Annotated in this window: 52 protein-coding genes, 1 tRNA gene, 1 other RNA gene and 2 pseudogenes (1 of these 56 cut by a window edge); 25 read left to right on the top strand and 31 right to left on the bottom strand. The window is 55.0% G+C overall.

What is annotated here, in order from left to right:
* Positions 1-80 precede the first annotated feature (80 nt).
* The 9 genes from ACT3RW_RS01660 to ACT3RW_RS01700 all read right to left on the bottom strand — a co-directional run bounded on the left by ACT3RW_RS01660 (position 81) and on the right by ACT3RW_RS01700 (position 11,764).
* Complete coding sequence (locus tag ACT3RW_RS01660) at positions 81-1,367, bottom strand: aspartate kinase (RefSeq protein ID WP_131090535.1); 1,287 nt, start codon at positions 1,365-1,367, stop codon at positions 81-83.
* Positions 1,368-1,572: 205 nt separating this feature from the next.
* Positions 1,573-2,124 carry a hypothetical protein gene (locus ACT3RW_RS01665; RefSeq protein WP_444612606.1) on the bottom strand — a complete coding sequence of 184 codons (552 nt, stop codon included), beginning with the start codon at positions 2,122-2,124 and terminating at the stop codon, positions 1,573-1,575.
* Between the two features lie 116 nt (positions 2,125-2,240).
* Complete coding sequence (locus tag ACT3RW_RS01670; RefSeq protein WP_444612607.1) at positions 2,241-2,717, bottom strand: MarR family winged helix-turn-helix transcriptional regulator; 477 nt, start codon at positions 2,715-2,717, stop codon at positions 2,241-2,243.
* A 10-nt stretch (positions 2,718-2,727) separates the two neighbouring features.
* Positions 2,728-4,434 (bottom strand): MFS transporter, encoded by a 1,707-nt coding sequence (locus tag ACT3RW_RS01675; protein ID WP_444612608.1) that lies wholly within the window; start codon positions 4,432-4,434, stop codon positions 2,728-2,730.
* Between the two features lie 197 nt (positions 4,435-4,631).
* Positions 4,632-5,432: a recombination mediator RecR gene (recR, locus tag ACT3RW_RS01680; protein ID WP_131090531.1), complete on the bottom strand. Its 801-nt coding sequence runs from the start codon at positions 5,430-5,432 to the stop codon at positions 4,632-4,634.
* A 91-nt stretch (positions 5,433-5,523) separates the two neighbouring features.
* Positions 5,524-9,066 carry a DNA polymerase III subunit gamma and tau gene (locus ACT3RW_RS01685; protein ID WP_444612609.1) on the bottom strand — a complete coding sequence of 1,181 codons (3,543 nt, stop codon included), beginning with the start codon at positions 9,064-9,066 and terminating at the stop codon, positions 5,524-5,526.
* 9 nt (positions 9,067-9,075) lie between these two features.
* Positions 9,076-9,996: a tRNA glutamyl-Q(34) synthetase GluQRS gene (gluQRS, locus tag ACT3RW_RS01690; protein WP_444612610.1), complete on the bottom strand. Its 921-nt coding sequence runs from the start codon at positions 9,994-9,996 to the stop codon at positions 9,076-9,078.
* A 27-nt stretch (positions 9,997-10,023) separates the two neighbouring features.
* Positions 10,024-10,120, bottom strand: an RNA gene (gene ffs / locus ACT3RW_RS01695) — signal recognition particle sRNA small type.
* Positions 10,121-10,231: 111 nt separating this feature from the next.
* The gene (locus tag ACT3RW_RS01700) at positions 10,232-11,764 is read right to left on the bottom strand and encodes a DUF222 domain-containing protein (protein WP_444612611.1); all 1,533 of its coding nucleotides are present in this window, start codon (positions 11,762-11,764) and stop codon (positions 10,232-10,234) included.
* 188 nt (positions 11,765-11,952) lie between these two features.
* Between ACT3RW_RS01700 and ACT3RW_RS01705 the strand changes: the two genes are divergently transcribed.
* Positions 11,953-12,040: transfer RNA gene (locus tag ACT3RW_RS01705), tRNA-Ser, on the top strand.
* Positions 12,041-12,174: 134 nt separating this feature from the next.
* Complete coding sequence (locus tag ACT3RW_RS01710) at positions 12,175-12,564, top strand: VOC family protein (protein ID WP_444612612.1); 390 nt, start codon at positions 12,175-12,177, stop codon at positions 12,562-12,564.
* 81 nt (positions 12,565-12,645) lie between these two features.
* Here ACT3RW_RS01710 and ACT3RW_RS01715 read toward each other — a convergent pair whose 3' ends face one another.
* Entirely contained in the window at positions 12,646-13,686 is a 1,041-nt protein-coding gene (locus ACT3RW_RS01715; protein ID WP_444612613.1) for an isopenicillin N synthase family dioxygenase, read from the bottom strand.
* 391 nt (positions 13,687-14,077) lie between these two features.
* Between ACT3RW_RS01715 and ACT3RW_RS01720 the strand changes: the two genes are divergently transcribed.
* Together ACT3RW_RS01720 and ACT3RW_RS01725 are read left to right on the top strand one after the other, a co-directional pair.
* Positions 14,078-14,380, top strand: coding sequence for a type II toxin-antitoxin system VapB family antitoxin (locus ACT3RW_RS01720; RefSeq protein WP_131090525.1), 303 nt, complete (start codon positions 14,078-14,080; stop codon positions 14,378-14,380).
* Between the two features lie 81 nt (positions 14,381-14,461).
* Positions 14,462-15,079 (top strand): LytR C-terminal domain-containing protein, encoded by a 618-nt coding sequence (locus tag ACT3RW_RS01725; RefSeq protein WP_131090524.1) that lies wholly within the window; start codon positions 14,462-14,464, stop codon positions 15,077-15,079.
* A gap of 31 nt (positions 15,080-15,110) precedes the next feature.
* On the opposite strand, the gene ACT3RW_RS01730 is transcribed toward ACT3RW_RS01725, so the two are convergent.
* Complete coding sequence (locus tag ACT3RW_RS01730) at positions 15,111-15,797, bottom strand: DsbA family oxidoreductase (RefSeq protein ID WP_131090523.1); 687 nt, start codon at positions 15,795-15,797, stop codon at positions 15,111-15,113.
* A gap of 135 nt (positions 15,798-15,932) precedes the next feature.
* On the opposite strand from ACT3RW_RS01730, the gene ACT3RW_RS01735 reads away from it, so the two are divergent.
* Complete coding sequence (locus ACT3RW_RS01735) at positions 15,933-16,652, top strand: YoaK family protein (protein ID WP_131090522.1); 720 nt, start codon at positions 15,933-15,935, stop codon at positions 16,650-16,652.
* 69 nt (positions 16,653-16,721) lie between these two features.
* On the opposite strand, the gene ACT3RW_RS01740 is transcribed toward ACT3RW_RS01735, so the two are convergent.
* Positions 16,722-18,071 carry an amino acid permease gene (locus tag ACT3RW_RS01740; RefSeq protein WP_131090685.1) on the bottom strand — a complete coding sequence of 450 codons (1,350 nt, stop codon included), beginning with the start codon at positions 18,069-18,071 and terminating at the stop codon, positions 16,722-16,724.
* A gap of 243 nt (positions 18,072-18,314) precedes the next feature.
* On the opposite strand from ACT3RW_RS01740, the gene ACT3RW_RS01745 reads away from it, so the two are divergent.
* A complete protein-coding gene (locus ACT3RW_RS01745) occupies positions 18,315-18,884 on the top strand; it encodes a histidine phosphatase family protein (protein WP_131090521.1) in 570 nt (189 codons plus the stop codon).
* Here the strand turns inward: ACT3RW_RS01745 and ACT3RW_RS01750 are convergent.
* From ACT3RW_RS01750 to ACT3RW_RS01770, 5 genes are all read right to left on the bottom strand, one after another.
* Complete coding sequence (locus tag ACT3RW_RS01750) at positions 18,881-19,966, bottom strand: alpha/beta hydrolase (protein ID WP_444612614.1); 1,086 nt, start codon at positions 19,964-19,966, stop codon at positions 18,881-18,883. The genes ACT3RW_RS01745 and ACT3RW_RS01750 overlap by 4 nt on opposite strands.
* A gap of 130 nt (positions 19,967-20,096) precedes the next feature.
* Positions 20,097-21,734, bottom strand: coding sequence for a malate synthase A (gene aceB / locus ACT3RW_RS01755; RefSeq protein ID WP_444612615.1), 1,638 nt, complete (start codon positions 21,732-21,734; stop codon positions 20,097-20,099).
* A gap of 79 nt (positions 21,735-21,813) precedes the next feature.
* A complete protein-coding gene (aceA, locus tag ACT3RW_RS01760; protein ID WP_444612616.1) occupies positions 21,814-23,127 on the bottom strand; it encodes an isocitrate lyase in 1,314 nt (437 codons plus the stop codon).
* Positions 23,128-23,456: 329 nt separating this feature from the next.
* Positions 23,457-24,059, bottom strand: coding sequence for a HutD family protein (locus tag ACT3RW_RS01765; protein WP_444612617.1), 603 nt, complete (start codon positions 24,057-24,059; stop codon positions 23,457-23,459).
* Between the two features lie 9 nt (positions 24,060-24,068).
* Entirely contained in the window at positions 24,069-24,689 is a 621-nt protein-coding gene (locus ACT3RW_RS01770) for an AAA family ATPase (protein ID WP_131090516.1), read from the bottom strand.
* Positions 24,690-24,971: 282 nt separating this feature from the next.
* Here ACT3RW_RS01770 and ACT3RW_RS01775 point away from each other — a divergent pair, with 282 nt between their 5' ends.
* Positions 24,972-26,393, top strand: coding sequence for a helix-turn-helix domain-containing protein (locus ACT3RW_RS01775; RefSeq protein WP_444614598.1), 1,422 nt, complete (start codon positions 24,972-24,974; stop codon positions 26,391-26,393).
* A 4-nt stretch (positions 26,394-26,397) separates the two neighbouring features.
* Positions 26,398-27,111: an AAA family ATPase gene (locus ACT3RW_RS01780; protein ID WP_444612618.1), complete on the top strand. Its 714-nt coding sequence runs from the start codon at positions 26,398-26,400 to the stop codon at positions 27,109-27,111.
* An 8-nt stretch (positions 27,112-27,119) separates the two neighbouring features.
* Here the strand turns inward: ACT3RW_RS01780 and ACT3RW_RS01785 are convergent, their stop codons facing one another.
* From ACT3RW_RS01785 to ACT3RW_RS01805, 5 genes are all read right to left on the bottom strand, one after another.
* The gene (locus ACT3RW_RS01785) at positions 27,120-27,782 is read right to left on the bottom strand and encodes an alpha/beta hydrolase family protein (protein ID WP_444612619.1); all 663 of its coding nucleotides are present in this window, start codon (positions 27,780-27,782) and stop codon (positions 27,120-27,122) included.
* Between the two features lie 62 nt (positions 27,783-27,844).
* Positions 27,845-28,399 (bottom strand): hypothetical protein, encoded by a 555-nt coding sequence (locus tag ACT3RW_RS01790; protein ID WP_207306532.1) that lies wholly within the window; start codon positions 28,397-28,399, stop codon positions 27,845-27,847.
* A 423-nt stretch (positions 28,400-28,822) separates the two neighbouring features.
* Positions 28,823-29,236 (bottom strand): GNAT family N-acetyltransferase, encoded by a 414-nt coding sequence (locus tag ACT3RW_RS01795; protein WP_444612620.1) that lies wholly within the window; start codon positions 29,234-29,236, stop codon positions 28,823-28,825.
* A 153-nt stretch (positions 29,237-29,389) separates the two neighbouring features.
* Complete coding sequence (locus tag ACT3RW_RS01800) at positions 29,390-31,948, bottom strand: ATP-dependent Clp protease ATP-binding subunit (RefSeq protein WP_444612621.1); 2,559 nt, start codon at positions 31,946-31,948, stop codon at positions 29,390-29,392.
* Between the two features lie 137 nt (positions 31,949-32,085).
* Positions 32,086-32,760 carry a response regulator gene (locus ACT3RW_RS01805; protein WP_444612622.1) on the bottom strand — a complete coding sequence of 225 codons (675 nt, stop codon included), beginning with the start codon at positions 32,758-32,760 and terminating at the stop codon, positions 32,086-32,088.
* Between the two features lie 82 nt (positions 32,761-32,842).
* Here ACT3RW_RS01805 and ACT3RW_RS01810 point away from each other — a divergent pair, with 82 nt between their 5' ends.
* A complete protein-coding gene (locus ACT3RW_RS01810; RefSeq protein WP_444612623.1) occupies positions 32,843-33,025 on the top strand; it encodes a hypothetical protein in 183 nt (60 codons plus the stop codon).
* Between the two features lie 41 nt (positions 33,026-33,066).
* Entirely contained in the window at positions 33,067-34,251 is a 1,185-nt protein-coding gene (locus tag ACT3RW_RS01815; RefSeq protein ID WP_444612624.1) for a sensor histidine kinase, read from the top strand.
* Positions 34,252-34,600: 349 nt separating this feature from the next.
* Here the strand turns inward: ACT3RW_RS01815 and ACT3RW_RS01820 are convergent, their stop codons facing one another.
* Positions 34,601-35,806 (bottom strand): hypothetical protein, encoded by a 1,206-nt coding sequence (locus ACT3RW_RS01820; RefSeq protein WP_444612625.1) that lies wholly within the window; start codon positions 35,804-35,806, stop codon positions 34,601-34,603.
* A gap of 323 nt (positions 35,807-36,129) precedes the next feature.
* Here ACT3RW_RS01820 and ACT3RW_RS01825 point away from each other — a divergent pair, with 323 nt between their 5' ends.
* Positions 36,130-37,407 carry an NAD(P)/FAD-dependent oxidoreductase gene (locus ACT3RW_RS01825; RefSeq protein WP_444612626.1) on the top strand — a complete coding sequence of 426 codons (1,278 nt, stop codon included), beginning with the start codon at positions 36,130-36,132 and terminating at the stop codon, positions 37,405-37,407.
* A gap of 106 nt (positions 37,408-37,513) precedes the next feature.
* Here the strand turns inward: ACT3RW_RS01825 and ACT3RW_RS01830 are convergent, their stop codons facing one another.
* A complete protein-coding gene (locus ACT3RW_RS01830) occupies positions 37,514-38,368 on the bottom strand; it encodes an NAD-dependent epimerase/dehydratase family protein (RefSeq protein WP_444612627.1) in 855 nt (284 codons plus the stop codon).
* A 91-nt stretch (positions 38,369-38,459) separates the two neighbouring features.
* Here ACT3RW_RS01830 and ACT3RW_RS01835 point away from each other — a divergent pair, with 91 nt between their 5' ends.
* The 4 genes from ACT3RW_RS01835 to ACT3RW_RS01850 all read left to right on the top strand — a co-directional run bounded on the left by ACT3RW_RS01835 (position 38,460) and on the right by ACT3RW_RS01850 (position 41,553).
* The gene (locus ACT3RW_RS01835; protein WP_444612628.1) at positions 38,460-39,218 is read left to right on the top strand and encodes a hypothetical protein; all 759 of its coding nucleotides are present in this window, start codon (positions 38,460-38,462) and stop codon (positions 39,216-39,218) included.
* A 58-nt stretch (positions 39,219-39,276) separates the two neighbouring features.
* Entirely contained in the window at positions 39,277-39,690 is a 414-nt protein-coding gene (locus tag ACT3RW_RS01840; RefSeq protein WP_444612629.1) for a hypothetical protein, read from the top strand.
* 232 nt (positions 39,691-39,922) lie between these two features.
* Positions 39,923-41,059, top strand: coding sequence for a glycosyltransferase 87 family protein (locus tag ACT3RW_RS01845; protein ID WP_444612630.1), 1,137 nt, complete (start codon positions 39,923-39,925; stop codon positions 41,057-41,059).
* Positions 41,060-41,136: 77 nt separating this feature from the next.
* On the top strand, positions 41,137-41,553 hold the full coding sequence (locus tag ACT3RW_RS01850) for a LexA family protein (RefSeq protein WP_131090506.1): 417 nt from the start codon (positions 41,137-41,139) through the stop codon (positions 41,551-41,553).
* Positions 41,554-41,808: 255 nt separating this feature from the next.
* Here the strand turns inward: ACT3RW_RS01850 and ACT3RW_RS01855 are convergent, their stop codons facing one another.
* From ACT3RW_RS01855 to ACT3RW_RS01885, 7 genes are all read right to left on the bottom strand, one after another.
* Complete coding sequence (locus ACT3RW_RS01855) at positions 41,809-42,033, bottom strand: hypothetical protein (RefSeq protein ID WP_444612631.1); 225 nt, start codon at positions 42,031-42,033, stop codon at positions 41,809-41,811.
* A 111-nt stretch (positions 42,034-42,144) separates the two neighbouring features.
* Positions 42,145-42,660, bottom strand: coding sequence for a LysR family transcriptional regulator (locus tag ACT3RW_RS01860; RefSeq protein ID WP_444614599.1), 516 nt, complete (start codon positions 42,658-42,660; stop codon positions 42,145-42,147).
* 124 nt (positions 42,661-42,784) lie between these two features.
* A complete protein-coding gene (locus ACT3RW_RS01865; protein ID WP_444612632.1) occupies positions 42,785-43,348 on the bottom strand; it encodes a pyridoxine/pyridoxamine 5'-phosphate oxidase in 564 nt (187 codons plus the stop codon).
* Between the two features lie 31 nt (positions 43,349-43,379).
* Positions 43,380-43,865 carry a hypothetical protein gene (locus ACT3RW_RS01870; protein WP_444612633.1) on the bottom strand — a complete coding sequence of 162 codons (486 nt, stop codon included), beginning with the start codon at positions 43,863-43,865 and terminating at the stop codon, positions 43,380-43,382.
* Between the two features lie 95 nt (positions 43,866-43,960).
* Positions 43,961-44,371: an alcohol dehydrogenase catalytic domain-containing protein gene (locus ACT3RW_RS01875; RefSeq protein WP_444612634.1), complete on the bottom strand. Its 411-nt coding sequence runs from the start codon at positions 44,369-44,371 to the stop codon at positions 43,961-43,963.
* Entirely contained in the window at positions 44,368-44,799 is a 432-nt protein-coding gene (locus ACT3RW_RS01880; protein ID WP_131090502.1) for a tautomerase family protein, read from the bottom strand. Before ACT3RW_RS01880 ends, ACT3RW_RS01875 begins: the two co-directional genes overlap by 4 nt.
* A 59-nt stretch (positions 44,800-44,858) precedes the next feature.
* Positions 44,859-46,076, bottom strand: a complete 1,218-nt coding sequence (locus ACT3RW_RS01885) for a YbfB/YjiJ family MFS transporter (RefSeq protein WP_444612635.1) — start codon at positions 46,074-46,076, stop codon at positions 44,859-44,861.
* A 465-nt stretch (positions 46,077-46,541) separates the two neighbouring features.
* Between ACT3RW_RS01885 and ACT3RW_RS01890 the strand changes: the two genes are divergently transcribed.
* From ACT3RW_RS01890 to ACT3RW_RS01935, 10 genes and pseudogenes are all read left to right on the top strand, one after another.
* Entirely contained in the window at positions 46,542-47,642 is a 1,101-nt protein-coding gene (locus ACT3RW_RS01890) for an NAD(P)H-dependent flavin oxidoreductase (RefSeq protein ID WP_444612636.1), read from the top strand.
* Positions 47,643-48,035: 393 nt separating this feature from the next.
* A pseudogene (locus tag ACT3RW_RS01895) lies at positions 48,036-48,335 on the top strand (Y-family DNA polymerase); the annotation flags it as partial.
* A gap of 145 nt (positions 48,336-48,480) precedes the next feature.
* Positions 48,481-49,611 (top strand): tyrosine-type recombinase/integrase, encoded by a 1,131-nt coding sequence (locus ACT3RW_RS01900; protein WP_444612637.1) that lies wholly within the window; start codon positions 48,481-48,483, stop codon positions 49,609-49,611.
* Complete coding sequence (locus ACT3RW_RS01905; RefSeq protein ID WP_431491978.1) at positions 49,601-49,969, top strand: helix-turn-helix domain-containing protein; 369 nt, start codon at positions 49,601-49,603, stop codon at positions 49,967-49,969. Before ACT3RW_RS01900 ends, ACT3RW_RS01905 begins: the two co-directional genes overlap by 11 nt.
* Before the next feature lie 1,046 nt (positions 49,970-51,015).
* Complete coding sequence (locus ACT3RW_RS01910; RefSeq protein ID WP_444612638.1) at positions 51,016-51,948, top strand: hypothetical protein; 933 nt, start codon at positions 51,016-51,018, stop codon at positions 51,946-51,948.
* A 714-nt stretch (positions 51,949-52,662) separates the two neighbouring features.
* Entirely contained in the window at positions 52,663-53,529 is an 867-nt protein-coding gene (locus ACT3RW_RS01915) for a hypothetical protein (protein ID WP_444612639.1), read from the top strand.
* Between the two features lie 311 nt (positions 53,530-53,840).
* A complete protein-coding gene (locus ACT3RW_RS01920; RefSeq protein WP_444612640.1) occupies positions 53,841-54,059 on the top strand; it encodes a hypothetical protein in 219 nt (72 codons plus the stop codon).
* Between the two features lie 533 nt (positions 54,060-54,592).
* Positions 54,593-54,859 (top strand): annotated as a pseudogene (locus ACT3RW_RS01925) (IS21 family transposase); the annotation flags it as partial.
* A 494-nt stretch (positions 54,860-55,353) separates the two neighbouring features.
* Positions 55,354-56,373: a DinB/UmuC family translesion DNA polymerase gene (locus ACT3RW_RS01930; RefSeq protein WP_444614600.1), complete on the top strand. Its 1,020-nt coding sequence runs from the start codon at positions 55,354-55,356 to the stop codon at positions 56,371-56,373.
* Positions 56,374-56,442: 69 nt separating this feature from the next.
* Positions 56,443-57,671, top strand: partial view of a glycoside hydrolase family 3 N-terminal domain-containing protein gene (locus ACT3RW_RS01935; RefSeq protein WP_444612641.1) — the 5' portion only. The gene runs 25 nt beyond the window's last position; only the first 1,229 of its 1,254 coding nucleotides appear in the window; it begins with the start codon at positions 56,443-56,445; the stop codon falls past the right edge of the window.

A 57,671-nucleotide genomic window follows, 5' to 3' on the forward strand; every position in this document is an offset into this window, starting at 1 on the left:
TCGAAATATCCGCTCAAAAGATCAGGCCGGTGTTCGCTGAAAATTCAGCAGAAACCGGCCTGATCTTGGGTAGAGCGGACTTAGCGTCCAGTGCCGCCGTAAACGGTAGCTTCTACGTCGGTATCCAAATCAAAAGCGGTATGGATGGCACGCACAGCGTCATTAAGCTTGTCAGCGTCGGTGACCACAGAGATGCGGATTTCTGAAGTGGAGATCATATCCACGTTCACGCCTGCGGTGTGCAGGGCTTCGAAGAAGGTGAAGGAGACACCTGGGTTCGAGCGCATGCCGGCACCGATCAGCGACAGCTTGCCGACCTCGTCGTTGTGCTCAATGTCTTCAAAACCGATCTCGCCCTGAGCGGTGGTGAGCGCGCCCAATACGTTCTTGGTTTCAGTCATTGGCAGGGTGAAGGAGATATCGGTCTTGCCCGAGCCGCGAGTCGAAATGTTCTGCACGATCATGTCGATATTGGCCTGAGCTGCGGCGATGACACCGAAAATCTGGGCTGCTTTGCCAGGGATATCTGGCACGCCGATAACGGTGACCTTGGCTTCGGAGTGGTCGTGGGCGACACCTGAGATGATTGGCTGTTCCAAGGGTTCTCCCTCTTGAATTTTGATTTTGTCGTCGGGGTTCGGGAGCACCCAAGTGCCCTCGTGAGTGCTGAATGAAGAACGCACATGCAGCGGCACACCAAAGCGTCGCGCGTACTCCACACAACGTAGGTGCAGAATCTTTGAGCCGCTAGCGGCCATTTCCAGCATTTCTTCGCTGGTGATTTTTTCAATCTTTTTAGCTGAGGCGACCACGCGTGGGTCAGCAGTGTAAATGCCGTCAACGTCGGTGTAGATTTCGCAGACGTCGGCGCCGAGGGCTGCAGCCAATGCCACTGCGGTGGTATCAGAACCACCGCGACCCATGGTGGTGATGTTGTTGGATTCCTTGCTCATGCCTTGGAAGCCAGCAACAATCGCGATGAAGCCGCGGTCAATGGCCTTACGCACACGCTGTGGAGAGACCTCCATGATGCGTGCTTTACCGTGGGATGAGTCAGTAATCAGACCGGCCTGGGATCCGGTGAAGGAAGCAGCTTGCTCACCAAACTGGTTGATGGCCATAGCGAGCAAAGACATCGAGATGCGTTCTCCGGCGGAGAGCAGCATGTCCATTTCACGTGCTGGTGCATCATCGGTGAGCTGACCCGCCAGATCCAGCAGGTCGTCGGTGGTGTCACCCATCGCGGAGACGACAACTACGACATCGTGACCCTGGGACTTGGTTTCAATAATTCGACGCGCCACACGCTTGATGCCGTCGGCATCCGATACGGACGAACCGCCAAATTTTTGAACAATTAGGCCCATGGGCACTCACTCCACCTGTTTGAAAGCTATGTCTCGGCGTTGGTGCTGCACGGGTAGAAACGTTCAGGTTTCTAGTCCATGGCACAGCGCAAGACATCTACCAAATAAATATTGTGTCAGTTGCAGGCCAAGTTCACCTACTTGTGACGGTAAACATTGGTCATATTGCCTAGAAACTTTCACAGCTGTTGTTGAAAATCGCTGACTACTTCTTGAATTCGCCCAATATTTGTCGCCAAAAGCTCTTCCAATCCGACAACTGATCTGGTGTCTTAGCCTTAGTAACGTTAATGGCAATCGAGGATTTGTCCCCTTTGAGCCCAATGTCTACTTGGGTCTTGGTGCCGTCGGAAAAACTCGCACGCCAGTAACGCCAGCGTTCGGAGCTACTGGTGCGGGCGGGGTCGCTGAGAGCTTGGGAATTGAATTTGTCTAAGTGTGCAATGGTAGATTCCCACTTGGCCAGTGCAGCGTCCAAATCGGCATCGGTGGTGGTGCTGACCGAACCTTGGAAGGTTCCATCTTGGGCCTGTCCAGGTAGACGCCGTCCAATTTGCTGCTCGTAGGCTACTGCTACGGACTGCGCCCACCAGCCTGAGTTCTGCACTGTTTCGGACATGTGAGCGTAAGCGAGCTCGGCAATTTCCTTATGTGTCAGTGCGCTTGCGTTCTTCGACTCCAGCGTTGCGCTCCACTGTTCCCACGAGGTGCCGGTGGCATTGGCGATGGCGCCGGTATTGCTGCTCTTGATTCCCATAGCTGAAGTTTAGGCATGGCCAGTTGCTTCGGACCAGAAAAGACTCGGGCACCACGGGATTTATCCCGTGGTGCCCGAGTCTTCGCACCGATCTTGTTGACGAAGCAGGCTTGCAGCTAGATTGTCTGAATCTCCGAGTTCAACCTACCCAGAAGATCAACCAACGTATCCAAGTCCGCATCTTCCCAGTTGGTCATACGTGAGCGAAGTTCTCCTCGCCATTGCTCAAAGCCGCTACGCCAACGACTTTTTGCGTGCTCCGTTGGTAGCAAGTCGAAGGCCCTGCGGTCCTCGGCATTGACTTCACGAACAATCAGATCAAGTTGCTCCAGCTTGGAAACCATCCGAGACAGCGTGGCCTTATCGATCAACAGCTTTTCGCAGATCTCGGATTGGGCGATGCGCTCAGTGCGCAAAATAAGTCCGAGTACCGGCAAATATCCCGGGGTCAGCTGACCATGGAGGCGGACCGCTAGTTCACGTTTAAAACGCGAGGTGAGGGCAATCAAGGAAAACAATTCCTGTTCGGCCTTCGAATAGCGGTCGGTGCGCTCCTGGCTACAGACTGCGTCATCCGTTCTAGTGGTATCCATGGGAATACTCCTAGCTATCGGCTGACTTCTGCGCTGACTGCGAGGTTGCGCTGTGTGCCGCAACAGCTTCCTTTGTCTCAGCCTCGCGCTCAGCGTTATTGCTGGTGCCGGTGGAACTAGCTCCAAGAACGGCGGCCTCGGCTTCAACTTCCTGCAGACGCTCGGAAGCGTTCTGAGTGGTTAGTGACTGATTAGGGATCAGGCATACGGCGACAACAACGAGCAAGGACAGCGGAGCTGCGAAGGTGAACAGTGAAGGCACTGCATCACCATAGATGGATTCGAAGATCACTCGTACCGGCTCTGGCAGGGTGGAGACCGTTGGCAGGTTGCCCGAGGAGAGAACCTCTGCCACGGCCTTGCCCTTTTCGCCGAGCGATCCGATGGCCTGCATCAAATCTGCCTGGCGATCAGCGATCATGTCCGGGATGGTGGCTGCCAAGATGGCACCCAAACCTGCGGTACCTGCGGTGCCGCCCAAGGTGCGGAAGAAGTTCACCGAGGAAGAAGCAACACCCAGTTCCTTGATGTCCACCGAGTTCTGCACTACCAGCACCATGTTCTGCATGACCAGACCCATACCGGCGCCAAGGATGAACATGAAGGAAGCAACTACCGCGTAGTTGGTGTCGTAGTGGATGGTTCCCAGCAGGAACAGTCCAATGACGATGAGTACCGAACCGGTGACTACCAGTGCTTTCCACTTACCGGTGCGCGAGATGATTGCGCCACCGATGGTTGAGATCACCAGCAGGCCGCCCATCAGTGGGAAGGTCATCAATCCGGCCATGGTGGCTGATGCGCCACGAGCCATGATCATGTACTGGCTGAGGAACACCGAGGTGCCGAACATTGAGACGCCAACAGCCAACGAGGCAATGACAGCGAAGGTGAAGGTGCGGTTCTTGAACAGGGACATGTTCAACAGTGGTTCTGAAGACTTGATTTCAACAATGATGAATGAAGCAATCAGAACGATCGCGCCAAGGACCATCAGGAAGCTGGTGGTAGAAGCCCACTCAAATTCGGAGCCGCCCAGCGACATCCAGATCAAGAGCAAGGAAACGCCGCCGGAGAGCAACACGATGCCCCAGTAGTCGATCTTGACCTTGCGCTTGGCAACAGCTGGCAGGTGCAGGGTGCGCTGAATCAGGATGATTGCAGCGATGGCAAATGGTAGGGCGATAAAGAAGTTCCAGCGCCAGTTGATGGTGTCAGTGACAAAGCCACCGATCAATGGTCCGCCGACGGTACCGATGGCCATCACTGCGCCGAACAGGCCCATGTACTTGCCACGTTCGCGTGGGGAGAGGAAGTCGGCCATGACAATCTGTGCCAGGGCGCCAACGCCACCACCGGCAAGACCCTGGATGACACGCATGGAAATCAGGAAGGCAGTGTCCTGCGAGAAGCCGGCAGCCGCTGATGCGAGAACGAAGATTGCCAGCGAGATCTGCAGCAACAGCTTACGGTTGCCGAGGTCAGCGTGCTTTCCCCAGATAGGGGTAGAGATAGTAGTTGCCAGCAAGGTGGCGGTTACTACCCAGGTGTAGGAAGTTTGGCTGCCGTGCAAATCGGAAACGATTACCGGCAGTGAACTGGAAACGACGGTATTAGCCAAGATCGAGACGAACATGCCCATGAGAATGCCGGTGAGGGCGGTGAGAATTTCTCGGTGCGTCATCTTTACCTTGACGACCGGTGCGGTTTCGGTCATTAAAGCTCCAAAGAAAAAAGGGTCGGCCATAAGAGCCGATTGGTTGATTTATATCAACCATACGCCGATAGTTGATAATTCTCAACTAAGCGTGTTCCATCGCACACCTATGTATTGACCGTCGGCTGAAACTAATAAACCCCGCCGTTCCCGCGAGCTGCGGGTGGGCGAGGTTCACTAGGCGAAGCCTTGATTAGTTACCGGCTACGGTGGTCATCCATCGGTGGAACTACCGGGTGTGACGGGCGCGAAGCTTCATCGGCGGGAGCCTGATCCGGGTTAACCGCGCGGAACAACCGGGGTTCTGCGCTCGAAGAAGCGGGTGCTTTGTCCTCTTCTGCTTCGTCGTTTCGCGCTGGAGCAGATGTAGGTGCATCGTTGCGTCGTGCTGCCGCAGAGTTTGACCCTGCGGTGCGTCGACCTTCAAAGGCACGAGCCAAGGTGACCTCATCGGCGTACTCCAAGTCGCCACCCACCGGAAGTCCGGAGGCCAGGCGAGTGATTCGAATGCCCAAAGGAGCCAGCGCGCGCACCAGATAAACTGCCGTGGCCTCGCCCTCAAGGTTCGGGTCGGTAGCCAGAATCAATTCGGTGATGGACTCATCGGCCAGGCGGGTGACCAATTCACGGATGTGTAGCTGTTCCGGGCCAATGCCAGCCAACGGATTAATCGAGCCACCAAGCACATGGTATTTGCCACCAAAGGCGCGGGTGCGCTCGATGGCCATGACGTCTTTGGATTCCTCGACGATGCAGATCTTGGTTCCGTCACGACGTTCATCACGACAAATTGCACATCGTTCTTGCTCGGAGATGTTAAAGCAGATCTCGCAGAACTTAACCTTTTCCTTGACCAGCTGGATGGAAGCGGCCAACCGGGTCATATCCTCAGAATCGGCATCAAGAATGTGGAAAGCAATGCGCTGAGCCGACTTTGGGCCGATGCCAGGTAAGCGACCGAGCTCGTCGATCAGTTCCTGTACAGCACCTTCGTACACGTGCGCCTTCTTTCTTGCCTTGCTTAGATCTAGTGGAAAACTTCCGTGTTACACCTTAGTGTCTCACCCCGACAGTTCGCCGTGGTGCGGGCTACAGGCTGCGCTTGATTTCCACAACATTGCCGTTAACGTCTCGCTGCTCAATGACCAAACCACCGAGCAACCGTTCCACGGCGGGAACACCGATGAGCGCTGAATCTTCGACCTGGATGTCGTCGTCGCTCGGGACGAACTCCTCAGGCTCTTGGATCACGGCGCGATTTGGTGCTGCGCTCGGACCGCCCCAACCGCTGGCGGCTTGAATTGGTGCCGACGCAGTGGGCGAATCCTTGGCCTGGTTCATCAGCTGCTGGTAGCGGCTCATGCGTTGTCCTGCGGCACTGGCTGGTGGCTCGCTCGGTGCAGCGGCTTGTTCCTGTGGCGTGCCCCAACTCGGGGCTGCTTCTGGAGCCGGTGCGGCGTGAACCGGCGCAGCTTGAACCGGCGCAGCTTGAACCGGGGTCGGTTGCTGTTCAACGGGTGCCGAGACAGGCGCAGGTGTAGCGACAGGAGCAGCGGTCGGCGCAGCAGCTGGTGCCGATGCCACAGGCGACTGACGCTCCGACTGCGACTGCGGAGCAGCGACAGGTTCTTGAACCTGCGGTGCTGGATCCGGCTCAGGGGTAGCCAAATTCTGGAACGACGCAGTTGTGCTCTGCGGATGCAGCGGCGTGGAAGAGACTGGGCGCGGAATATTGAGCGCTCCGCCCTCAGCTTCACGCGCGCTCATGCCTGCGGTCATGCGTGGTTTAGGCGCGACCGGGGGACCACCAAAACTGCGCGGAGCACTGGACTGTGGAGCAACAACCTCAGCACGCTGCGGCTGTTCGGTTACCACCTGGACAGGTGCTTCCGCTACCGGTTGAGAAGAATAATATGGATCATCCGGGTACGGAGGCTCATCCATAAAAGGCTCGTCGTAAGGCGGCGGAACGTCGTCATAGCTACTGGTGTAGCCATCGGCAGAGCCCGAACGCGGTGCAACTGGTTGCGGTGCCTGTATTGGGGCCGAAGGCGAAGCGCTCGGATCCGGCACAGGAGCGGCGGCCTGCGCACGTGCTGCGGCACGTGCGGCTACCCCAGCGGAAGTTACAGGCTTGTTGAACTTAGTTGGTGCTGGGATTTGCGCCGGGAGTGGCCGGCGCTCACCTTTTGGGGAACCACCACCGCCCGGGTTAGAGCCGCCCTCGGTAAGGACAATCTCTATTGGTGAACCAGCGACCTGGGACACCACACCGGTGAGGGTATTCATCAAATCTGGACGATTACGCAGATTCACAATCGGGCCTGTGTTGCTGAAGGCCAGCGTGAGCGTGCGACCATCAAAGCCAGCCACCGAACCATAGGTGGACACCATCGAATGGAGAACTCGCGAACTGCCCTGCAGCTGTTCCAGAATCATCGGCCAGGCCTGCTGGAACTTCTGCACGCCAGAACTTGTAGCCGGTTGCTGCGCCTGTGGAGCAGGTGCTTGCTGTTGCTGGGCTTGCTGTTGAGCTGCGCGTTCGGCAGCTTCACGCTCAGCTTGCTCACGTTGGGCCTGTTCGCGCGATGCAGTTTCTTGAGCTTCACGTTCAGCTTGTGCACGCTGAGCCTGTTCGCGTTGCGCCTGCTGCTCCTGCTGTTGCTGAGCCTGCTGGGCAGCCTGACGCTGCGCATCAATTTGAGCTTGAGAAGGCTGCTCAGTTTCAGCCGGTGCCGCTGGCTGTGTCGGTGCTTGAACCGGCTGCGCTACTGGCGCTTGCGGTGCCTGCGGTTGCTGTTGTGCCGGAGCTGCTGGTTGCTGAGTTCGGTTTGCCGCGGTGCGACGAGCAAATTCGGCCATGGCAGGGTTCTGCTTGACGTCATCAATAGAAATACCGGTGCCGAAGGACAAATCTTCGCCACTAGATGGGTCAGGAACCAAGCTGAATGGGGCAACACCCTCTGGACGTGCAGCCGGAACACTAGGACCAGGCTGAACTTCAGTGGTGACCGAACGACTATCGTCCTTTGGTCCCCAAGTTGCTCCCCAGTCCGCGGCTTCGCCGGTATTCAGCGAATCTGCGCCCGGATCCAGTGGTGCATTTGGATCTTCGTTTTCGACAGCTGGTGCCTCTGGCTCGCCCTGTGGTTCGGCAGGCTGTTCGTGCTGAACCGGCTGCTGAGCTGGTGCTGGAGCTGACGGCTGCTCTTGGACCTGCGCCACTGGCTGCTGGACCGGCTGAACTGGTTGCGTTGGCTGCTGGACCGGTTGCGCTGGTTGTTCCTCAGGTGCAGCGGGTGCTTCGCTGGCAGCAGGCATTGGGGCACCTTCACGGCGGGCCTTGGCTGCCGCTAGTGCTTCACGTACTGCGGCAGCACCCTGACGGGCGGCTACCGGATTAACTGGCGCGCCCAAGGAAGCAGCAGCTGTCGCTGCATCTCCTTCTTCAAGGGCCGGCAGTGGGCCGCCAGTCATTGCTTGGCGTTCGAGTCGATCCAAACGGGCTGCAAAAGCAGAATCAGAATTCTCTGAACCCGGCAGCATCAGACGAGCTGCCAGCAATTCCAGATGCAGCCGCGGCGAGGTCGCGCCGGTCATCTGGCTCAGAGCCTGATTGGTGACATCGGCCCAGCGCGAAAGCTCGCCGGCGCCAACCAACCCTGCCTGCAGATGTAATGCCTCAAGCTGATCTTCGGGGACTCCGCGCAAGATCTTTTCCAGACCTTCGGGCATTGCCTTGGCAATGATCAAGTCACGGAAGCGCTCAAGAATATCTTCAACAAATCGGCGTGGATCCAAACCAGTCTGGATAATGCGATCGATAGCGCCAAAGAGCCCGGCACCATCAGATTCGTGAAGCGACAGGGTGACTTCATCCAGCAAGGTGGAGTGCGTGTAGCCAAGCAACGCAATGGCAGTTTCGTAATCCAGTGTGCCTTCCCGAGCGCCAGCCATCAGCTGATCTAAAACGGAGAGGGTATCGCGGACTGAACCGCCACCGGCACGAATTACCAAGGGGAGTACACCCTCGGCTACTGCAACGTTTTCGCGTTCGCACAACACCTGCAGGTACGCCAACAGCGCCTCTGGTGGAACCAGACGGAATGGGTAGTGGTGGGTACGCGAACGGATGGTTCCGATAACTTTTTCAGGCTCGGTCGTCGCGAAGATGAACTTGATGTGAGCCGGTGGCTCTTCAACAATTTTCAGTAGCGCGTTGAAGCCTGCCGCGGTGACCATATGAGCCTCATCGATGATGAAGATTTTGTAGCGGTCACGGGTAGGAGCAAAAGTTGCACGTTCACGAAGGTCACGAGCATCATCCACACCACCATGGCTGGCAGCGTCGATTTCGATAACGTCTAGGGAACCTGGGCCGCCATTGGCTAGCTCCACACAGCTAGGGCACGTGCCACACGGAACGGGAGTCGGACCCTGTTCACAGTTCAGGCAACGAGCCAAGATGCGTGCCGAGGTGGTTTTGCCGCAACCGCGCGGGCCGGAGAAGAGGTACGCGTGATTCACACGGTTCTTTTCCAGAGCCGTCATCAGGGGAGCGGTAACGTGCTCTTGTCCGATGACGTCGCCAAACGTATCGGGACGATATCTGCGATATAGCGCTGTACTCACACCGGTTCCCTATCGGTTGCGTGATGCTCGGGGCATCAGCTGTTGGACGATATTTTCAGGTTCTACGATCCACGGTTCACGAGGCAAGTTCACCGGATCGAAAGCTTCTAGGGCCGCCTGCAAACTTGTGCTTGGCAAGCCCAACGACTCTAGCAAAATCGCCACAACATCGGCTGGATGTACCCCGTGTTCGGTGATCTCTTCGAGTGTTACTGCACCATCACGCTTGGCTAGGCGTTGGCCTTTGCTATTCAGTGCCAGCGGCACATGAACATAATCGGGAATTTCGTAGCCCAGCAGTGAGGCAAGATAGCCCTGACGCGGTGCCGAGGAGAGCAAATCATCACCGCGCACCACCTGGTCGATTCCACAGGCAGCGTCATCAATGACTACAGCCAAGTTGTAAGCCGGCGCCCCATCGTTACGGACCAAGACAAAGTCATCCACGGTGCCGCTGTAGTTACCTGCGAACTGATCATGAACAGAAAATTCGTTCACTTCAGCGCGCAGGCGCAGGGCTGCGGGACGGATTTTCGCCTTAGCTTCGCGTTCACTTTCGCTTAGGTTTCGGCAGGTGCCCGGATAAGCCCCGGGTGCGGCATGCGGTGCACTGCCGGCTTCGGCAATGTCCTTGCGTGAACAGAAGCATGGATAAACGAGATCTCGTTGTTTGAGCTGCTCAATGGCTGCAAAGTAAATCGGGAAGCGCTCGGATTGGCGCAGGAGGGGGCCATCAAAATTCAGTCCCAAAGCTTCAAGTTCAGAAATTTGGGTGGCTTCGGCACCGGAACGAACTCGGTCCAAGTCTTCAACGCGCAGTAGAAATTCGCGTTGTGTTGAGCGGGCAAAAAGCCAAGCGAGAATAGCAGTGCGTAAATTGCCAAGGTGGAGTGGCCCAGAAGGGCTAGGGGCGAAACGGCCAGCGCCCACGTGGACTCCATTCGACTTGCGTGAAAAAGTAAAGACCCCTCATGCACCTGCCAGAGCCCATCTACCCTTGCTACCTTCCGGTCCTGGGGGAGTTCAACAGGATGACACCACACGAGGGGTCACCCAAAATACTACCCGAGACTCGTGCCTGATAAAAATCGGTGAGCGTGCGCTTGCTCTCAGCTTTCAAGTGCAATGAAGAGCGCAGATTAAACGCATCTCAACTAGGTTGTTTTCACCCTGTTTCTTGATCTGGCGGATCAATCCAACCTAATACTCGGCGTACCCGATCGGTCAGTTGCATGGGAGGAAGCATCGGGGTCTGGTCCTTTTCAAAATCGAAATTCTGCACATTGGTGACACTGCCTGGCAGCTCAATGCAGATCACCCCGTGCGGAGAACGCCAATTCACCGAACCATCAGCCAAGTATGTGGCTTGCCAGCCCAAAGCGTGTTTAAACATCTGGTGCCGCTTGCACAGCAGATGGGTGTTGGTCCTAGAGGTATGTCCACCGGCAGCCCATGCCTCAATATGATCTATTTCTGAAGTCTCGGCTGGCCGATTACAGCCAGGGAACCGGCAACAGATGTCCCGGTTGCGCAAGAGGTCCCGCAAGGCCTTTGAAGGACGATACTTTTCTCGCCCAACATCAATCACAGCGCCGGACCACGGATCGGTGAGTACCTTCATGAATGACGGGGCGTCCTGAGCAATGCGCAGCGCGGTCCCAATAGGTATTGGTCCGTAGCCTTCTAAATCTGCCAGTGCACGCTTCGGGTTGGCCAACATCTCCAGTGCGGGGATCGTCACGGCGACTCGTGCCTTCAACGGCGTTCCCGGCGCGGCAGGCCAACCGTCGATCAGGGCATCACAAATAATGTCCAGTCTTCGTTGCTGTTCGGTTCGTTCATCATCCGGGTCATCATGCTGCGAGGCGTGCCAGTTGACGGTGTTGATGATGCTCAAGGCCTTTTCTGCAGGGAGGTGCAACTGTAGCGTCGACATTCCATTGGGCTCATGCCAGTAGATGACCTTGCGGTCCTGGACGCCCTTTTTGTGGCGCTCTTCAATGGGTTGAGGATGTAACCGTTCATGAATTTTTCGTGCCCTATGAGCCACTGCCGAATCAGCTGCGGTTCGCGCGATAGGCAAAAGCGTCTGTTGCATGTAGCGCACGTCTGCTGGTTCAAGATCTTGAGACTGCTTAACGATTTCCTGCGCGGTCCTGGTGGTGATCTCACCACAACTGAGTTCTTCAAGAGTCTCCGGGCATAAATGTCGCAGACCTTCAGCGATAAATAATCGATCTCTAATGTTGGCTTCGGATGCACGTATGGCTATGGACGCCTCGGCAACGAAGGAAGAACGCACTATCGCCTCATCGGAGGGATTCACGCTGTAGTACGCGGTGGCTTGCTCTTGAAATGGGTCTGGTGACGAATCAATGAGCGGCTCTTGGGTGCCTTGAGCAGATGCTGACTTCACGGCATGTTCAAACGAGTCAGCTAAGACGGCGGCTTCTGCAGCATCAAGCATGCTGCGTAATCGCGACATAGTCTTCAAGGCATCCAAACCTTGGGCCGCTGAAGAAACCGGCGGTTGTTCATAGAGCTGCCGGGCGGTGGCCGCAATTTGCGTGAAGAGATTATCTTGATCTAGATGCGCTGCCCACCGGCCGAAATCACCCGGAGTTGTCCGCGTTCCGGGAGGGCTAATGTGCAGGCGCCGAGGATCATCGGTGCTGTGAAATACCTCTCTTTTGCTCATAAATAGCAGTATCAATGCTTCTGTGGGTTGCAAAACGGGAAAGTTCCGAGCTGGGCATAACCCATAAAATCACCGGATTTCAGGGGAATGCGCCTTGGTTTCTTCGGGCGGATACGATGGGAGAGTGCCCGATTCGTTATTGGGCGAGAATTTAGATATGCTGGACTCTGCTCCACGGAGCAAACTGAGGAGGATTCGCCTAGCGGCCTATGGCGCACGCCTGGAACGCGTGTTGGGTTAACGCCCTCAGGGGTTCAAATCCCCTATCCTCCGCCAAATTTAATGTCTTGGTTCATCATGAAAATGATGAATCAGGACATTATTTTTTTGCCTATCAAGATCCCGTGAGCAGTTCCCGGTAGGATCCGAGACATCTATCAATCGATGAATGACTCGACGAGGCAGTAATCATGGCAAGCGTTTTGAGTGAGATTTCCATTGACTGCGCTAACCCGGTGCTCTTGGCTCGCTTCTGGAGTGAAGCGCTAGATTATCGAGTCTTTGAAGAAGAAGTCGGGCTGATCAGCATTGGTCCACAATCGCAAGAAGTGTTTCCCGTGATCTTGACCTTCGCTCAAGTCCCGGAAGCAAAAACCATCAAGAATCGATTGCACCTAGATGTGAGCCCGCGCGAGCTTGATCAGCAACAGGAAGTTGACCGGTTGCTGTCCCTAGGTGCTTCCTACGCCGATGTTGGTCAAGACGTAGACGTGAGCTGGGTAGTTCTTGCTGATCCTGAAGGTAATGAGTTTTGTGTGCTCGCCGGCAAGGATTATGTAGAAATAAAAAAGACCTGTTGATCTCAACTTCGAAAATCAATTTCGAGCTGAGACCAACAGGTCTTGTCTGTCTCTGCCCAGAATCAGGGTAGAGAGGAAGAATTAGGCGCTTTTCTTGGCCTTGGCAATCTCCGGGTAGTGGATGGCCGCGGTCTGTGGGTGAGCACGCAACCAACCCTTAAGGACGTTGGCCCCGTAGGAAGCCAACATTGGGTTCTGCGGATCATCAGAAACACCACGGGCGTCTGCAGCTAGTTCTGCTGGCAACTCGACCTTGTCGATGACTGCATCTAGACGTGGTGAGTAGAAGAAAGGAACCGAGTAACGGTCAACACCAGCTGGTGGTGCGATGACGCGGTGGATGGTTGCCATCAGGTAACCGTTGGTAGCAACTTCCAGCATCTCGCCGAGGTTCACCACCAAGGCTCCTGGAGTTGGTGGAACTTCGATCCACTCTTCTTGACCATATGGCTGGACCTGCAGTCCGCCGACCTGATCCTGAAGTAGCAGGGTGACAAAACCGTAGTCTGCGTGCAGGCCAACACCCTGGTTGCCCGATTCAGGAACTACATCGCCGGAAACGTAGTGAACCAACTTGCCCATCCATGATGGGGTGTTGGCGAACGGTTCGTCGAAGTGATCTTCGGACAGGCCTAGACCTACTGCGATGGCCGACAGTAGTTCATGTCCGGTTTTGTTCATCAGCTCTGCCCAGGCCATGGCGCGGTTTTCGAGCTGCGGGAAATCTTCTGGGAACTGGTTAGGGCCCTGCAGGTTCAAGTAAGGCTTGTCCTGGGGAACAACGGCCAAGGCATCACGCTCTGGTCCATAATCAATCTGCTCACGGGCGTCGGCACGACCACGGGTGATTTCGGTGCCCATGCGGGTGTAGCCGCGGAACTGTGCGCTGTTGCGGTTATCTAGCTTGATCTTCTGCTCTACAGGCTTGTTGAAGAATTCAGCGATGGTGTCCAACAGCTCCTGATCTTGACCATTTTGGGAGCTGTAGCCAACGATTTGGAAGAATCCAACACGATGGGCCGCATCGCGAAGTGCAGCGACGAAATCTTCGTTGAAGCTTCCGTCTGCGTTACGCGAGGTAGAGATGTCGAGGAGTGGGATCTCGGTGACTACGTTTTTCATAACTCCAGCGTGCACCTTATGACGCGACTGTTACCAGCTAAAGTTACGCCCGGTTCCCTCAAGTTTCTTGCGCTGTAACATTGCTTGCAAAGCGCCTGGGAGAGGAAGATAATTCGCCCTCACGCACTTAGTGCAAGTGGCGAAACCCTTGAATCTTCAGGGAAAATCGCGTGGAGTCGGCAAATCCGTCACCAGCTTTCAACAGCATAGGGTCCGCATGCGGATTGCCGCGCATGGGTTACGCGGTAATGTAACGGTCTCCCGAGCGCCGGTTTGGAAGCTGTGACGAACTTGAAACTCGGATGTTTACCAAGAAAACTTGCTTAAGCGCACATCACTAACGCGTAAGTTCTTTCCAGCGATTCAAACACTCAGATCGTATGCTTAATGGGTGATATTTCGAGCAGTAGGCGATGGCCGTCCGTACCCAGAACACGGGTTGGTTTCTTCGCGCGATTGGAGCGAAATCCCACCACAGCAGGTGAAGTTGGATCAGTTGGTCACGACTAAGTCGACTCTGGATCTTGAAACCTTGCTGTCTGAAGATTCCACCTTCTACGGGGATCTGTTTTCACACGTGGTCCGGTATGAGGGCGTCTTGTATCTTGAAGACGGGGTGCACCGTGCATTACGTTCTGCGTTACATCACCGTTCCGTAATACACGCCCGGATATTGGATTTGGACGTCAATTAGATAAGCTATCGCCACGAGGATAACGAAGCTGTTCTCCTCAGCTAGTTACAGCCGAAGGGTTGCCGGAAGCTAGGTGGGAAGATGCGTAAAAGTGAAGACCCGGATCAATGGCACGGGGCACACATCGTTAATGGGCAAGATTTGAGCTTCAGCTCAGATCACAAAGCGAAAAAGTCTGCGCGCAGACGACAGAATATTGTCTTTATGGCGATGGCGGTACTAGTTCTTGCAGTGACCGTTGGAGCGCTACTCATCGCCACTGGAAACTGGAAACCGGGCGCGAAACCCACCGTCGCGAACGAAGTAACGCCAAGTCCCACAAAAATTGAAAACACCAAGTGTCCTGAAGTGAACTTCTCCTATCAGGACCCCGCGAGTTTCCGTATCCGGGTTTTGAACACCACTGAAATTTCCGGCCTGGCCGGAGATACAGCCAAGTCCTTGGAAGACCGTGGCTTCAAGATTTCTTCGCTAACGTCTGGCTGGAATTCGCTGTCAAACACGGTTGGAGCAGTCATCGCCGGACCTGATGGATACGCTCAAGCCTTTACCGTACAACGACAGGTGCCAGGAACGGTCTTCATCTTTGACGAAGACAAATGGGGCAGCAACGTAGACCTGGCGCTCGGTGAAAAATTCGAAAGCCTGCAAAAGGACCGCAAATTGGATACTTCTGCAGGCAAACTCGTCTGCGAATAGTCGGAGGTACTGATCCGACCATCGGTGTCTACTAGGCGTTAACCTTCTCTGCGTAAACCTCGGTTAGTGCGTTAGCAAATACCTCGGCTGGTTGTGCACCGGAGATGCCGTATTTACCGTCAAGAACGAAAAACGGAACTCCCGTGACACCGATCTGCTGGGCTTGGGAGATGTCCGCCTTGACGTCCTCAGCGAAGGCGCCAGCTTCAAGCTGCGTCGCTAACTCCTTGGTATCGAGCCCCAATGATTCGGCAATTTCAAGCAACGTCGGGGTATCGCCGGTGTTCAGGCCCTTTTCGAAATGTGCAGAGAGCAATGCTTCCTTCATCTCGTTGCCTGCGCCATGCTGCTTTGCGTATTCCAGTACACGCAAAGCGGTGAACGAGTTTGCAACCTTTAGGTTGTCAAAGTCGTACTTCAACCCCTCGGAAGCTGCCTGAGCGGTCACATGTTCGAGCATCTGCTGAACCTGGGACTGGTCTATGCCCTTCATTGCTGAAAGATACTGAGCTTCGCTACCTTCATAGTTATCGGGCAGGGAAGGATCTAACTGATAAGCGTGCCAGAACACGTCAACATTCTCCGAGTATTCAAAAGCTTCAACGCCATGCTCAAAACGACGCTTACCAATGAAGCACCAAGGGCAGGCGATGTCGGAGAAGATATCTACCCGCAGGCGCTTAGATTCAAGAGGCTGATTGCCAGTATTTTCAGTCATGCTTGACTCAACAACTTTTATGCCGATTGCATTCCACTATCCCTTTGTACTGAGTACGACCTAGAGCTGGAATAATAGAGAAGGCCTAGCGCCTCAGCAACGAGGCGAACACCGAAAACAAAGAAAGCAGTGCACGTGGCAAAGAATCTTCGCTGGCGAGCTATCCTCTTCGCAGGAACCATCACCGCCATGGCAGGATTTGTCGACGGTGTCGGCTTTGTGCACTTTGGTGGCTACTTCCTATCGTTCATGTCCGGTAACTCCACCCGCTCTTCGGCCGCACTGATGACCGGGGATAACACCGGTTGGATTAACGCCATGTCGCTTGTGGCTAGCTTTGTTATCGGCGTAGTTATTGCAACGTTGATTACCGCTCCACTGGCAGCTCTACGCAGGCCCGTAGCCATGTATTTCAGTGCCGCGTTACTTCTGACTGCCGCAGCAACCGGTTCGGCTTTCCCACATGCCACGGCCTTGTTATTGGCTGGTGCGATGGGCGTGGTGAATGTTTCCTATACCCGTTCCGGGGAAGTGTCACTCGGTCTGACCTATATGACTGGCACCTTGGTGAAATTAGGCCAAGCGCTCGGCGGAGCGATCCTTGGGCTGTTGACCGGTTCCAATCAAGGAACTATTCGGCTGTTATGGCTGCGCTATGCGGTGCTGTGGGTAATGATCACCATCGGCTCCCTTGGCGGAGTGCTGGCCTACCTAAACCTCGGTTTAGCCAGTTTGTGGATCGTGGGACTGAGCATGTTGCTGTGGGCGTCTCTGGCGCTGTTCCAAGAATTGCGCTCCGTTGCAGATCCTCTTTCAATCGCAGAACGCACCGGGGATAGACGCCGAGTCGACTAGATTCCTGCTTAAAAACAGTGGCACCCAGCTTCACGATGAAGCCGGGTGCCATATTGCAAGCGCCGGTTATTAGCCCAGCAGCGAGTCGCTATCTTGTTTGCTTGAATCGGTAGGGCGCAGCAACACCTTGTAGAGCACACCCAGCAAGATCAACCAGACGACGCCGGTGTACAAGGCCACGCGGGTTTCCGCGCTCAGTGCTAGCAGTACTACAACAAAGACCATGAAGATCATCGCTGCCCAGGCTGCGATGGTTCCGCCCGGTACTGCGTACTCGCGAGCTACCGAATTATCGCGCCCAGCCTTCGCTTCTTTGCGGCGCATGGCTAGGTAGGAAGCCAAGATCATGATCCAAACCCACACGGTCGCGAAGGTGGCGATCGAGGCGATAATCGTGAACAGCGCTTCAGGCAACAGGGCGTTGAGCACCACGCCAACCAGCAACACAATAGCCATGACTATCACCGACATCCACGGCACGCCGTTGCGTGAAACCCGGCCGAAGGACTTCGGTGCATGGCCCGCCAGAGACATGGCGTAGAGCATGCGTCCAGCGCCAAAGGTATCGGCATTAATGGCTGAAATGGCTGCGGTGATAACCACGGCGTTGAGTACGTGTGCAGCTGCCGGCAATCCCAGTCCGTCAAAAATTTGCACAAATGGCGAGGCGGAGCCGTCAATCTGGCGCCAATCAAAGAGCATCATCACTACAGCCAGGGAAGCTACGTAGAAGAGCAAGATACGCCATGGCACAGTGTTGATGGCCTCTGGAACAGACTTCGAAGGATCATCAGCTTCGCCGGCGGTAATACCGATGGTTTCGATGCCGCCAAAGGCAAACATCACCACGGCGAAGGACAATAGCAGGCCCATAAAGCCGTTGGGGAACAGCGTGCCGGCACTCATGAGCGTGGCAAAGCCAGTAGCGGTATCGGTGTCTGGGGCGTTAAAGCCGAAGATGATCAGGGCAACACCGCCAACGATCATGGCGATAATCGCCGTAACCTTCACAATGGCCAACCAGAATTCGGTTTCGCCAAAGACCTTAACCTTCATCAGGTTAATGGTGGCGATCAGCAGCACCACCACCAGAACCCAGATCCACTGCGGTACCTGCGGGAACCAGAAGCCCATATAGATGCCAAAAGCGGTCACATCGGCGATGGCCACAATGGCCATTTCAAAGCTGAAGGTCCAGCCAGTGACAAAGCCTGCAAAGTTGCCCAAGTAGCGCGAAGCGTAGTGTGCGAAGGATCCGGAAACCGGATGCTTCACGGCCATCTCACCCATGGCGCGCATAACGATGAAGACGGCTGCGCCGCCAATCATGTACGCAAAAAGTACGGCGGGGCCGGCAGCCTGGATAGCGGAGGAGGAGCCATAAAATAGGCCCGTTCCGATCGCTGAGCCCAGGGCCATGAAGCGGATGTGGCGGGCCGTGAGCCCGCGGGCAAGTGAGGCCTTGATATCGGTCACGATAGTATTGCTCGGATCCTATTGGGGTGCATTCGATCTGGGCCTGAAAGCGTTCAAAAACAGAAATCAGCCGAGAAAATCCTATGTGCTCACAAGGCTTTGGTGTGTAGAACGTGGCACAGATCAATCGTGAGCTTGACCACCAGCGGTTGCCCGAGAGCACCATTGAGGTGGGAGAATGGGCTTATGAAACTTGGATTCGTCCGCCACGGACAGACGCAATGGAACCTTGAAGGCCGACTGCAAGGCTCCAGTGATATTCCGCTGAACGACACCGGACGGACCCAAGCAAGCGAAGCAGTGAGCGTACTCGCCGGCGGTAACTGGGACGTTATCGTTTCCTCCCCGCTATCCCGAGCACGGGAAACCGCGCAAATCATCGCCGACGGTCTGGGCCTGGAACTTGGTCCTAGCTACGACCTGCTGATCGAACGCGACTACGCGCAGGGTGAAGGCATGGTGGAGGCCGAAGCGCTTGAACTGTGGCCAGATAAGCTCGGTGGCGGAATCGAGCCACTGGACTCCGTCGTTGACCGGGGCCTGCGCGCAATCAATCAGATCGCGGCAGACTACCCGGGCAAAAATGTGGCCATCATCTGTCACGGCACTATTATTCGCTACACACTTTCGCACCTAGCCGGCTACAAGCTGGATACCATCCGCAATGGCTCGGTAGCCATTGTGGGCCAGGACCAGACTGGGGCCTGGGAGCTGGAACTGGTCAACGACGCAGTTCCAGAAAAGTTGGTCCGCTAGTTATCCAGTACTTCGTTGCCTTCGGGTAATACCGCGCGGATGCAGGAGGCCAACTGTGAATCACGTTGTCTTGTTTTCAGGGCGGCAAGCCACGAGCCGAGGCTACGGTAGGCGGCAGCACGCACCGTTGGTGTGGACAAAAAGATGTCATGTAGGGCTCCGGGAAGGCGCACAATATGTAGTTCTCGTCCTAGGTTCAGGCTGCGCTGCGCCACCGTTTGGACGTTGAGAGCGACATCGGCACGGGTGGCCGTGTCATTCCAACGGGGCAGTAAGTAGTTATGGGCTGAGAGCATCACCAAGGTAGGCATCTGTAGGTCTAACCCCTTTTTCACCTTGGCCTGGGCGGAAAATACTGCAGAGATGAAACCGGTGGTGAGTTTAAACCCGTTGGCCGGACGCCACTCAAGGTCATAATCCCACTCGCCAGCAAATTGGCTGGAGACGGTACGGGTATAAAACCCGGGATCAATGGTGGGCAAAAAACGGTGGGGGTTTCGGGTAGTGGCAGGTTGAATCATCCGGGCCAGGGCGGTGCGTCCAAACTCGCTGGCCTGAAATTCCAGCCAGGGGCTGTTGAGCGCCAACGCATCAACCTTGTGAGGATTGGCGCTGGCATAGAGGCAAGCACTCAACCCACCGGTGGAATGTGCCAGCAGGACAAAGCGGGTGCCCGGGTGGGCACTGGAAATGATCCGGTGCGCAGCATCAAACTCTTCAAAATATTCTTCGAGGTCGGTGGTGAACCCCGGGCTGGTTTTTGCATGCAGACCATGAGCCTGGTCGGCGGCGAGGTTGCGTCCGTAATGGCGCAGGTCCAGTGCATAAAAATCTGCGCCGGCTTCGCTGAGGAATTCAGCCAACTCTTTTTGGAAAAAATAGTCAGACCAGCCATGTACGTAGAGCACCGCAATTCCACGCAATGGTGGGGAGAAACGTAGCCGTTGCTTCTTCTTGGGCTTGTGCCTAACTAGCGTCGCAGTAGAACCATCAACCAGTGGCAGTTGGCGCGCAGAAAAGTTCTCGCCCAGTACATCGGGTTGCCAAAGATCCTCGGCTGGATTCTTGAACTGGAAGGCCATGGCTACAGCCTAACCAGTGCACACAAAAAACGGCATCCGCCCGCTGGACTGGTTACCAACGGATGAATGCCGCTTTTCGTGGCCGATCTTGAGGACGACTGGTGACAATCGGCCGGGTATTAGTAGCTACTTAGCCTGCCATTTCCAGCGTGCGAGCTGGAGCATCAAGGTAGCGCAGGTAAGCGTTCTTGGTCAGGAAGGTTGGGAAGTCATCACGCAAGGCGCAAGCTTCAAAGATTTCCAAAGCTTCCTCAAAACGGTCTCCTTCAAACCGCTCCAAGTGATCCATGGTCTCTTCGGCCAGATCCTGTACCCAACGACGGGTGATGATTTCGCCTTCATCGGTGATGGCTGACTGGTGGATCCACTGCCACAGCTGGGATCGTGAAATCTCAGCGGTAGCTGCATCTTCCATCAGGTTACGTAGGGCCACCGCGCCATTGCCGCGCAACCAGGACTCGATGTAACGGATACCGATTTCGATATTGTCGCGAATACCGCGCTCGGTGATCCTGCCACTCACACTCTGAATGTTCAGCAGAGCCGAATCCGAGACCTCAACATCTTCACGGGTGCGCTGCAACTGATTCGGTTTTTCGCCGAGCACTTCGTCGTAGACCTCGCGGGCTACCGATACCAGATCTGGGTGAGCCACCCAGGAACCGTCAAAACCATCGGCAGCTTCGCGAGCCTTGTCCTCACGTACCTTGCCAAAAGCGATCTCGTTGATCGAAGCATCCTTGCGGTTTGGAACAAAGGCGCTCATGCCGCCGATTGCGGTGGCACCGCGTCGGTGGCAAGCACGAACCAACTGTTCGGTGTAAGCCCGCATGAACGGTGCGCTCATGGTTACCGTGTCACGGTCAGGGAAAACAAAGCGTGGTCCGCGGGAACGGAAGTTCTTGATGATCGAGAAGATGTAGTCCCAACGACCTGCGTTCAGCCCCGAAGAGTGTTCACGCAGTTCATAGAGGATCTCTTCCATCTCAAAAGCGGCGGTGATGGTCTCAATGAGAACCGTGGCGCGAATGGTGCCGCGCTTGATGCCCATCAGGTCCTGAGCCATGTTGAAGACGTCGTTCCACAAACGTGCTTCCAGATGGTTTTCCAGCTTTGGCAGGTAGTAGTACGGTCCACGACCTGCAGCTAGCAAGCGGTGTGCGTTGTGGAAGAAGTGCAGTCCGAAGTCCACCAGGGCACCGGACATTGGGGTACCGGCAACCAGCAGGTGCTTTTCTGGAAGGTGCCAGCCACGAGGACGAACCACAATGGTGGGCAGTTCGCGCAGCTCGGTGTGGTTCAGCTTGTACTCGCGGCCATCTGGTGCGGTGAAGTCCAGTTCCTTATCCAGGATGCGGATCAGGTTTACCTGATTTTTGATCACGTTCTGCCAGGTGGGCGAGCAAGCATCTTCCATGTCAGCCAGCCATACGTTGGCGCCGGAGTTCAAAGCATTGATGGCCATCTTGCGCTCGATTGGACCGGTGATTTCTACGCGGCGATCTTCCAGCCCCGGAGCAATCGGAGCAACCTGCCATGAATCATCGTCGCGAATTGAGCGGGTCTCGTCCAAGAACTTTGGATCGCGTCCGTTGGCAATGCGTGCCCGGTTGACCTGGCGACACTGCATCAGTTCGGCACGGCGGGTTTCAAAAGCACTGTGCAGGGATGACAGGAAGTCCAAGGCATCGCTGGAGAGGATTTGTTCCTGATGGCGAACTGGGATAGCGGTGATGGTGATGTTGTTCAAGGTGATGGGGGAGTTCATGGCAGCGTCCTTAAAAATCAAAAATGGTGGTGGTGCTAGCCGGCGACCTTGCCGGCTAGCACCATCGACCCATTAGGGTCTAATGGAATTGGCCTTCTTCGGTGGATCCCACGAGGGCCAGGGTGGAGGCGTTCGGGTTCAGCGCCGTGGAGATTGCGTCGAAGTAGCCGGTGCCAACTTCGCGCTGGTGCTTGGTGGCGGTGTAGCCGGCAGACTCGGAAGCAAATTCGCGTTCCTGCAGTTCGACGTAGGCGCTCATGCCGTCCTTTGCGTAACCCTGGGCGAGATCGAACATTGAGTGGTTCAATGCGTGGAAACCAGCCAGGGTGATGAACTGGAAGCTGAAGCCCATGGCACCAAGTTCACGCTGGAACTTAGCGATGGTGGCATCGTCAAGGTGCTTCTTCCAGTTGAACGAAGGTGAGCAGTTGTAGGCGAGCATCTGATCCGGGAAGTCCTTCTTGACCGACTCAGCGAACTTGCGGGCCAGCTCCAAGTCCGGGGTTCCGGTCTCCATCCAGATCAAATCCGAATACGGTGCGTAGGCCTTGGCTCTGGCGATGCAAGGCTCGATGCCGTTGGTGACCTTGTAGAAGCCTTCCGGAGTGCGCTCGCCGGTGATGAACTGCTGATCTCGTTCATCAACATCCGAGGTGATCAGGGTTGCTGCTTCTGCGTCGGTACGGGCAATCACCACCGAGGGTGTGCCAGCCACGTCGGCGGCCAGGCGGGCCGCGTTCAGGGTGCGGATATGTTGTTGAGTTGGAATCAGCACCTTGCCGCCGAGGTGGCCGCACTTCTTTTCGCTGGCCAGCTGGTCTTCCCAGTGAACGCCTGAGGCGCCGGCCGCAATCATTGATTTCATCAGTTCGTAGGCGTTCAGTGGACCGCCAAATCCGGCTTCTGCGTCAGCGACGATTGGGACCATCCAGTCTTCAACGCTGTGAATGCCTTCGGAGAATTCAATCTGGTCGGCACGCTGTAGTGCGTTGTTGATGCGACGAACCACTTGTGGGACCGAGTTTGCTGGGTAGAGCGACTGGTCTGGGTAGGTCTGGCCTGAAAGGTTGGCGTCTGCTGCAACCTGCCAGCCTGAAAGATAGATGGCTCGGAGTCCGGCTTTGACCTGCTGTACTGCTTGGTTGCCGGTCAGTGCGCCCAGTGCGTTGGTGTAGCCACCGGTTGGGGTTTCCTCGGTGAGCTGCTTCCACAACTTCTGCGAACCACGCTTAGCCAGGGTGTGCTCTTCTTGAACTCGTCCCTGCAGCTTTACAACGTCAGCGGCAGTGTAATCACGAGTGACATTGTTCCAGCGGGGGTTGTTCTCCCAGCCAGTCTCGATAGCTGCGATGCGGTTGTCGATCGAGGTTTCGTTGGTGTTCTCGGTAGTCATTACCTTGGCTCCTTTGCGCAAGTTCCGGGTTCATGTTGATCGGTAGATGATCTTGTGAACTTCTTCGTGAGAACTACTTTTCCTCAAGCGCAAGGGTTGAAATAGGGGTTTTCTACTTTAAGATCTTCACTTCTTCTCAAATATGAAAGATTTACGCTTCTTTGGTCAAAAGTGTCCCAAAGCGCAAAAAATCGGCCAGACCTAGTGGTCTGGCCGAGAAGAAGTATGAAATTTTAGAATGTCTCGCGTGATGACGAGCGTGCAGATAACCGAAACCCTCTGTTGAGGGGTGCACTGTGCCGGCCCTCTACGGGAAAGGACGTGCGCTTTTAGGCAAGGTCGAAAGAAACAACCGCCATGACACCGCGACCGGAAATGCGTGGCTCTTGAACGTCCGAACCTGCCACGGTGTCGCGAAGATTAACGGGCAGCTGATCTTCGCCGAGTAGCAAGGTGGCTGAGCCTTGGAGCAGGATGCCTAGCTGTCCATCAAAGAGGTACTGCTCGCGCTTTTTGGACAGCTCGACGATTCTCACCGTAGGGCGAACCTTCTGCGGATCGGCGGCAACATAAACGGTGAGTAGTTCTTCGGTAGGCTGGCTGGCTCCAACCGGTGCTTCGGTGGTGAACTTCAGTGGACGCAACGGTTCTAGACCGTGCTGCTCTCCATCAACATCCAACTCAACGAAGTCTCCAGCGATCAAGGTAATAACTTGGGCTGGGAGAGTGGCAGTGAAAGAAGCTTCCTTCTCAATGGAGCGAATGGAAACTTGCCAGGACGCTTCAGCTTCACCGCTTCGCTGCAAGGTGCCGTCATCGGCCAGAGTGCCTGCGGCGATAAGTCGGACTTGGCCCAGTTCCCACTGCTTCTTGGTGCTCTTTGAAAGCTCAAGAATGGTTCCGGGTGCGTAGGTAGCCTGTGCTTCGCTCATGAGTCGAGTCTACTTGCCTGCGATCATGCGTAACTGATCAACCAATAGCGTCGTCGGCTTTGATGCATCAAGTACCAACCAGTCGTTGAGTTCGGCCAAACGAAGGTATTCGGTTCGTGCTGCCTGAAGGTATTCCACGGATTCTTCGTCTTCATCTCGCGCATTGATGCGTTGTGAGGCGAGGTAAGGATCAACGTCCAGAAGAATGACGGTGGTTCCCTCGGCGCTTTTCTTCGCAAGCCACGGCAAGAGGATCCCCGGCTTGTGGCCGCGAACGTGGCGTAGCACCAACTGGCAATACAAGTGGCGGTCCATCACCGTGAGGCCCGGAGCTTGTGCGGCGGTGAGGGAGTTTCGGGCAACGTTGAAGAGTCGAAACGTTGTCTCGATTAATTCCTGAGCAAGGTGTGGCACCGGGATGCCGGAGGTTCGCGAAAAGTTATTAAGCCAGCGGCGCCCCGCAACATTAGCGAGTTTGCGTGCCGGGATCTGCTCATTATTTAGTTCTTGCACCAGAGCGGTGATGACGGTGCTCTTACCTGCGCCGTCGATACCCATCACGACAAAAGTCTGTGGTGGATCGTGGGCGGAGTTTTTCGCGGATAGTACTTTTTCGACAATGGCTGTCATGGCTCTCCTCGTAGTTCACTATTGATATTTTCAACGAGTGGCAGGGGTGCAAGATTCCGGTGTAGCGCTGTGCATTTGTTGTGAGTGACGAGGCTTAGAGGCAATCGGAAGAATTGAAAATATTTCCTTGGTTGCGCTCCGCAAGACCGGAGTAATGGATCTTTTCTCTCGGACTTCTGGAAAAGTTGAGCGTTCTTCGCCTAGTCTAGGTATGTGACTGCAACCACATGGAACCGCGCAAAGAAGCCGGAAAATAGCAATGGACCCGGAGAAGCTCCGGAGATGGACGCCATTGCTCTGGGACGAAGGATACGTTTCCTTCGCAAAAGTAAGCAGATGACTTTGGACGATATATCGGCCGTGGTTGATACTGCGCCGAGCCAGCTTTCACTGATTGAAAATGGCAAGCGCGAACCAAAACTTTCTTTGCTCAAGTCGCTGGCCGGGGCCCTCGACGTCGGAGTTGATGACCTGTTGGGCACCGAGCCTCCTTCACGTAGAGCGGCCCTGGAAATCGAGTTGGAGCGCGCTCAACGTGGACCGCTATACGAGTCACTAGGTTTACCCACCGTACGTGTGGGTACGCGCCTTCCCATGGACGTGCTCGAATCATTGGTTGGACTTCAGAATGAACTTGAACGCCGACTGAACGACCAGGCAGCGACTCCGGAAGAAGCCCGCCGAGCCAATACGGCATTGCGTCACGAGATGCGAGGTCGCAATAACTACTACAAAGAAATTGAGCAAGAAGCTTCCAAGGTTCTTTCGGCGGTAGGCCACGATGCTGGTCCGCTGTCTCATCACCGTGCAGCAGACATTGCTGAACATCTTGGCTTCAGTCTGCGCTTTGTAGGCAACTTGCCTCACTCCACACGTTCGGTGACCGATCTGAAGAACATGCGTATCTACCTGACTCAGGCCAATCGCACTGATCATGATCCGCGGTCAGTTCTCTTGCAGGCCTTAGGGCATCATGTCCTGGGACATAAAACACCGACGGATTACTCTGACTTTCTGTCCCAGCGTGTGGCCACAAACTACTTTGCCGCAGCATTGATGATGCCGGAGAAATCGACTGTTGATTACCTGCGTCGTGCAAAGAACAATCGTGAGCTGGCCATCGAGGACCTGCGCGATGCGTTTGCGGTGTCCTATGAATCGGCTGCTCACCGATTCACCAATCTTGCTACCGAACACTTGGGTATGACTTGCCACTTCCAGAAGGTGCACGAGTCAGGAATCCTGCACAAAGCTTATGAAAACGACCGCGTGAATTTCCCTGCGGATCATACGGGCGCCATCGAGGGACAGAGCATCTGCCGTTATTGGACCAGCCGAGTGGTCTTTGAACAGATGGACAAGTTTCGGTCTTTTGAGCAGTACACGGATACGGTCAATGGCACTTACTGGTGCTCGGCACGCACCGAACGGCACTCCTCAGGGCTGTATTCGCTATCAATCGGTGTCCCGTTTGAGCACGTGAAATGGTTCCGCGGTCGTGACACCAAAGAGCGTTGTCAGTCCACCTGCCCGGACGAAAATTGTTGTCGCCGCCCACCGGCAGATCTTTCTGACCGCTGGTTTGGCAACGCGTGGCCAGCCACTCGTGCCAACACGCACTTGCTAGCTGCAATGCCGACTGGTGCCTTCCCTGGTGTGGATGAAACAGAGGTTTATAGCTTCTTGCAACGTCAGCAATACTGATCCGGTGGAAATTTCTCAGATGTTCATGCCGGTGCGCCGGGTGGAAGCTATCGACCCTCAGGCTCTAGAGGGAAATCAGCAATGGCCTTTTGTTCTTCCTCCGGTGCGTCAGCTTCTTCATGATGGTCTGGACCTAGGGCAGGTCACGATTCTTGTCGGCGAAAACGGTACAGGAAAGTCGACACTCGTTGAAGCATTGGCCATGGTCTATGGAATGAATGCTGAAGGTGGCTCCACGGGTGCTATGAACACAACGCGAGCCAGCGAATCGGAGCTATGGCAACAGCTGAAGCTTCAGCGCGGTGCGGCAGCTTCGCGCAAAGGATTCTTTCTGCGTGCTGAAACCATGCACAGTTTCTATACCTATCTTGAAGAATCGCGATTCAAAACAAGGTTGCACGAGCGAAGCCATGGCGAGTCCTTCCTTGATCTTGTAGAAGAGAGAATTCCCTATATCCAAGGACTATGGATCTTGGATGAGCCGGAATCAGCACTGTCTTTGGCAGGTTGTCTGCGGCTCATGAAGCTGCTTCGAACCATCCTTGATTCCGGGTCTCAGATAGTCATCTCAACTCACTCACCAATGCTTGCGGCGTTCCCGGGCGCGCGAATCTTGGAAGTCGGTGCGTGGGGATTGCGTGAGAGCGAATATGAACAACTAGATCTTGTGCGTGGATGGCAAGAGTTTTTTGATGACCCGCAAAGTTGCTGGCGTTAAGGCGCGGTCTATAGAGCGTGCTTGGAAATGAAGTCCACAGTTGCACCGGCCAACCAAGCGCCATCCTGTGCCACCGTTCGTTGCGAACGCGCCACTTTAAACGAATGATTGCCGCCCTCGAACCAGGCCAGTTCCGTCGACTTATTTAACTTCGCAACAACTGCTTCCATCTTTTCCGGGTTGGCAAACGGATCCTTGGTGCCTTCCAAAAACAGCATCGGTACTGCCAACGGGTAGAGGTGCTCGTCGCGAAGCTTATCTTCCTTTTTAGGTGCGTGCAATGGGTAACCCAAGAAGATCAGAGCGTTCGCCGGCATACCTTCGGCGACAGCCAATGAGGCCATACGTCCACCAAATGACTTGCCGGCAACAACCACTGGCAGACCGCCGGCTAAATGATCTTCAACCCATGAACGCACTTGATGCCAGACAGCGATGGCGGTAGGTGCCTTGTCTGGGAATTTCTTTCCTGCGTCCATATACGGGAAATTGAAACGCAGTACGCTGACGTCGAGATCAGCGACTGCTTGAGCGAACCCAGTCATGAACTCGTGGTCCTTGCCAGCACCAGAACCATGGGCCAAAATCATCAGGGCTTTAGCCTTCGATGCCGGCATCCACAGGGCGCTCAGCTCAGAATCGTTAAAAGGAATCGACAGTTCTTGCGTCATGGATTTAAGCCTAGGGCGGGATGTGAATGGTGACAGAATCTGTTGAGGCCGGGGTTCTAGCTCTATTGAATCCAGTCTTCACGATTGGCAGTGCCTGTATCCCCGCCGGACCTGGCGATGACGGTCAGCTTATCGACTTGCTCTCCGGCAGCAGCTTTGTCGTTGATCTTGATGATCATGTTTGAGGAGACGAAGCTTGAGGCAGGAGTGTCATAGGTTCCACCCATCCACGGACCGTCCTTGATGGTGACGACAAGTTCACCAAAGGCCGGTGACTCCACCTTATCTACGTAGGCATGTGGGTCATCCGGAAGGCAACGGCGGTACACCTCTAAGGTGGTAATTTCTGCGTGGCACATGGATTCGTAAACGTCATTCATGCCCGAAAGCCACTGCGCGTATTTTTCTTTGGCCCAGGCTTTGCGGTCGTTGGGGTCTGCTCCGGTTCGGGCGCGGGAGTAGGTTCCGGAATTCTTGCCGTCCTCGGTGGCGAAAGTGATGCTTTCCAACTCCGGCGACTTCTCACCCACGCTCTCGAACATGATTAGGCCCATGAACCGGAGTTCATCCTCGCGGGTCTGGTAGCTTTCTTGCATTCCGTCCCGGTTGAAAATCATGCTGTTGTCTAACGAGATATTTATGACGCCCGGCTTTGGCGACTCCCATGAAGTCATCAAATTGTAGGGGTACGAGAATCCTTGAGTGGATTTGATGCCCGAATTGTCTTTCCACATCTTAATCTTGGAGTCCGCCCATGCCTGACCAGTCAGGGGTGCTGCAGTGGATTTAGTCGGAGACGGGGCGAGCGAATTTTCAGCAAGCTCGGTGTCGGCAGTTACCGCAGAGGCCGTGGCGTTAGCCGGGGCAGTTGCTGACTCTGAGGGTTCGGAAGAAGGTGTTGGGGCTTGGCTTGCGCTGCACCCTGTCATCAAAATGGCAACGAGAGACAACGTCATGAAACTTCGGATGCGCAAGAGTAGCTCCTAGGAGAGTGATGAATTCCCAGTCTATTAGGGGTCCTGCGCTCAAAGCTATCTATTTTAGAATCGTGCGAATACCCTGATGGGCCCAGATTTAAAATCTGCGCCTTCGCTCAGCCCCATCGATTCATAAAACGCTCGTTGCCCTGGCTCATCATCGGTAATAAGCACAAACTGGCGAAGGTGTTTGTATCGGTCTTGAACGGCAGTAAATAGTTCCCTGCCGGCACCGCTGCGCTGGGCTTCTGGGTGAACCAAGATGTCTTGCACGTAGCAAATGGTCGCGTCATCGGAAATCGCCCGGGCTAAGCCGATGAGTTGGTGTTCCTTGTCGTAGGCGTAGACAAGAAAGTCAGAGTTTTTCAGTGCCGTGGCCAGTACGTCGGGGTGATCCGTATAGGCGCTCCACCCCACGGAGTTGTACAGAGCAATAACTTGCTCAGGGGAGGGGACCTTAGTGGTGGAGATTTCCATAGCGCAGTTGCTCTCATCGTGTCCAAGAATTGGGTTCACCCTAACACGCAGTAACTGAGCTCCCGCTAAAGATCAGTGCACACACACAGAAGGGGGCTTGATGCGCCGAAGCCAAAGCTCCGGCGTATCAAGCCCCCAACAGGCTAGTGCTTCCTAGTTATCGAAGTAGCTAGGTACCTGCTCGTTCTGTGCTGGCGGGGTTGGCGCATCCACCTTCTTGCGCACCACCAGCTTGTCCTGCGCGTAGTCCACCACGACAGTGTCACCGGCAGTTAGCGAATCATCGATGAGCAGATCGGCGATGGCGTCCTGCACCTTGCGCTGCACCAAGCGGCGCAGTGGGCGGGCACCAAACTCTGGATCGTAACCCTCAGAGGCTAGCCAATCCACGGCAGCATCACTGACTTCCAAAGCAAGTTCCTGATCCACCAGGTGCTTCTCGGTATCGGCGATGACCAGCTTGACGATCTGGCCGATCTCCGACTGCGAAAGCTTGGAGAAGAGCAGGACCTCGTCCAGACGGTTCAGGAACTCGGGACGCATGAACTCGCGCACCTTGCTCATCACCTTGGCCCGGATCTCGCCGGCTTCACTGGCAGCCTTGGCCGAGGTGAAACCGAAGTTTCCGGCCTTGTTGGCCAGGTACTCGCCACCGAGGTTACTGGTCATCAGGATCAGCGTGTTCGAGAAGTCCACGGTGCGTCCGGCCGAGTCGGTCAACCGTCCGTCATCAAGGACCTGCAGTAGTACGTTGAATACATCCGGGTGGGCCTTCTCGATCTCATCAAGCAGGATCACCGAGTACGGATTGCGGCGAACCTTCTCGGTGAGCTGCCCGGGCTCGTCGTGGCCAACGTATCCCGGAGGGGCACCGATCAGACGAGCAACGGTGTGCTTCTCGCCGTATTCGCTCATATCAACGCGGACCAGCGAGTCAGCCGAACCGAAGAGGTTGGTCGCCAGTGCCTTGGCCAGCTCGGTCTTGCCCACGCCGGTTGGGCCCAGGAACAAGAACGAACCAATTGGACGACCCGCAGGGGAGAGGCCAGTACGGTTTCGACGCACGGCGCGAGCCACGGCAGAGACCGCATCCTTCTGGCCGATCACCGAGGCGTGCAGGGATTCTTCCAGCGAAGCCAGACGCGACTTGTCGTCCCCGGTGATCCGCGAGGTAGGGATACCGGTGGAGCGGGCGATAACCTCAGAGATCTGAGCTTCGTCCACCACGCGGGTTACGCCCGCATCGCCGGCGGCCTCGGCGGTATTAATCCGAGTGGTCAGCTCCGCTATATGATCGCGCCAGGCGCTGGCGTCCTCATAACGTTCCTCGCCAATGGCGCGGGACTTTTCGCGTTCCGCTTCCATCAGATCGGTGCGCAGGGACTGCACGTCCTCAGTATCTCCGGCGGCGATTGAACGTCGTGCACCGGCGATATCGATCAGGTCGATGGCCTTATCTGGCAGCTGGCGGTCGGTGAGGTACCTCGCCGAGAGTGATACCGCGGCCTTCAGCGCTGCTGGGGTGTACTGCACCTGGTGGTGATCTTCGTAGGATTCACGCAGACCTTCGAGGATGGCCAAGCTGACTTCCTGCGATGGCTCATCCACGGTGACCTTGCCGAAGCGGCGGGCCAACGCGCTGTCCTTCTCTACCTTGCGGAATTCGTCCAGCGTGGTGGCACTGATCAGGTGCAGCTCACCGCGTGCCAAACGAGGCTTGAGGATATTAGCTGCATCCATATTGCCCGACTCTCCGGAGCCAGCGCCGACCAGCAGGTGCATCTCATCGATGAACACCAAGATCTGACCTTCCGAGTCGGCAATCTCTTCAAGCAGGCCGGTGAGGCGCTGCTCAAAGTCACCGCGGTAGCGGGTGCCGGCGAGCATGCCGGGTAGGTCAATAGAGATGAGTCGGGCGCCACGGATCTGTTCTGGAACCTGGTCATCTACGATGGCGCGAGCCAGGCCTTCAGCGATGGCGGTTTTACCCACGCCGGCTTCACCGATCAGTACCGGATTGTTCTTGGTACGACGAGCCAGGATCTCAACTACCTGATCCAGTTCGTCATCGCGACCAATGACCGGGTCAATCTGTCCGTCGGCAGCCAGAGCGGTCAAGTCAGTTCCGAAGCGCTCCAACATGGATGCATCTGACTCTTCCTGCCCCTGGTCGCCTCCGCCGTTCTGGGCGCGCTGGGCTTGCTCCATGGCAGCCTGCTGGAGTGACTGGCCGGTGATGCCGTGCTGTGCCAACAGGTTGCTGACCGGCGATTCCGGGTTGAAGACAAAGGCAAGGAACAGGTGGTCCGGGTCAATGTAGGTGGAACCGTAGTTGCGGGCCACCTGGTAGGCGTCGAAGAGACTGCGCTGAGCGGCCGAGGAAAGGCGTGTTGGCTTCTCTCCGGATTCTTGGCTCTTTGGCATGTGCGCAATTGCGTCCTTGCCGAGGGCTTCGATGTCGATGCCCATGGCGGTCAGGTGTTCGCCAACTGGTTCGGTGCGCAGAAGTGCGGTGAGCAGGTGCAATGAGTCAATCTCATCGTGGCCGTGCTCCTGGGAGATTGCTGCCGCGGTAGCTACTGCCTCGTGGGTACGGGTGGAAAGTAGGCGGGTGATGTCGATCGGACGTGCTGCCTGAGCCCGTGAAGAGAGGAACCGTGAGAGGAATTCCTCGAACGAGCCGTCAGATGGTGCACCAAAAAATGCTGGCAAGTGAGCCTCCTAGTAGAAACTTGAGCGGTCTATGCTCATGTTCAACGCATAGGACCTCAAGATATTCCCGCATGATCCAAAATTTCTTTTTGAGCGCTCGAGCTCACACCCTTCGAGGTGCTTCGGAGGGGAAGTACTTAATCCTTCGGGATTTCAACAATCCCCAGTCGTGCGGCAGCTATTAGGGCCTGAACTCGGTCGCGGACTGAGAGCTTGACGAAGATTTTTGCCATGTGTGTCTTGACCGTGGTCTCGGTGATACCGAGGGTTTTGGAGATTTCAACATTATTAAATCCCTGAGCAAGGAGTTTTAGAATCTGGATTTCTCTACTGGTTATGCCCAGATCATCAATGAGATCTTCGACCTGTTGAGAATTATCCGTATGTGCTTTGCGCACCGCGGAAATCAGGTCGGCAGAAACCGAGGGGGAAATGACCGCAGTGCCGTGATGAACTGCGTGCACGGCATTAATTATTTCTCCCGGTTCTGAATCCTTAACTAAATAGCCACTGGCGCCGGCAGTAAGTACAGGCACTAAATACTCATCCGAGGAAAATGCCGTAATTGCAAGGACTGCGGGGCTGTCTATGCGAGATTTAATGGCGCGAGTCGCGCTAACCCCGTCCATGATTGGCATCTGTAAGTCCATCAAAACAACGTCAACTTCGTTTGCTGCACAATAGTCGGCTGCCTGCTGTCCATTTTCTGCAAAAAATACGGTTACAAGCCCGGAATCCGTTGATAGGATTGTGCCCAACGCATGCCGAATTAGTGGCTCATCATCAGCGATTAGGATCTTTATTTGTTCCATCTGTTTCCTTAGCGTCGATGCTGCAAGCTCCAAACGGGTGCTCACTTGAAAGTATATAAGTTGTCGAGATGTGGAGTTTGTTATGAAGGCTTTGAAGATGCTGGCCGTTGCCGCATTGGCATTGGCACCGTTAACCGCAGTGGCTGTTCCCGCATCAGCGGCGCAGAGTCAGTCAATCGGCTCCGGATCCGTTGCAACCCCAGCCGGATGGGGTGCAGACTTTTCGAAGTGGGTGTGCATTAACTACGGCGTAGGTTGCGAATAAGCTATTTGACTTGAACGCTGTCGCCGTGAATTATTCGGCATATGAGTGAACGACTAAAAGGCACCCTGACCAAGCACCTCGCTGGCCGGGGTGTCATTATTTGGGTGGGGATCGCTGTCCTTGTTCTCCTGTCGGGCAGTGAGTCCGTCACCCTCTTTAGGGACGGTTTTAGTCGAGCGTCACAAACAACCATCTTGGGAGCCCTCGTAGGGCTCGTGCTTTGCGTGGTGCTGGCTATCGGTCTTCGATGGGTCGCAGCGTCCCTCGGACTGTTTATTGCCGTTGCCTTCTTCTTCCTCAACGAGAGCTTCCTATTCTTCTTCACCTTCACTGCGTTTATGATTTTTGCGGCGCTGGCAGCAACTGTTTATGCACGAAGTGTTCGAGGATTGTTCCTCACGCTATCGGCGGCCTGGATGGTTCTGTTTGCTATCCAAGCCCATCAGGACGCCATATTGCTCGTCGCACTGGTGCCGTTGACTGCCCTGTCCTACTTTGTAACGCGCAGTATCTATTCATTGCGAGAGAAGAATGATCACGCTGTTGATCAGATGCAAAAGGCTCGGGAACAGACGCGTATAGCCATAGACAGAGAACGTAAAAACATCGCCCGCGATCTGCATGACATCGTTGCTCATGACATCACTATCGTCGCGATGCAGTCAAAGGCGGCCAAGTTCGCCAACGACGGGCAGGCCGCGCTAGAGGCACTCGATATCATCGCTAAGCTCAGTACCGAAACCTTGCATGACTTGCGACTGATGCTCAACGTCCTACGGGCCGATGGCACCATGTCCACAGAAGGCAGTGCCAACTTTGATAAGCCGGCTGCAACTACTGTCAATGCGCTTCAGGGAGCAGAACTTTTTGCTCAACGGCTCAAAGATGCCAACTTTAAAGTGACCTCGACCACGGATGAAAAAATCTCCGAACTGCCTCGTTCTGCGCAAACTGCGATCTATCGTGTGATGCAAGAAGGTACAACGAATGTCATAAAGCACGGTGTCCCAGGTGGTCACTGTTCATTAGAATTGCTTTCAAACGGCACCGAAGCCTCACTAGAAATCACTAATCAGGTGGGTGTTTCCGGCAGGAAAGTGAAGGGGCTACCAGCTGGCGGAAGTGGCCTTATTGGTATGGCCGACAGGATGCGTGCCTTTGGTGGAAAGTTCTCAACCAGCCAAGAGCAAGGTGTTTGGACCCTTCGCGCCAGCATTCCGTTCTAGGCCTTACCCTCCTACTAAAGTATGATTTCGATTTTTCGCTGAACACGATAGGTTAGATATGTATCGGTGAAGACCGATCACCGAGAAGGTACTTGGTGGTGTTTTGCGAGTGGCATCATCAAGGACCAGAGGGTGATTAAAAGGTACGTTGCATTGTGTAAACGGACTGATCTTTCATCGGCATTGCGCCCCCATCGCGTGCCGTTGTCTGTCGGCAATGCGACGTACCTTTTATAACTTAAGGATTCCGTTCTTACGGAGACAGTAGGACGCCGATACATGCGAGCTTAAGTAGAAAGCGACGGATCCGGGATTTTCTCCCGGATCCGTCGCTTTTGTTCTGCGCCGACTATGCCTCTGAATCGTTAGAGTCGGAGTCGGTTTTCAGGACATGCTCGGAGACCTTGCCCAGTGCGCGTTCCAACGAGGAGCGCAGCACAATCGGAACGTTGATTTCCTCAGTGATCTGAACCAGACCCTCGCGCTCAAAGACACGAAGTAGCGATTCCACCTGAGGAACAACTTCTTCGAGGCTAGGAATCAAGTGGTGCTGCTCTTCGGGCAGATCCTCTTTGGTAGGAATCTGCAGTGCAAATTCAGTACGGACGGTGTTTGTCGAGGCAGCATTACTCAGCACCCCAGCAACCATCTCGGCGATCTGTGCCTGGCCCGGCTTTTCAAGAGTATTGATCAGAATGTGCGAGTAGAGCACCTCAGCGATCAGTTCCTTGATCAAGCGTGACCCTGCACCGCTGGTGGCGAGCAATGCTTCACTCAGTGATTCGGTAGGTGTCGCATTAGGTGCCTGATAGCGCAACAATGCGGTTCCGATTAGTGCATCCCAATAGGCCGAAAGGCGAGGGATGTAAGCCAGCGATGGAACGCTGGTTCCGTCTTCTGGTTCCCACTCAGGGTGCTCAATAGCCTCGGCGCTTTCGTCGACCTTGATGAACATTCCCAGTGCCTGGGCTGCATCTTGCAAGGTTTCTCCGGTGAGCACGCCAGCTGGTGTAGTTGGCTTACCTTCACCGACCCAGCCGATAAGTTCGCGGGCAGCAAAGACAAATGGCATTGATTCGAAGGCTCCGTTGGCCTCGTCGTCTTCAAGGTAAGGGGCGACGATTGGTGAATCACCAGCCATACGGGAGAGGAACTCGAAGGTCTGCTTGAAGTCTTCTACGCTGCCACCAAAGTTTGCAGTGGTGCCCAAGAAGGTTAGGTAGTGCTTGAGGATCGCAGCGCTGGCTTCTGAGACTTGCTTGCCCAGCGAGGAAAGGTGGCCGAGCTGCTCGCCAAGAACAGTTGGATCCAGCGACTGGACGTCAACACTCTTGCGCAACTGCGCATGCACGGTCAGTAGCGTCGTGAGTCCTTCGAGCGCAGCGCGTGTTTCGCTGGCGGGGTGTCCGTCTTCTTGGAAGTGGCGGAACAGCTGGGACTTAAAAGGCTGTAAAGCTTGGCGCACTTCAGTTTCGAAAGGTACGGAGCTCGCCCCGGACTGACGAGCCGGATGACCCTGTGCGGTTTTCTTCTTGGCTGGTTTTCGTGAGGCCATGTGTGTGGTGGTGATCCTTTAAAACGGCTTGTCGAGAAAGATGATTATTTGCTTACTTTCAGTGTACGCAGAGCACAGATAGAGCGAACTTCTTGTGAGGGGTCTAACGCTTTCCGACGGGGTAAAAGTGATCTAGCCGAGGGAAGTGCCGTAGAAAAGACGGTGTAGAGCAAAGATTTCCACAAAAAATACAGATCACAGGGGAGTGTGGTGGCGCTCACCGTTGAATCCCCAGAACTCGTTGAAATTCTGGCTGGATCGCGCGACAGTGAACACATACAACCTCGTATTACGGGGCAAACGAGTTACTAGGAGAGTGGATCATGGCTGGGATGACTGCGCCAGATCATGTAGTCGTTGTCGGTGCCGGATTTATCGGATTGTCGACTGCTTGGTATCTCCAAGAAGCTGGCGTCAAGGTCACGGTAGTAGATCGTGGTGGGGTTGCCTCGGGCTCCTCGTGGGGTAACGCTGGTTGGTTGACCCCAGCTCTCACTCTGCCCATCGCAGAGCCATCAATCTTCTCCAATGGACTGAAGATGATGCTGGATCCAACGTCTCCGCTTTATATCCCGCTGAGCGCTGATGCCAAACTACTGCGCTTCTTGATCGGCTTCGCCTGGCACTCAATGCCCAAGCGATGGGAAGATGCCATGCGGGTCTTCTCGGAAATCGGAGTCACCGGACTTGATGCCTTTGACGAAATCTCTCAGCACACGGCCGCTGGCCCAGGAGTTGCGGAGCATTCCAAGGCGGCCGATCCGTTCTTGACTGGTTTTACTTCGCTCAAGGACCGGAACGCGCTGCTGCACGAGTTTGAGATGATCGAAAAAACCGGTGGCACTGTCGACTTTGAGCTGCTCAGCGGGGATCAGCTGCGCGGCATTGAGCCGACCCTTTCGGATCGCGTCGCCGCCGGCGTAGCAATCAAGAATCAGCGCTATATCAACCCGCCAAAGTTCATTGCTTCTCTCGCTGAGTCTGTGGTTGCACGCGGTGGTGACATTATCGGTGCCTTTAATGTCACCGATATTCGCGACAACAAGAACTCGGTGACGGTTATTGGTTCAGAAGGCCGGGCCATCACGGCGGACCACGTAGTTCTTGCTACCGGTGCGTGGATGACTGACATGGCTCAAAAGTTCGGCGTCAACGTTGTGGTTCAGGCTGGACGAGGTTATTCGTTCACCGTGGAGCCGGAATATATGCCGACGCACCCCATTTATTTCCCAACTCAGCGCGTAGCCTGCACCCCACTGGGGGATCGCTTCCGGATCGCAGGCACCATGGAATTCCGGGACGTCAACCACAAACTGGAGCCAAAGCGCATCGAAGCCATCGTGGCCGCTGCTACTCCGGTGTACAAGGGGATCAACTGGGAGAACCGCAAGGAAGAGTGGGTTGGTGGGCGTCCATGCACCGCTGACGGGTTGCCGTTGGTTGGCCAAACCCGTTCCCCGCGGATTTCTGTCGGCGGTGGCCATGGAATGTGGGGCGTAGCCCTTGGTCCATTGACGGGAAAAATCTTGGCTGCCCGAATCACCGGTCAAGAAGTCCCCACTATCGCACGTCACTTCAATCCGCTGCGTAAAGGGTTCTAGAGCTGAGCAATTTGAACCAGCCGGATTCTCACGGAGGTGGGAGGGTTGTAGGGACTCCGCACAATCAAGCAAGGTGCTCATCAGATTGCCGAGTGAACCGCTGGGCCTAGGCATGCCGGGTGGAAGTGCCCGATAACATCTGACGGTAGCCCTCGACGTAACTAGGGAATTGAAGGGACAACCCGCTGTCCAACAGGCGGCTGTTATCCAAGCGCCGGTCGCCAGCGCGTCGTTCGGCCGACGGGGCCTCTTGTTCAGGCTGCTCTAGACCTAGTTCGCTGGCCAGGAATTCGTAGACCTCTGCCAGCTGGGCCGGAGTGTTGTCCGTGGCCAAGTACAGGTCGGCTACCTGATCATCTAAGCCGGCTACATGGACAATGGCGGCGGCTAGATCATCGCGGTGTATTCGGTTGGTCCAGTGTGAACCGTGTGGGATTCGGGCGCTGCCCGAGGTCACCAGGTCTATCAGTCGGTTACGTCCCGGGCCGTAAATTCCCGAGGCGCGCAAGATTGTCACCGGCAGTCCACTCTCGGTGAGCGCTGCCTCGGTGCGGGCCAAGACCTTTGCCGTATCGCGGGTGGCAACTACGGGTGCCTGCTCGTTAACCCACTGGCCATCTTCACCGCCCATCACGGCAGTGGAGGAGATGTAAATCAGTCGGCGCAGCTTTGGTGCCTGGCTACGAAGCCGAGCGCTGAGTTCTTGAGCCACCTGCAAATAGCTGCGCTCATATCCTTGTGCGTCGCGGGTTACCGGAACCGGGGTGAGCACTACGACCTCGGTATCTGGATCTACCACTGGCCAACGGTTGGGATCGAGTAAGTCGACATCCGTTCCGGCGAACTCTTCTGGAAGCTTGTTACTGTTGCGGCGCCATCCTGTGACGTGGTGTCCCTTGGCGTGGAAGCGTAACCCTGCTTCGGTGGCGACGTCGCCGCAGCTGACCAGTAATACCTTCACAATGCTCCCTCGGACTTGTTTCTCTTCTCTCTAGAATAGAACCAATTACCGTGACGGAAAGTTTCCGTCAGTGATAGAGACCGCGCTAAACATGCACGAGGAGGTCACTGTACTGATGAATCAGTCGGTGCTTTGTCTGCTGTTTGTTGCTGTCGCTTTCTTCTCACTTTTGGGTGAGGGCATGGCCGTTTTTGCCTTGACCCTTGAAGCCGCAGACCAGCTGGGTTCGTGGGCAGTGACCGCACTGTTCTTAGGTGGGCTGTTACCTCCGGTGCTTGTCGCGAGCTTAGTGGGCCGATGGGTGGATAGTTCATCGTTATGGCGCGTGTGGATTTTTAACCTTTGCGTCCACGTATTGATCTTCGCGGTATTGGCGCAGGCAGAAAACATGATTCTTTGTTTGGCTCTCATGCCAGTGGCCAGTATTTGCGCGGTGATTCATGGTTCAGTGATCTTCAAGATTGTTCCGCGAATTCGTGGCAGCTTTAGCTTGTCCAGAGCTGGCAGCTTTCTTGTGGTCGCCACGTCCCTGTCTGGAATCATCGCTCCGGCAGTTGCTTCATGGTTGTCAGCGCATGCGGGTTTCAGCACGGTTCTTTGGTGCGGGGCCGTTGGGTTCGCATTGCTCAGCATCGCAGCTATCTTGATGCGTTGGACTCTACGTGAGACTGCGCTGGGCGAACCGCAGCCCGAAAACCAAGACCGGCTGAAGCGGACTACAAGTAGTCCGGTTCTGTTTCAGAACCGTTGGTTGCGGATTCTGTTGATACCTGTGGCGGCCATTGTTTTTGTTCACCTCGGCCGAGGGCGTAGCAGGAGTTTTCTATCTGAGAGATATCACCGCCGATGATACGGGCTATGCACTGTTGCTGGGCGCTTGGTCATTAGGTGCGGTGGGAGGGTCACTGATGGGTGGCAACTCGTGGTTCGACTCGCGCGGATCAGTACCCACACTTCTCGGGGGAGCGCTTGTAGGTATAGCGATACTTGTGGAGGGGCTGTGGCCAAATGCCACGGCATTGCTGATTATTTTCCTTGTCGGGGGACTAGGCAACGGCCTGCACAATACCGGGGTGCGAACCGCCATCTATGAGCACGTTCCGCAAGCACGCCACGGAAGTGCGTGGGCTCAATTGCGCATACTCATTAACGCCATGGTGGCGTTGGGATATCTCTTGGGAACGCCGGGATTGATAATGAATTCTGCTCAAATGATCATCATTCTTACCGGCGCAGGGACCGCGCTGTCCGTGGTTGTGGCGCTAGTTTTGTCTCGAAAAACTGCGACGCACAATGCCGCGCGGGCAGCGGAATTAAACTAGCGGTTTTTGCTCTAGGGTTAATAGCAGGCGCAAAAGTAGAATGGGCGCAGCCTGGCATCGAGGACGATTGCCATTCTGTCCTTAAATTCGAAATGGTGTCGACAGATTTCTATTACTGCTCTCTGGTGCTTCGGTAACCGGATTGCCAGATCCACCAACGCTAGGGTGAAGATTTATCCGTTCCTCAATCATCAGACCAGTCAGGCGATCAACGGCCATCCTAGAAATAGTGATGGTCTTGCTACTGGTCTGGACGTTGATCACCATCGAACCTACTGGCTGGGATCTGTCTGTATACCGCGAAGGTGCGCTGACTCTTCTGCGCGAACCGCAGAATCTATATGGGCCATTTGTCGGTCCGATTAATGCGCCCGGATTGCCCTTCACTTATCCAACGTTTGCGGCAATCATGTTCCTGCCAATGGCCGTCTTCCCCTACTGGGTTTCAGTAGCAGTGACCATGGTGGCTTCTATTGTCTTGACCTTCTTTGTTGGCAAGGATCTGGCTCTGCGGATAGCGCGGCGTTGGCCGCAGCTGGGGCGATGGGTTACGCCGCTGACCTTGACCAGCCTGATGCTGATCTCCGGTCCCTTCAGGGACACCATTTGGTTTGGTCAGATCAACATTCTGATCCTCGGCGCTTGTTATCTGGCGCTAGTTAATTCGAAGTCAATGACTCCGTTTGTTATTGCCGTGGGCATTTGCGCCGGAATTAAGCTCACACCTATAGCCCTGCTGATTCTCCCGTTGGCCATGCGTAAATGGCGTGCAGTGATTACCGGAACCTTAGTCTTCTTGGGCACTCAGTTGGTCGGGCTGATCTTCCAGTGGCGCAACACCCTAGACTACTGGTTCGACGTCGTGCGTGATCCTTCGCGCGTCGGAGACGTTGGCTATATCGACAACATTTCGCTTCAAGGATTACTGACTCGCTTGGGCGCGGGTTCGCTGATCTGGTTTGTCCTAGCGCTCGCCGTGGGCCTGGCATTCATCGCTCTTCTTTACCGGCTTCACGACAAGGTTGAGCCGGTGGTGCTTCTGGGCGTAGCGGCGACCTGCCCCTTGCTGGTATCTCCGGTGAGTTGGTCACACCACTGGGTGTGGGGACCAGTCATGGCCTACGCCTGGGTTGTGGTGGCCATGCGGCTGAAGGCTTGGCCTCGACGGATCATGTTGCTGGTGGTTGTGTTCTTTAGCGTGGAACTGATGCTGTCAGCAAAGTGGGCCATCCGCCTCTTTGGCATCCATCCGGATCATGAATTGGCATCGTGGTGGTATATCTGGCCTGCGGTCCCCGTTGTAGGCATGCTCATTTGCCTCGTTACTGCCCTAGTAGCGAAGCCTCAGGAAATAGCAGAAACCAACTAGCATGAAGCACTCCGCGCCGCACTGTACAATTCTAGTATTCGAATATTTGTACTAGTTTGCAGTAGGAGGTGGTGGCGGTGGCTGAAGACAATGAATTGTTGCCACCCGGAGCTAGTCACGGTCCGGTACAAGCTGTTTCGGCGATGGGTTTTCCTTCACCAGCGCGCGACTACTTTGACGGTGGACTGGATCTAAACCGTCTGCTGGTACGGGATCGTGTCTCCACCTTCATCATGCGCGTCAGCGGACATGCGATGCGTTCGGCGGGCATCTATGACGGTGATGAAGTGATTGTTGATCGCTCACTATCGGTCCGTCACGGCTCAGTGGTGATTGTGAATCTTAATGGTCAGATGTTGGTGCGACGCTGGCACATTGATGGAGCCAAGGTTGGCTTGCTCAGCGACGAATCCCCCTTGCCGGTCTTACTAACCGAGGGCGATGAAGTAGGCGTTTTTGGCGTGATTACTAGGTGCCTGCATCATGTCAGGTAACCGATAATCCCTAAACGGATGACTCATACAATCGCTGATCCTTCGGATCCGCAACAACAGTGCTGCCCCACGTTGACGTAAGCTCGTTCTTTGCTCCGACGCTAAAACCCTGGCCGATGCCTAGCGGGCATACCCCGGAACAACCTCTAAGAACTTGGCCATGAAGCAGGACGAGAAATGTCTGGCTGACACCCGTTACCGCGCATCGTGAGTCGCAGGACAAATGCGCAACGAATTCACAATCCGACCTTCGGTCTACGCATTCAGGGCCAGACGTGAAGCGTCGAGGATCGATCGCGCTCGATGTGCGGGTACCTGGTCCGCGACACTGAGCCAAACGGTGACTGGTGGCGCTCCGATCAAGGGCACAAATTCAACGCCAGGGTGTATGCCCCTGGTGCGAGCGATGTCCGGGATGATTCCAACTCCGCGATCGGCGGCGACAGTTTCGATCCATTCATCGTAACTGCGTGTCTCCACAATCTCCGGAGTGAGATTCGGCCAGAGATCCGTTGTGGTTGACCCGTTAACCGTGTTGATGACCAAGGGGCGTTGGGGTACGTCTTCCCATCGGATTGGCGCTCCGGAAGCCTAGGGGGATCGATTCGAGCACGCGAGTACGCGTGGTTCTTCAAAGAGCTTGATTGTTCGGGGGCTGTCGAGCAGCGCTGGGGATACCGGTGAGCGTAAGACGACCGCGTCTACATCTCCACGGGCCAGGGGTTGAGCCGTGGCATCTACTCGGGTAAAGGTCACTTCGATGCCGGCGGTATCTTGTAAATGTCGTGCCATATCCTGCGCCCATGGGGTGGGCAGGAGCCAACTGAAACCTAGAGTGATTGTAGTGTTTCCTCGGGCCACGGCAATTGCTCGATCAAGGTTGGCCAGCGTAGTCCTGGCATGATCCAGGAATAAGGCTCCCGCTGCGGTAAGCTCGAAGCGCTTTGAGGTCCGCCGGATCAGCTGGACCTTGAGAGCGGATTCGAGTTGCTGCACTGTTCTTGACAGGGCCGGTTGAGTGATCCGCTGTCTCAAGGCCGCATGAGTAAAGGATTCTTCTTCGGCTACAGCGACGAAGGCCCTTAAGTGCCGTACTTCCACATCCATGCTTCCCAAGCATAGACCCTTGCCGATCTGTTAGCTGTCCATTTAAACCAATTGTCGTTGCCGCCCTTATTTGAGGGGCGGCAACGACAATGGCTGCTATGAGAAATCGGTCAGTTGCTGGCCTTTAGCCCGCGGGAGTTGTCACCAGGTGGTGAGCCCATTGCCCGACGTTATCGCGGTTATATTCCACGCGAGTGTGGTTGCGATCTTCCCTTGCTTGCATGAACTCGAACTCGTCGGGCACGAGTGTGTAGAGCTGCCAGTCGGGATTCGGTTGGCCGTCGTAGCTGGGGCGTCCGCTCCAGTCCAGTTGCGAAGCTTCGTCACTGAGCGCTGACGCGGTACCGGTGACGCGTACTTGACGTCCGGACTCGCGCCAGAAAAATACCAACGATGCGCGAGGGTTCTCTTGGAGCTCTTGGCCCTTTCGGGAGCTGCGGTGGGTGGAGAACTGGTAGCCGTTCTCGTCAAAGTCCTTGATGATCAGGGTGCGCCCCACGGGAGTTCCGTCTGCACGATTGGTAACAAACGTCATCGCGTGCGGTTGCCGATTCCCTGCTTCGATGGCGCTGTTCAGCCATGATTCAAACAAAGAGTTCGGATTCTCGGGGACAGTCTCGCTATCCAGGGTCGATAGTTCCTTGGGGAACGATGGCAGCTTTGCTAGCCGTTCACGTAGCTCGGTCATTCTCTCTTCCTTAGCTCTTGGTTCTGCGTGGTTATTCGGAGATTTGGACGACGGTGCGTCCTGTCCCATGCCCGTCGAGCAGGTCCTTTGCTGCATCTGCGGCGTCTTTGAGCAGGACGGTGCGTGTGACGGAATCTAGATGCTCCGGGTTGAGGTCGCGGGCAAGGCGTTCCCAAGCGTCGCGGCGCAGCCCTGGCTTCGTGCGGACCGAGTCCACGCCCAGTAGATTGACGCCACGGAGGATAAATGGCAGCACGGTGGTTGGCAGATCGCTGCCACAAGCTAGTCCGCAGGCAGCCGCGGCGCCGTTGTTGTGCAGTCCGGCCAGCGCCCCTGCAAGGGTAGGACCCCCTACGCTGTCGGCGACTCCAGCCCACTGCTGCCGGGCCAGTGGGCGGTCGGTGTTCAGCTCACCACGGTTGATGATCGACGTTGCACCGAGCTCGGTCAGTCGCTCGCATAGCGCGTCGGGGCGGCCTGTTGCCGCGATGACTTCGTAGCCAGCTTGTGCGAGCATCGCGATGGCGACCGTTCCGACTCCGCCGCCAGCGCCGGTGACCAGGACAGGGCAGTCATTGGGGTTTACTCCCTGACGCTCGAGCGCAAGAATGCTCAGTGCCGCAGTGAATCCTGCGGTGCTGATTGCGGCGCTCTGGGCGGGGTGAAGGCATCAGGGATGACAACCAGATCATCGCCGCCAACACGTGCAAGACCGGCCAGCCCGCCGTGGAGCTCTTCGCCTAGGCCCGCGCCGTCGAGCGTGACCAGATCGCCCGGGTGCCATCTCTGATCCCGCGAGGCGATAACTTCTCCGGCCAGGTCGATGCCGACGATGAGCGGAGTGCGTCGGATGACACCGGGCTTGCCGTGCAGTGCCAGAGCATCTTTGTAGTTAATGCTGGAGTAGTGAACCTGCACGGTTACGTCGAGGTCGTCTAGGAAGCTAGTCTCGGCTTGCTCAAGGGTGGTGCGGATGCGGTTATCTTCGTCCTTGCGGGCGATCCAAGCGGGAAAAGTACTCATTTTTCTGCCACCTTGTCCTGTGCATTTTGGGTGTCGTCAGGAAGTTCGCCGGTCAGGAACTGCGCGCGTCCTTGGCCAAATGACCAGTCCGCGGAGGTGTTCTCCGTGATACTCACGATGACGTCTTCGCCTGAAATCTCCAACCGGTCACCGAGGTATGTGGTGATTTTCTCGTAGAGACGCTGTTTCGCCTCGGTCGGTCGGGGCTTGCTAGTGACCTTTATGATGGTCAAGTTCTGCGTACGGGTGTACCCCAGACCTGTATCTAAGGCACGAAGTTCGAACGGTTCATGCTGGTGCAGGATTTGGTACCGATCGGTGAATGGGACATCGAACGCTTCGACGACGGCGTCGTGGATCGCATCAAGAAGACGGACCAGGTAATCCTCGTCGTGACCTCGAATGACATCGATGGTGATCAGTGGCATGATCTTGTTCCTTTCATAAAAACGGTTGTAATGGGCAAAGCTTTACGTGCGTGGTCCATTCAGCGGTTCACGCCTGCGCCGACAGTCTCGGCGGTCACCGGTTCGAATGTGGATTCGCTGGCAGGCCGGTGGACGGCCGGGAATCGAATCCGAATCAGCGCCGTAGACACCGCAGCTAGCGCGACGATTACGGCAGCTATGAGCAGCGGACCATGGAATCCGTCTGATAACAACGGGGCAACAAGGATAGGGCCGGCAGTTTGTCCTACTGCATATACCAAGCTGAGGATTGCGACCGCTGTGGGGACTTGCAGGTGTGCTCCCGCATCAAGGGCGAGGGTGGTAATGCCCATGAATGTCCCGCCAAAGAGTACCGCTGCGATTACCGCTCCTGCCATGCCAAGGTCGAGGGCAGCTAATCCGATTCCCGCCGCTTGCAGCAATAGCGCGATGGTCAGCAAAGTAGGGTGGGCCAACTTCCTGCTCAGCCAGGCCCAGCCAAGACAGGACGGGATAGCTGCCAAACCGACCACAATCCAGCTGAGCTTCCCCAGTCCGCCCGAGGCAGAGGACGCTATTGCAGCGACCAGGAATGTGCCCGCGATGATGTATCCGACACCTTCGAGGAAGTATGCCGCCACGAGCGGGACAAACCAGCGGTGGGGGCGATGAATCGGCTCCGTATGTGCAGGCGAGGTGTGTTCTGACTGCTCGGCCTGTACCAGTTGCCATGCGAAGGCACCAAGTATTGCCGTAAGCACCCCAGAAGCAAACCAGGCCTCACGCCAATCTCCGAACTGAGCGATCATAAGTACTACCGCACCTGAGATCGCGATTCCAGCTCCGACTCCGCCGTAAGACCAGCCAACCAGGTGGTGGGATTGTTTTGGAATGGTGTGGACAATGACGCTTGCCGCGACGACAAACATGATCGCGCTGGCTAGTCCGGCAAGACCGCGAAGCGCGATCCAAGCCTCGGGAAGTTCGGTGGCGGGCATCGCCATCAGAGAGAGTACGAGTACGCAAATACTAATACGCAGGGCGAGTGCAGAACGCGCCCACCGTGGAACTGCCATCATGACTATGGCGCCGATCATGTAGCCCAGGTAATTGCTTGTGGCTAGAGCCGCTCCCAGCTCGGCGGTGACGCCAGCTCGCTCTTGCATCAGAGGAAGAATCGGGGTGAATACAAAACGACCAACCCCGACGGCTGCCGCCAACGTGGCCCCGGCCCGCAGCGCGATGACCCATCCGGAACTTACTACTTTCGCCTTCAATGACGCCGATCTCCGATCACTTTCGATAGGACACCACGTTCTGTCTCATCTGCTTTCGAGGCTACTCTCGGATCGGGCTTACGAAAATTGGCATTTACGCATGATCTATGCATCAGAAGCATGGATGTACGTACTGATTCCTGCAGATAGAGTTTGGTGAGCGCCTCCGTGGCACTCCCAGCCCTGAATCTTGGTGACATTGTCCATGTGGAGCCAGCTACGACGGTGGAACTATAGTGGCAGAACATGGGCTTGTTGCCGCTGTTCGTTCAATCTTTGCCGTAGACATGATCGGCTATGCGCGCCATGCATGGTTGATGACTAGACGGCATTTTTTAGCGCCTTAGGCTGTGCCTACTATGGAAGTAATTACTAGGTAGGGTGCGCTTCAAGCGCCTGAGCTAGCGCAACCGTCCTCCCGGAATTCTTCCGCGAAGATCAGCAAAGACAAAGGGTGAGGCTCACATGACTGACCGCAGTGCATCGACTGAGTATTCAAACGACACTAGTCCGCTGGCAGCCTCGGGCCTCCTGGCCAAGCTCGGGGCAACCATACCGCTGGTTTCTGCACCTATGGCAGGCGGTCCGAGCACCCCTGCTCTTGTCTTGTCCGCCGCCGAAGCGGGAGGATTGGGCATGCTGGCTGGTGGATATAAATCGCCCAAACTGCTCGCTGAACAGATCACCGAGGTACGTACTGGAATTTCCACCTTCGGAGTCAACCTTTTCGGCGCAAATCTCTTCGCACCGAACCCGGTGCCAATCGACAAAGATGCCTTTGTTGAATACACCGAGACCCTGCGTGAGCTAGCAGCAACCTACGACCTGTCCCTGAACGAGGTCGAAGCCCTAGAGGACGACGATGAGTGGGCGGAAAAAGTGGACATGCTGGTCAGTGATCCCGTGCCAGTGGTCAGCTTTACCTTTGGGCTTCCCCCTGCCGAGGCTGTTCGCCGGCTACAGAAAGCCGGATCATTGGTATTTCAGACTGTCACCAAGCCGGACGAAGCACAGCAGGCCGCAGACCTAGGTGTCGACGGGTTAGTAGTTCAGTCGTACAAAGCGGGCGGTCACTCAGGAACCTTAACGCCGGGCACGCCTATCGAGCAGATACCATTGGCGCAGTTGCTTGACCGCGTCCGTTCCCGGACCACACTTCCTATGTGGGCAGCAGGCGGAATCTCAACGCCCAACGCAGTGCGCGAGGCGCTCGCGCACGGAGCAGAAGCCGCTGTTCTTGGAAGCGTGCTACTGCGTAGCGATGAGAGCGGAGCCTCAAAACCTTATAAGGCGGCGCTGGCGGATCCTCGTCGCACTGAGACGGTTTTGACTACAGCCTTCTCGGGCCGTCCGGCGAGGGCTTTGCGTAATGATTTCGTGGACCAGTTCCATGGTGCTGCACCCAGTGGCTACCCAGCCATTCACCATCTGACCAGTCCTATCCGTAAAGCGGCAGCGGCCGCTAATGATTCGGAAAACATCAATATCTGGGCCGGCACAGGCTATCGCGACGCCACCGAAGAGCCGACAGTAGTAATCATGCGTCGGCTCGCAGCAGTGCGCTGACTCGGGCTAAGCCGCCCGGCGGCTGGAACCGGTGGTCAAGATCCGCTTCATGCACCCCCAGTCGGATCCAATAATCCTAGTTGCGACGCCCAATGGCGGGCAAGCGAACCTTCGTGCTGCGATGGAATCTGAACGCAGCGGTGGTTCAGTCGCAGGATCCACTAGGTAGGCATACAAAGGATCTGGACCGAAAAAATAGTGCCCGGTGAAGGCTCATCGAGATCTGTGCTGGTGTGGGCCTCAATCAGCTCGCTGTAGGTGTCGAATCGTTAGCTTGTAGCTAGCATGTAATGGAACAAATGTTCTATGATTTGAGTATGGCAGATTATTTTTCGAAAGTTTTGTTCTGACATTAAGCGCGTTATTGAATGATCAACGCTGAGATGGGATCAGATGAACTTCAACGGAAGCGATAACAACGTTTACCAACACACTGACCATGTGTCTCTCGTGGACGTTAATAATTTTTATGTCTCTTGCGAACGCGCCTTTGACTATTCATTGCGCAATCGTCCCGTGGTCATCCTCTCTAATAACGACGGCTGCGTAGTTGCCCGTTCCCAAGAAGCCAGAGATCTGGGAATTGCTACCGGAGAACCATTCTTCAAGATTCAGCGTTTGATGGAGAGCCATAACCTAGCCGTGCGCTCCAGCAACTACGAACTCTATGGCGACATGTCCGCTCGCGTGATGAACGATCGTGAGTTGCGTTGAATGCATCTCGCGATGCTAAATAAGGTGCACTATTGGCCCTGATTCGAGTTTAGCTTGCTGGTTTCATGCCAAGTCAGCCGCCCAAGAAATAATCCGCTCTTCAAATCAGTCAAAAAACATACTAATGTTGCATAGTATGCATCAAAATGGTGACCGGATCGCAGCGTTAAGAGTCCTACGTTCCTCGGATCAAGTAACGACGCTGCATCCTGAAGAAACAGTGTTTACAGCGATGCTTTCTGGATGGGCTGATCAGCAGCGCAGCCGTGGACTGAAAGATTCAACTGTGATGGCGCGATTGGCCATCATTCGCCGGTTCCGTGACTTTACGCAGGCTTATCCATGGCAGTGGCGAGTTGGAGATGTTGAGCAATTCAGCAATGATGCTAGTTCACATAAGCTCACTTTGGCGACGTTGAGAAATCAGCATGGCACGTTGCGGGTTTTCTGCGATTACATCACCAACGCTCATTACGACTGGGCCGAAACCTGTCAGGAGCTCTTTGGACAGGTTCCTTCGCAAATTTGCTTACCGTGGAACACGATCGTGCACCGGCTAGACTACGAAGCGGATCCAGCTCGCCGGCCCTTCTCCTATGATGAGTTGCAAACCTTCTTCGATACTGCTGATGCGAAAGTCGAAGCATTAGTCAAGGCCGGTAAGAAGGGTGCGTTGGGAGCTTTACGCGATGCGCAATTAGTGAAAACGATCTATGCGTTCGGACTACGCCGCACCGAAGCGGTAATGCTCGATCTGACTGATATGCATCACAATCCAGCCGTACCTCAATTCGGTAATTACGGGGCGGTGCATATCAGGTTCGCGAAGAGTGCTGCAGGAAGTGCACCGCGGCGTCGCACGGTCTTGCTGATACCGGAATTTCGATGGTGGATCGAGGGAATGAAGCAATGGGTGGAACAAGGCCGGCCCCGCTTCGGAACCCATGACTTGGACGCAGTGTGGGTTACTGAACGCCAGACACGCCTTTCGGCAGGATACCTCGATCGCAGATTCGCGGAAATCCGTGCCGAAGCAGGACTGCCGCAAGCTCTGACGTTGCATAGCTTAAGGCATTCTTATGTCACACATCTGATTGAGTTCGGCTACGCGGAACGATTTGTTCAGGAACAAGCCGGGCATCTTCATGCGTCGTCTACCGCAATCTATACTTCCGTGAGTTCTGATTATAAGAACCGCATCTTGAATACTGCAGTGCAGAAATTGTTAGGAGAAGTATCAAAACATGAGCATTAAACTAGAGACGACGTGGAATTTGCGCGCGGTGATGGCTTCTCGGGGAATCTATCAGACGACGAAACTCATCCCCTTGCTGGCTGAACATGACATTGAATTATCCCGTGAACAAATTTATCGTCTCGTCACCGGTGAACCGCAGCGTGTGCGTCTGGATGTTTTAGCAGCGCTCTGCCACGGGCTGAATTGCGATCTGAACGATCTGATCGTCATTAACGAGAAAGAAGCGACTGCACGAAAAACCGTCAATGCTTCTGAGCCGACAAAAGCACCGATCGGCGATTTGCGACCGTTAAGAGCAGTGATCCGCAGACCAGGATCCTCCAATGGGTCACAAACCCAGCAAAGGCCAAATTGATGAGTCAAGCAGGGAGAACTCATCCTTTGAGGCAGCAGCTTACTGCGACGGCGAGGCAACTGTGCGATATCGTTCCTGAACTGAACAAGAACCAATGCGAAACGCTACTACTGTCGGTCTCTGACCGTGCCCCGGTATTGCGCAATATTGAACTGGCGCTAAGCAAACATCCAGGACTACTCACAGGTCAAGAACCAAATATGACAGTGCCGCTGCAGAAGCTGTGCCACGCACTGAAAAAATCCGGGATTCAATGGGTTGTCCTCCCAGCCTGTGCCGGTTGCCAACGTGAACTGATCATGGTGAATAAAGCACCTGATGGCGGAAGATACTGCGCGAGCTGCCTGAAGAAATATCGGCAGAAACCCTGCGCGAGCTGCCAACAGGACCGAGCGATCTATCATTCAGTGGATGGGAAATCGTTCTGCCGTCCTTGCTGGCGCAAAGATCCTCGATCTTTCGAGCAATGTTCCTACTGCGAGCAGCTTGGACCTTTGGTAGCCCGAAACCCCGAACCGATCTGCACCAGATGTTACCGATCACCACAACAAGTTTGTTCTTTGTGCGCTCAAATGGGGAGGATCTCGCTGCGCATCGAAGAGCAACCGGTGTGCACTCGGTGCTATTTGGGCATGCGACGTCCCAGCACTTGTCCGCAGTGTCAGCAACGTCGACTGCTGAACTACAAACAAGACACTCAACTGGTCTGTGCTGCCTGCGCTGGGAAAGCAGCCCGGTACGCTTGCCCCGGCTGTGGGTCAGACCAGTATTCTCGCGAAAGACATTTGTGCGATCGATGCCGTATCGCACCGGTCATCCAAGACATGTTCACAGAACCAGGCCACACGAACATCCCTGAACAATGGCTGCCACTATATCGATACTTACTAAAACATTATTCAGGAGCGAACTCCTTCGAATCATGGACGCGAAAGTCCCACGGGGCAACGCTTCTGAAGCAACTAATCTGCAACGAAATCCCTTTAGACTCTCAAAGTATTCTCGCGCGAGCCCACTCCTCTCAGGAAGGCGTATTCATCCTCCACTTGCTGAACGGTGCTGGAATCCTAGACAACGTCAATGTGGATGGAGAAACCTTCGAGTACTGGTGGAACCGGTGGATTACGACAGTGAAGCCTGTCGAGGATCAGCTGTTGCTGAAACGATATTGCCGATGGAATATCGCCCCGCTACGCTCTGCCCATGCGTCGCAAGCTACCTCGGGGGCGTATCATCGTGTGCGCAGGTATCTTCATTTCGCTCACCAGTTCCTCGCCCGAATTCGAGAACAGAACCATAACCCGTCCACGTATCCGCAACGGAATATTGACGCGTTCCTCAGCAGCTGCCCGGTGAGTGAGCATGATGCGCTCGTTGCTTTACTGTCGTGGGCCCGCACGCAAAAGCTCACCACGCTGCAAGCATCAGTACGGCGACATGTTCTCAGCGCTGAACACTACGACGATGAACATCGGCTCTCGATTACTCGTCAGCTCCTCACCAATCTCACGATCAGCACTGCAGATCGGCTCGCGGGTTTGCTGGTTGCTTTTTACGGGTGCAGTCTTCGTAAGGTTTCGTTGCTTCAACGCCAGCATTTCATGGTCGAGGAACAATGCACGAAGTTATATTTGTCGGCTCAGCCGATCATTTTGCCTGATCCACTACCGGATATTCTGATAGAGCATTTGGACACATTGAACGACAGGTCTCCAACGGGGTGGGTGTTTCCTGGCCGGAATCCAGGGCATCACATCAGTAGCGGAGCGTTGGGGCGTCGGTTACTCAGGATCGGTTTTAAATCCCTGAGCGTTAGGACCACTGCAGTGATGGACCTATCCGCCCAGCTACCACCACAAGTGCTGTCTGAAATGATCGGTATCAGTATTGAATCCGCGGTAGCGTGGTGGAAACTTTCCGGTAATGGTTGGGGTACGTACCCCGCATTACGAGCGTCATCAGAGGAATCACCGCACTGAGAAGCTCTGTTAGGGATCAGCCATTATAGAACTCCGCGAAAAACTGAACTCAGCAATCTTTACGCGACGAAGGGATATGAACGAGCATTAACGCTTCATCGTGAATATAACCAACGACCGGGAATGAAGAACAGTGCACTCCGGTGAGAAATCAAAAGCATGGAAAAGTTGGATGCCTAGCAATCGTACTGACTGCGTATGCCAGCTTTAAAGTAATAAGCAGCCTCCTGAATATTGGCTCACCGACGGCCGGCCGTGTAGTTTGCGATGATCCGCAACACGGGCACTCTACGACATCCCAGAACTGAAAAACGCTTGACATTGAACGTAGTGGCACGCTCTTCACGAGCAAAACTTTTTGAGATTATGAAGCCCCTATGATCATCATCACAGGGACTTCGTCATGTTGATCCCTCGAACTTCACCGTTCCCAGTGCACTTATTTCACAGCTCCCAACTAATGGTCAATCGTTGTTAGCTTTTCTGGTCAGTTCATCAGCACCCTCCTACGAAAGTATGATTGCAGCCCGCATCTCATTAATGAGAGCCTAAGTTTGTCCTCATAAGCGAATAAAGCTCAAAGGAGAGACAACGCAGGCAAGACAGCACTCGTTATGTCCTTGACTGGCTAAAACGTCATGCTAGGAACCGTCGTGACTGACCCGTGGTGGCGCAGGTCATCCAGCACTCGGAATACAGATAGGGAGAGCAAAGATGCTCAAGAAATACACCGCCATGTTATGCGGAGCCGCAGTCACGGGCGCATTACTTGTTGCCATGCCAACAGGTGCGCTCGCTGATACTGGTATTGAAAGCGAACCAGAAAGATCAATCTCACAGCAAGTAACTGTTGATCAGAAAACCATTGAAGTAAAGCAAGCCAGTTCTGAACTTGAGCTCACCCTGCCTGGGCAACTAACAGATCTCAAGACGCCCTCACTTTCGGGCGTTCCTCAATCCTTAGTCAAAGACTTGAGCACCCCTCTTGTCACCACTGAAACAAAGGGTGCGGAGATCTCAAGTTTTGCGACGTCGACAGGTTCTCAGACTCTTATATCTATCGAGTCAGCAGAAGCCTCGCACAAGTACGCTTTCCCGCTGAAAGCTCCCTCCGCGACTACCGCATCCCTTGAGAAAGACGGCTCGGTTAGTTTTACTGACTCTCGTGGAGAGTATGTTGGTGGAATAAAAACCCCGTGGGCTTACGACGCCAACGGCAAGAAAGTGCCAACCAGCTTCACCCTTGAAGATGGAAAGCTCATTCAGAACGTGGCGTTCAGCAAAGATACTGCATTCCCTGTTACGGCTGATCCAAACACAGTTTGGGGGTGGGCAAAGTGCATCGGGACAATCGGCGTAGAAGTCCTTCCGCTGTTTGTCCCTGGAGGTAAGTTCGCCGCAGCTGGAGTCAAGCTCGCCGCCAAATTCGGAAGCGTAAAGAAAGGGTTCGAAGTCATGGTGCGCGCTTGGAATACGTACCATGACTGGGGTAAGTACACCGCCTACATCAAGAAAACATACGGAAATGTATTTGCTGACATTCTTGGAATAACCGCACTTCAAAGTGCTTGCTTCTCGTGAAATGAGGTTGAGTGATGAAAGATAACTATGGACCGCTCTATTATCTGGTTCCAGCGATACTCGTTCTCGCACTGATGTATTTCAATAGCGAAAATCTACTTACGAGCATTATCGTGTTGATCTGCGCTATTGGTCTATCCGTAAGCGCGGTACTCGGGCAAAGAAAATTGATCCGAGACATCGATGCGAGATCACGCCAATAAGTGGCTCTTCAATATCTAGCGTGGTGACTCAAAATAAGTGAGGCTTACAGTACCTCTGCGAAGATGAATGTCGACGAAAATAAATTCATCTGCAAAGAACTACGTGCCGTGTTTGAGGATACCAGGCCATTCAATGCTGCATCAATTCTTCTCAACCTCACCGACTACAGCGTCATCGCTGCCGCCAACGAAGCTACCGGGCGACAAGTACTTGTTGCGCCCACTGCCACCGAAGCAACCTATCCCTCCTGCGGTGTGCTGAGCACCAAGAAACGCGCGGAAGAAGATGTTGATCGAATTCGTAAATATCGGAAGGAGCACCCCTAACGTCAATGACCGATGCGGCCCGTGCTGTTGAATGACACGGATAGCGCCTCTCTGCAGACGGTGAACGGGCTATTCGCCAAAGACCTCGTGATCGTTAGGATCACGAGGTCTTTCTGCGTCTGGCGGACATCACTTGAATAGCGCGAGGCTTAATTTGTAGTTTTTCGATGAAGATCACGCCGCATAGTGCAGTCTCAGAAATTTCGATCTTTACTTAAGCAGATAATTTGCCAGTGCGATCCTTCTGTCAGAACGCTGTGGACTGTACCGACTGGCGCGCTCAGCCCTCTGGAAATGTCACAGACAGATTCGTCTTTTCTACGCGCTCTGCCTAGTTGCGTATTCCGCGATCAAGGTTTCATTCTTTCGATTGAATATTTGACTCCATGAGAGCCACCAAAATTACCATTCAGCGCCACCAGATGAAAACACCGTTATTCTCGATCAGAGCCACTGAATATTCTCTTTAGAGCCACCCTGTATAAGCTCCTTCCCCCACGGAGCCGACTGTGTGGTGGACGGAGCCATTTTCAATGGCACGAAAGATCAAAGCGAAGCGAATATTGCAGCTTCGCGTCGAAGGTTTCTCAGGACGCGTCATCGCGTCCGCCCAAGGCATCTCCTACACTAGCGTCGCCGAAGTCCTCAACGCCGCTGACGTAACCTCACGCTGCTGGGTCGAACTCAAGGACCTCACTGAGGCTCTAGTCTACGAACTGCTATTCCCTGGCCGTAGCGAGCACGAGAGCGTCTTCATCCAACTGGACTGGTCCACGGTGCATAAGGGGTTTGGAAGCATTGCGGGTTTCCCTTGTGTTGATCAACGGAGAAGAAATGACTTTTGATGCTCATGTTCCAGTAGATCTTGAGCCGTCAGTCAGACCTTAGTTAAGGGTCACTAAGCGGTGGCACGAAACAGGCGATCATGGATCGCATCATGCACAACACGATCTGGGTTGAGGCCGGTGGGTTCAACATGCGTGAGGCGTACTCGAATGTGGGAGGCTAGGAACCGCTTATCTTCTTGATGGAATTCTTTGTTCGAAGCCACTGGATGGACCGCGTGGTGCTGGTGGCTCTGAACGAGAATATTTGGTGGCGCTGAACGGCAATAACGGGTGGCTCTGAGTCAAAATTTAGATGGCTCTCAAAGAGTCAAATATTCATTCGATCTCAACGCGCAGCTGACTGTTCGACAGAAACAGATATACGATAACCTCAGTTTCACAGGATCGAGGCTGAGAAAGATGACGAATAGTGCACTATCGAACCGGAAACGCTACCAGTAGAACTACTGGGACGTTTTGGAACTTGGCACGAGGTGTATTCCATCGATGAATCGTTCATCGGGTTGGAAGGAAACCTAGAGCAGGTGCGTAAAACCGCAGCACACATCCGCACGGCTATCGATAAGACCATTGGGGTCCCGGTCTGCGTTGGTGTTTCCTCCACCAAAACATTGGCAAAGCTCTCCAACCACATTGCAAAACACAATGCAGGGCTCAACGGGGTCTGCGTCCAAGGCCTCATGGATCAGCAGGTTTTAGAAAACATTCTCACCCGGGTGCCCGTCACTGATGTCTGGGGAGTTGGACGTAAATCTGGTGCCAAGTTGGCGTCCATGGGCATAGAGACAATCGCGGATCTCAAGGCGGCTGACCCGTTGTTAATCCGCAAGAAGTTTTCAGTGGTTTTGCAGCGTACGGTTTTTGAACTTAATGGTCAGCGCTGCATTGGCCCGATTGAAGAGCGAGCCGACCGCGGACAAGTTATGTTCACTCGATCTTTCTCTTCCCCAGTACGCACCCGTGAAGCGATGGAAGAAGTTATGTCCATCTATGCGCAGAAGGCCGCGAGCAGGCTGGTCCGCGAAGGACGCTACGCCACCTTACTCACCGTCACTGCAGGCACCAGCCGCTTTGCTCAAGGTGAGGCTTCATTCCCGAGCGCGCAAGTGCGCCTGCCGCGGCCAACCAGAGATCCGATTCTGCTTAGCAAGCTGGCCATCGCGGCCATGGGTGATCTTATGCAGCCGGGGACGGACTACGTGCGTGGAGGAGTGATCCTCTCTGGCCTCAGCGATTCACCGGGTGAAAAACAACTTGATCTTTTTGACATGGGTGATGAGCACGATGAGACAGAACAGAAAAATGTCTCCTCGGTAGTCCAAGATATTTCAGCTCGATTTGGCGCGAAATCCATTGGTCTAGGCCCTGCGGGCTTGGCGCAAAGCCCTACCTGGACAATGAAACGTGAACATATCTCTCAGCGCTACACCACCGAATGGGATGAACTACTAGAAGTTCGTGCCTGAACCGTCCAGAGCGGAATTCTGGCTGAAGACATTCGGTATCCTTGCAGATCACGGTGAGAGGATGAAGTTATGACCACTCACGTCAGACAGCTCATGTCGCTGGGAATGCTTGCCATGCTCATGCTGACCAGTTGCAGTTCGCCAAGTTCCGAGACCAGTACGCAGAGCTCTCCAAAAGCCAGCTCTTCAAGTAACAATGGATCTGCACCATCAGCAACGTCCTCTGAGGACAGCACCCAAAGTAGCTCCGCCGCTGCCCAAACACCGCAGGCGCCTACGTCTCGTGAACAGGCCGAGGAACTTGTTGATCAACTGTCCGTTGAGCAACAAGCGGCCAGCCTGGTGATGGCTGGAGTCCCTGCCACGGGTGCCAGTAGCACTGAACTGAAAGCCATGGAGAAACAGGGCATCACCAATGTTTTCTTGCGCGGACGTTCGCAACTCTCGGTGAAAAAAACAGCGGCGCGAACCGCTATCATCACCAAGAGCCTGAAATCCAATGTCCCCGATGATTTACCGGTGTGGGTGGCCACCGATCAAGAAGGTGGATTTGTTCGGGTCCTGCAGGGGACAGGTTTTACCAATCTGCCGGCCGCCGCGCAGCAAGGCCAATGGTCCTCGGGCAAACAGGCCACGAACATCAAAAAAGTCGGCGCGGAGCTTGCTGAGGCTGGCATCAATGTAAACCTCGCACCGGTCGCCGATGTGGTTCCAGCCAAAGTTGGCACCAGCAACGCACCGATCGGTTATTTCGGGCGACAGTATGGCAATACTGCCGGCGAAGTTTCTCAAGCCATCGGCACAGTGAACGACGCGTTGAATGACGCCGGAGTGCAGCCGGTAGTTAAGCACTTCCCAGGACTGGGCAGGGTGGCCAAAAATACCGATACCTCCAGTGGTGTCACGGACACCGAGATCGGTGCAGACGCCACCGATCTTGAACCCTTTAAGCAGGCGATTAGCCAGGGTAACTCGTGGGTCATGATCTCCAACGCCCGCTACACAAAAATTGATGCGCAGAACGAAGCGCCGTTTTCAAAGAAGGTCATCACCGGTCTGCTGCGCCAAAAACTCGGTTATCAGGGTGTGGTGATTTCCGATGATCTGTGCGAAGCCAAACAAGTGGCGCAGGTAGCGGTCGGTCAGCGCGCAGTGAAGTTTGTAGCCGCCGGCGGCACCGTGCCACTGTGCGTCAAATCTAGCCCGGCGATCACCATGGCTAAAGCGTTAGCCAAAGAAGCTAACGAGGAAAAGGAGTTCGCCGACCAAATTCGTGAAGCGGCAGTGCTGATTCTGGA

It is taken from the genome of Glutamicibacter sp. AOP5-A2-18 (genome assembly GCF_052446055.1).
Lineage (GTDB): Bacteria > Actinomycetota > Actinomycetes > Actinomycetales > Micrococcaceae > Glutamicibacter.

Excerpts from the sequence above, each read along its gene's own strand:
- ACT3RW_RS01660 (WP_131090535.1), bottom strand. The coding sequence starts at position 1,367 with ATGGGCCTAATTGTTCAAAAATTTGGCGGTTCGTCCGTATCGGATGCC.
- ACT3RW_RS01730 (WP_131090523.1), bottom strand. The coding sequence starts at position 15,797 with ATGACTGAAAATACTGGCAATCAGCCTCTTGAATCTAAGCGCCTGCGG.
- ACT3RW_RS01900 (WP_444612637.1), top strand. The coding sequence starts at position 48,481 with ATGTTGCATAGTATGCATCAAAATGGTGACCGGATCGCAGCGTTAAGA.
- ACT3RW_RS01890 (WP_444612636.1), top strand. The coding sequence starts at position 46,542 with ATGACTGACCGCAGTGCATCGACTGAGTATTCAAACGACACTAGTCCG.
- ACT3RW_RS01715 (WP_444612613.1), bottom strand. The coding sequence starts at position 13,686 with ATGAAAAACGTAGTCACCGAGATCCCACTCCTCGACATCTCTACCTCG.
- ACT3RW_RS01775 (WP_444614598.1), top strand. The coding sequence starts at position 24,972 with ATGGACGCCATTGCTCTGGGACGAAGGATACGTTTCCTTCGCAAAAGT.
- ACT3RW_RS01880 (WP_131090502.1), bottom strand. The coding sequence starts at position 44,799 with ATGCCACTGATCACCATCGATGTCATTCGAGGTCACGACGAGGATTAC.
- aceA (WP_444612616.1), bottom strand. The coding sequence starts at position 23,127 with ATGACTACCGAGAACACCAACGAAACCTCGATCGACAACCGCATCGCA.
- ACT3RW_RS01710 (WP_444612612.1), top strand. The coding sequence starts at position 12,175 with ATGGCAAGCGTTTTGAGTGAGATTTCCATTGACTGCGCTAACCCGGTG.
- ACT3RW_RS01835 (WP_444612628.1), top strand. The coding sequence starts at position 38,460 with ATGCACGAGGAGGTCACTGTACTGATGAATCAGTCGGTGCTTTGTCTG.
- ACT3RW_RS01905 (WP_431491978.1), top strand. The coding sequence starts at position 49,601 with ATGAGCATTAAACTAGAGACGACGTGGAATTTGCGCGCGGTGATGGCT.
- ACT3RW_RS01810 (WP_444612623.1), top strand. The coding sequence starts at position 32,843 with ATGAAGGCTTTGAAGATGCTGGCCGTTGCCGCATTGGCATTGGCACCG.
- ACT3RW_RS01770 (WP_131090516.1), bottom strand. The coding sequence starts at position 24,689 with ATGACAGCCATTGTCGAAAAAGTACTATCCGCGAAAAACTCCGCCCAC.
- ACT3RW_RS01700 (WP_444612611.1), bottom strand. The coding sequence starts at position 11,764 with ATGAGCAAAAGAGAGGTATTTCACAGCACCGATGATCCTCGGCGCCTG.
- ACT3RW_RS01865 (WP_444612632.1), bottom strand. The coding sequence starts at position 43,348 with ATGACCGAGCTACGTGAACGGCTAGCAAAGCTGCCATCGTTCCCCAAG.
- ACT3RW_RS01840 (WP_444612629.1), top strand. The coding sequence starts at position 39,277 with ATGGGTGGCAACTCGTGGTTCGACTCGCGCGGATCAGTACCCACACTT.
- ACT3RW_RS01740 (WP_131090685.1), bottom strand. The coding sequence starts at position 18,071 with ATGGCCCTGGGCTCAGCGATCGGAACGGGCCTATTTTATGGCTCCTCC.
- ACT3RW_RS01915 (WP_444612639.1), top strand. The coding sequence starts at position 52,663 with ATGCTCAAGAAATACACCGCCATGTTATGCGGAGCCGCAGTCACGGGC.
- ACT3RW_RS01665 (WP_444612606.1), bottom strand. The coding sequence starts at position 2,124 with ATGGGAATCAAGAGCAGCAATACCGGCGCCATCGCCAATGCCACCGGC.
- ACT3RW_RS01875 (WP_444612634.1), bottom strand. The coding sequence starts at position 44,371 with ATGAGTACTTTTCCCGCTTGGATCGCCCGCAAGGACGAAGATAACCGC.
- ACT3RW_RS01825 (WP_444612626.1), top strand. The coding sequence starts at position 36,130 with ATGGCTGGGATGACTGCGCCAGATCATGTAGTCGTTGTCGGTGCCGGA.
- ACT3RW_RS01845 (WP_444612630.1), top strand. The coding sequence starts at position 39,923 with ATGGTCTTGCTACTGGTCTGGACGTTGATCACCATCGAACCTACTGGC.
- ACT3RW_RS01765 (WP_444612617.1), bottom strand. The coding sequence starts at position 24,059 with ATGAGCGAAGCACAGGCTACCTACGCACCCGGAACCATTCTTGAGCTT.
- ACT3RW_RS01860 (WP_444614599.1), bottom strand. The coding sequence starts at position 42,660 with ATGGATGTGGAAGTACGGCACTTAAGGGCCTTCGTCGCTGTAGCCGAA.
- ACT3RW_RS01805 (WP_444612622.1), bottom strand. The coding sequence starts at position 32,760 with ATGGAACAAATAAAGATCCTAATCGCTGATGATGAGCCACTAATTCGG.
- ACT3RW_RS01725 (WP_131090524.1), top strand. The coding sequence starts at position 14,462 with ATGCGTAAAAGTGAAGACCCGGATCAATGGCACGGGGCACACATCGTT.
- ACT3RW_RS01675 (WP_444612608.1), bottom strand. The coding sequence starts at position 4,434 with ATGACCGAAACCGCACCGGTCGTCAAGGTAAAGATGACGCACCGAGAA.
- ACT3RW_RS01870 (WP_444612633.1), bottom strand. The coding sequence starts at position 43,865 with ATGCTCGCACAAGCTGGCTACGAAGTCATCGCGGCAACAGGCCGCCCC.
- ACT3RW_RS01785 (WP_444612619.1), bottom strand. The coding sequence starts at position 27,782 with ATGACGCAAGAACTGTCGATTCCTTTTAACGATTCTGAGCTGAGCGCC.
- ACT3RW_RS01790 (WP_207306532.1), bottom strand. The coding sequence starts at position 28,399 with ATGATTTTCAACCGGGACGGAATGCAAGAAAGCTACCAGACCCGCGAG.
- ACT3RW_RS01815 (WP_444612624.1), top strand. The coding sequence starts at position 33,067 with ATGAGTGAACGACTAAAAGGCACCCTGACCAAGCACCTCGCTGGCCGG.
- ACT3RW_RS01795 (WP_444612620.1), bottom strand. The coding sequence starts at position 29,236 with ATGGAAATCTCCACCACTAAGGTCCCCTCCCCTGAGCAAGTTATTGCT.
- ACT3RW_RS01670 (WP_444612607.1), bottom strand. The coding sequence starts at position 2,717 with ATGGATACCACTAGAACGGATGACGCAGTCTGTAGCCAGGAGCGCACC.
- ACT3RW_RS01820 (WP_444612625.1), bottom strand. The coding sequence starts at position 35,806 with ATGGCCTCACGAAAACCAGCCAAGAAGAAAACCGCACAGGGTCATCCG.
- ACT3RW_RS01750 (WP_444612614.1), bottom strand. The coding sequence starts at position 19,966 with ATGGCCTTCCAGTTCAAGAATCCAGCCGAGGATCTTTGGCAACCCGAT.
- aceB (WP_444612615.1), bottom strand. The coding sequence starts at position 21,734 with ATGAACTCCCCCATCACCTTGAACAACATCACCATCACCGCTATCCCA.
- ACT3RW_RS01745 (WP_131090521.1), top strand. The coding sequence starts at position 18,315 with ATGAAACTTGGATTCGTCCGCCACGGACAGACGCAATGGAACCTTGAA.